Origin of the sequence: uncultured Shewanella sp., assembly GCF_947491715.1 — a bacterium.
GTDB lineage: Bacteria > Pseudomonadota > Gammaproteobacteria > Enterobacterales > Shewanellaceae > Shewanella.
Genome location: NZ_CANLKR010000010.1, coordinates 1 through 57,671, shown reverse-complemented (window position 1 = coordinate 57,671; position 57,671 = coordinate 1). Strand labels below are relative to the sequence as shown.

The following is a 57,671-nucleotide window of genomic DNA, read 5'->3' as shown; positions in this document are numbered from 1 at the left end:
TCTGATGCGGATTTTGAATTATTAGGTATTGATCCAACTCGCCGACCAGAACAAATAAGTGTTCAAGAATATGTTGCTCTCGCCAATTTACTTTGCGATAAAAAGTAAGTGTTCTGAGGCGAACATTCGCCTCATTTTATAACCTGTATTTTTTGGGGGTAATGATGAGCACAAAAGGCTCCTCTATTAAAATAGAAGTGATGACAGAATATATTGAAGAACAATCCTCTCCGAGTGAGGACAAATATTTATTCAGTTATACAATAAAAATTACAAATTTGGCCAATACACCTGTCACATTAAAAAGCCGTTACTGGCATATTACTGATGGCAACGGACAGATTCACGAAGTTAATGGGGAAGGCGTTGTCGGCAAAACTCCCACCATTAATCCTCAAACTTCATATCAGTACACTAGCGGCACTATGCTAAAAACCCCAATGGGGTTAATGAAAGGCCATTATACGATGCAAGAAGATAATCATGTTGAATTTAATGCCAATATTCCTATTTTTCGTTTAGCCATTCCTGGCGTCATTCATTAACCATGGCGAACTACTATGTCGGGGATGTTCAAGGGTGTTTTGATGAGTTAACTCTGTTATTAAACAAAGTTAATTTTAATCCTTCTAAGGATACACTATGGCTAGTCGGTGATTTAATTGCTAGAGGACCAAAATCCTTAGCAGTATTAGAATATATAAAATCATTATCGGAAGCTGCTCAGTTCGTATTAGGTAACCATGAACTGCATTTTTTTGCTGTTCATGCAGGGTTGCATCAAGCCAACCCTCAAGATAATCTGAATGAATTACTCGCCGCAAACAACATCAATATACTGATTGACTGGCTACGAGAACACCCCTTATGCCATATCAATAGGCAACAACAGACCATTATGACCCATGCAGGCATACCGCCTATGTGGTCAACCGATACCTTAATCACCCAAGCTAACGCCATTAGTGAACGATTAACCTCACCCAATTATCTCAAACTCATTAAGAGTATGTACCGTAATGACATTAACCAATGGCATGACAGACTGACTCCAAATGAACAAGCTATTTATACCATTAATGCCCTCACCCGTATGCGATATCTCCATCCAGATTTACGGCTCAACTTCAGTGAAAAATCATCACCTCAACATAATAGCCAGACTGAGTTAACCCCATGGTTCACTCATCAATCAGCTTTACCACAAGACTATACACTCGTCTTTGGACATTGGGCCTCACTCATGGGAGACGTTACCAATGATCATTACATAGCCCTTGACACAGGGTGCTGCTGGGGAAATCATTTGACCTTATGGCATCAAGAGAGCAATGAACAGATCACCCAGAATAGCCTTGATTAATGATATGAATAACAACTTATCCTTAAGGATAAAAACACCTTAATAGTATAAACTTTGACCTAGATAAGATTAATTTTGTCTTTTATTGCAACCCAACCTGCCGGTTCATTAATAAGCGCATCAACTTTACAGTAATTAGGCTCACCAGAACGTATGGCTTGTCCAAATAGTTCTCTGACTATTCGCATTGCTGGCCCATCACCACCAAAAACCTTTGTTAGCTGATACTCTTGAAAAGCTCGCCAGTGTAATAATAACGCTGTTTGAGCAGCAATTTCTTTATGTCTAGCAGCCATAATGGCCCCAAAGGCTGCAGTACTCGCCCCAACAAGGCCACTTGCAAGAGCATTAGGAATACAATCAGACACAAGTTGCCCACCACGGGTAGCCGCTTTAATTTTTTTCATTAATAATACTACCGCACACAATTCAGTGAGGTATTCGCTTTTTTTAAAACCTTTGGAAATTTGTGATAAACGAGCAATATGCGCTAACGTTTTGGATGTTGCTCGAGTATGTCTCGCAATCCCTGTCGTATTGACTTGAGTGACCACAGAACCACCACTACCAATAAAAGAAACCAATCCACCGCCTATTGTTTTCCATCTACGATTCCTTAAATATTTCTTAGTTTTTGGAGAGTGATTACCAATAGCATCATGACCATGAGAAATAAACAGTGGGTTAGGTATTGAGGCAACTTTCTTACTTTCATACATATCAACACCAGAGGAAAGACCATCTTTTGTAATTGTAGCCCAATTGAAACCGCAAGCTTGATCAATAATGGCGCAGCCCACAGAAACAACTTCCATCTTGTTATTCCCTAAATGCCGCTTAAATTCATTTTTTGTCATGTCTATAACTCCATAACATACAATTGTAAAGTGAACAGAATTATAATTATAGAATATAAGTCTAATTATTCCATTATCACTGATGACAAAAGCACAAAAGCATTAGATGAATATGTCATCCTATATTTTCAATAAAATTAAAATAATAAGCGATAACAAACATGAAAATAAGCTAACCCCCGACGATTACGGTCGGACACCCCAAAACAATACTACCACCATGAGAAGTTGAGTCCCCCATTCTTGCCGCTGGCATACTACAAATCATTACTGTAGTACTGCCTGCAACTATGGTATCTGGCGGTCCAACACAAGTGCAAGATTGCCCTAAAACTGCAGCCGGTAATTTACCAATCAATACTGTAGCAGCACTCCCAGGTAAAACTGGACCCCCAACATGAGGAACTACACCCGTTACCATAGGGCAAACATGAAGATCGGTCGCTCTAGCAGCTAGCGTCATAGCTCACCCTCGTTTTTTACTCCAGTTTAATACTAATTAATAGTAGTCAAAGAACCGTTGATTTGCGCTATCCCACTTGAAGTCACCTTAGATGTCGCAGATCCATTAAGCTCAGCTGTCACTCCCTTAACCGTAACAGAGGCTTGACCTTCAACAGTCACACTTGCTCCTTTTAATTCAGCCGTTCCTGTCGCTTCAATGGAAATAGAAGGGGAGCTAATACTGATGCTTGAACTTGACATGCTGATTTCACTGCCACCACATGTCAACTTAATGGAACTTGAACCATCAAGGGTAATATTCGTTCCACTGTGTTCCATATCACTTGAAGCTTTAAAGCTTACATTCTCAGATGCACTTCCACTTATTGAAGCTGCCGATATCAACGATAAATCTTCTGTAGCATCAAGTTTCATCGTTTTAGTTGCCTTTATTGAATATGCATCTTCCGTTGAGACAGCAGCAGCCCCAGTAACCGTTTGGGTATAAGACTTATCAACTTGATGAGTTTCATCACCCTGTACTTGAGCACAACGATTATTTTTGACTAGTACATTGAAATCTTTTTCACTCTGTAAATAAATTTCTTCATTATCTTTATTATCATCAAAACGAAAAATATGCGCATTACTGGCACTGCCACTTGGCGTCGAGCGCGTCATCAAACCAAATTGTGTACTGGATTCAAAGGGGGGAGAACTTTTATTATCATACAAGGCCCCAATAATAGTAGGATTATCAGGGTTACCATCAATAAAACCCACTAAAACCTCATCTCCTATTCTTGGCGTAAACATCATACCAAATCCTTGGCCAATCATTGCTTGGGATACACGGATCCAGGCACTTGAATTTTCATCTAATTTCCCTTCTAGATCCCAATGAAATTGCACTTTAATACGATTTTGTGAATCACGATAAATTTCATTTCCACTCGGTCCTACTACTACAGCACTTTGAAGGCTATGTATATGAATAGCAGGTAAAGGAAAGTTCTTATATTCTATATCGATAGGTAACGCATTTATTTTGTTACTATAATGAACCTCTCCAACTGTTTCTGCACTAATATTATGATAACATTTAAGTATAATATAAGTTTGATTCAGAGTATTGTCTTCATGGCCCGAAAGCGTAAATTGCTTACCTCCCATCAATGAAACTAAATTAGAGGTCCCTATATACTTAACTGACTGGCAGTCAAAAGACTGAATAGCGAGTTTAGCTTTTTTCGAGCTTTCTGCGGTTGTTGCGGATCGACTCGGATAAATATAATAATCTTGTGTCACTTGAGCACAATCACTAGCAGAACTTTGCTCTCCACTATCAAGTGGAGAAACTAATGCCAATGAGTAATCACTCGTTCTTGCTTTACCTATAGAAGCTTGATAATGAGGTGACCATGTCTTAATACAATCAAATTTATTACCTGAACCAATTAAATATTCTGCTACCGCTGGCTCACATGAAGCAAAACCTTCATTATTATCACTAATAATAAGCTTACTTACGTCTGATTCATCTGAAAAATGATAATGCCAGCCAACTTCAGACATGATTCGGCAAATAAAACTGTAGTTCGATTCATTAAATTGAACACAGTACTCTCGAACTTCATCATCACCAATTAATTTGAATTCGAAACACCCAGAGTAATTCAACTCACTAAAGATAGTTGAAATAATACTTTGTGTAGTAACACTTTGAAAAATACGGCAATTGGAAGACTCTTTCAATAATTCAAACCAAGGCTTAGCTACCCATTCAAAACGATATACTCCAGTCACAAAATCATAGTCAATTAAATCATATGAATATAAACAGCTTAAATAAACAACTACATCACCATTGGTTTGGGTAAATGAAATTTTAATATCTGAACCAATTTTATCTGCAGTCATCGGCTCACTTGATACTAACACACCTTTACACTTGTTTCCTTCTCCCACAGTTTGGCTAACGGTAACATTTTCCAACGAAAAATCTTCGCTTTTATCTACAGTTAAGATTAAACGTCTATTGGCTATTTCTAATTCATTAGACATTTACTTTCCTTTTATAACATCAATTATTAATAGAGTGTTTATTATATCAATCTACCTCATGCATAGTTCTATATACTTGATTAACATTCAATTCATTGGGTAAGCTAAAACCATCAATAAGATTAAATATTAAATGAAGACGATCCTTACCTTTAACTTCAATATCGATCCTATACTTATCTAACTGATAGTTTAATAAATAATTTTTTGTAAAAGGGTTATAGCTAATAATTGAATCATTGAAAAACCTAAAGAGTGCCCAATCCCCCTCATAACTTCTTTCGGCTAATTTCATACCATTAAAGAAAAAGTTAGCTGACAAAGGAAAGTTATTCATGTCCATAGGCCAAGTCAATTTATTCCATAAACGTGGCCCCTGTTGATAGTTAAGTAAAATGCTTTCCGTCACTAGATCAAAACGCGTTGCAGAAGAAGACAGGTTACGAGGCTTAATACTTAACATTAATTCTAATTGATTATCAGGGTTATTGAATAACTCATTCGTTATCTGTAATCCTCGATTTATGTCTTTAAGCACTATAGTATTAAGTGGAAAACGAATGCCATCAGAAACAATTGGAGTAATTTTATCCCCGTCAGCAACCACAAATGAAGACAAATAAAATTGATAAAATGTATCCAATACGCCACCAAACTTAAAGAAATTCGCAAAACGAGTTAAGGTCACATCTTCTGAACTATTAACATTAAAAGGATAATATTGCCCTAATTCACGTTTAAAATTCCTGCCGATTTCGATTTCCCATTGGCGTTGAATATAACGATTAGCTTGATTAAATACTAATGACACAGACTGAGAGGAAAGAGACTCCCCCCAATGTGCTACAGATCTTGGTAAAGAAGCAGATTGCAATAGAAGTAATGCAATGGGATCAAGCTCATTGCCAATATGCGCTTTGGCAGATTCAAGCCAAGCAACACCTGGGATTGGAGCCTGTTCATTTTTAACAATAAAGTCATTTAATCCAATAAGTAACGATTGAAATTCTGCCAGTGACCCAGCAACAACAGACTTTTCATTAAAGGTATGAATAACATCGGAAAATGCATTATTGACAACCCGCTCAGGTTGATTGTGATCGTCATATTCATCATCCTCTGTTACATCTCTTGCTAATTTAGTATTTTCTCTAACTTGCTCCAAAAAAAGAATCAATGGACTTTGAACGGGATCTTTTAATAATGTTAACGCATCTCTGAAAGCGCTGCTATTTGAAAAGTGATTAATAGAAACATTCATCAACAAATCATTCCAATAATAGATATATTCACTGAAATATAATTCTCTTATTTTATTACTTAAGCTAATAATCTCTGAGGTTGTTGTCTCAGATTTGTCTCCATTGATATTTTTTATTTCGTATAACCTTTGCCTTATGATCTCAGAGTCTTCAGACAAGCTATCTTTAGAGCCCTCAAATCCTCTCTTTGTATAAAAATAAGGAATATGAGTCACTTTCGATTCACTTGGAAGAGTGAATATCGTATAAAAGCCTTGACCAACCGAGTCTGCAATATCAACAAGCTTCTTATTTTGTACTTCACTTTTTATACTGTTATAAATCAAACGGTAATATGGCACTCCACGCAACTGATTGTCAGCCAATTCAATTAATTCTGGATCAGGTGCAAGCCCGGTATAATCAAAACTAAATAGCTCTTCCATTTGCATTTTAAGTTGCCGACTTTGTTGGGGATTGAGATCAACATAATTATGAGATGCAAACATCAAATACTCAATAAGCTTATCTTTATCTAAATCAGAATAATCAAAAAACATCATATAATAATGCAATAATTCAAAAATCTCCCCAGAATTATTAAGCGCTATTTCAATGCGTAAATCATTTGCTGTAAACTCAATTAATAAAGGTAACAACATTAATTCTAATTGCATATTATATGAATATTTTAGCCCATTTTCTATATCATTATTTCCAATCAAATATAACATCCCTTTTGAAAAATTCTCCTTATGCGAGCTTTCATAAACCTGCCTTAACTCATCGAGTTGTGAAAGTATGACATGGAAATTTCCAAGTGTGGGTAGAGTTTCAGACATTTGTTCGGAGTATTGATTTATACTCACCGACATATTATCAGTAAAATCATCTTGCATATTCATATTACGATACTGGAAATAAACACTACCTAAGACAATGACCCCCAGTAAAATAAATAGGAAGACACGGTAATATTGATACCTTCTTTCTCTTTTTGGATTAACACCGACAAGCTGGGACTCAGGCAAAATAATCTTACCGACAAGATGCATTGAAAATAAGCTACGACCTTGTGTTTGGGAGAGTTTATGTTCATTAGACTTAAACCCCAAAGATTCCCCCACACCTTTTAGCAAAATATCCATTTTACGTTTAGCATCTCCCGCAGAAAACATATAGTACCCACGGTAAAAATAAATATCTCGTAAACGACTTTCAGCTAATAAAACGGAATAAAATCGTTGAATAGAGAGCTTAAGCAATTTTAGTTGAAAGGTCACAGCAACAATTGATGGCCAGTTTTCTGTTTTTTTACTGTCATTTAACTCTTTAGATTGTAAAAGACTAATTTCATGGACAGTACGACTAAACTCTTCTTCAAACCATTGTGCATCAAACTGGCTTTTACCATTCTTTTCTAACGGCATTAATGCACCAAAAGGCTGCTCAGCCTCTATTCCAGAGAAATTAGAAAAGTATTCACTGATATCACTGACTTCATCTAATGCATCAAATAAAGTGTAAACAGGCAAAATTAATCCCGTTTCAACATTAAAATGATTAATTGATCTTTGCAATCCCCGTGCTAAGACATCTCCGTCACTGTCCACTTCTTTATCATCTAAAATGGTTTTACATCGAGCAATAGTGATAATACCATTAGCAGCCTGACGCGGGCGATATTGATACAATAATTTAGCAAGAAAAATCAACAACGCTTCTTTTTCTTTTTCAGTATTAAAGATATCTTCTGTCAACTGAAAAATGAGTAATTCATCGTTACCCCAAACTCTAAATAACCTATCGGCCTCAACATCATCAGAATTTACATTATTCAAATTATTGAGATATAAAAAACGCTTCGCATCAACTCTTTTTCCTGCAAGTAAGATATACCAAGGTAAAGAATGAAGTAACTTAGCATTTTTATACTTACGACCATAAATTGTTTTCAGGGCACCTATAAACTGCCTTTCTATGAGCATCTTACCTCTTTGTATTTCAAGCTCTAATGGCGTTACTTCAACCTCCTCTTTAGTTGAGTTAAGGTAATAACCTATAATAAAAGCTGAAACAAGAACAATTCCCCCACCTAATACCATTAGCATTTCATTGCCTATTTCGACTCGATATAAATAAGCAATAATGACAACAATAAGCACAACCAATAACCAGGCAGCGAAGGCCCACCTCCATTTACTTGGCATGAATAAAGCTCTCCTTTTTATAATATCTTACTTTGCCAGACTGAGAATACCTTAAGTGAAGCAGATCATTTAAATGCTCACCTTGCTGATAAATCTTTCCGGCAAATAGATTAACGAACGCCTCTGTGCCTTTTGCTTGCAATTGCACATCAAAACCCGCAAGGATGAGATGTTTCATCAAGTTTTTCGCTTTGCCTATGTCCATAGGTTCGGGTAACTGCACATACCAGCCCGTTTGAGCAGGTTTAAAAGTAATATTGTTATCAATAAATGCATCATCTGAAAAATGTTGGTATACATTCTCTGCTTCTTCAACATCAGCCAAGTGCACAAATTGTCCTGACACACTCTCTACCCAACGCTCATAGAAAAAATAAGAAGTCGTTCCAACAGCAAGAAAGACAACTAAGGTTAAAGAAAGCCACAAACTATGCGCGATGAACTTAATCTGACTCTTGGGTTTGACCTTTTTAGTATTACTATTTAACTTTAATGGATTAAAACTTTTATAATTAAAAATAAAATCATATAGTTCTGAAGCATATTCATTCAATAAGTATTGCGACTCAAAACGATATTTACCCATAAAACCAATTTTAAGAAGAACAAACTGTAACTCAATAAAGTCAATTAATTTTTTAGGCTGAAACTTCGCCTTTTCCAATAAGTCAAAAAAAACTTCACCACCATTATTCTGATTGAAAAAGTGATTTAAAAGCGTCGCATTTTCCCATCCAGAACTTTTGCCCCAATTGCTATAAATAATGGCTTCGTCAACGGCAGCACAAACAATAAAGCACGCCTTATCTAATATACTAGGATGATAGTCTAGCAATACTCCTTTTCTTCTTATTACCATAATTTTATTTATCAGTTCTTGTCTATAAAAGGCAAGATCAGCTGGCCGTATTTGTCTAGGGATCGCTATTAATATAGCGATATACTCAACATATAAATCTAATAAAGCATTATCAGTATAAGGCAGCTCAACTTGTTTCACTTTGTCTTGCATTAAGATACTATCATTTTGCTCCAATGCATTACTATTATCTGACTCCATGATTTATTTCCCTAACGTATAAATATCAACTCTATCTCAAAATCAGCTATTTTTTCATTTAAATGCAATGCTATAGGCTCATCTTTTCTCACTATTTCTTGCCAGTAAGGGGAATCTGTATCTAATTCAAAATAAGCTTTATTTGCTCTTGACTTTAACTCATTGGGTGCAAAAGGTAGCACAGTCAGAGGAATACCCGACATAGAATTTCGTACCAGTTCTGCAATACGGTTATTGCCTCCCAACTTAGAAGAAGCAATAAACTGCTTACTTGTCTCTGCCATCCCCAAAGAACAACTAACAGCCAATAAAATGCGGCTTGAATTATACAACACAGAATCCATGACTTTAATACGTAAAAGCCTCCTTTTATCAAATAACGTGTTATCCCAATTTAGAATTGTCACACTGCTTTCTCTCCCCTGCCTGAGCAACACTTTCAAGTCACCAAACAACCGACTAAAAAGAGGAAACATATTGTGGCAATCAAAATCTTCGAAATGACTTAGAAATGTAGATTTTAAAGCAGAAAATTCTCCAACCATGGTACAAAGATAGTAGTACAAAATCTGAGGTGATACCTTGTTTTTGTTAAGCCAAACATAAACTTGAGGTGTCCATCTTGCAATGGTTTGCAGCATAATATAGTCAGATGCAACAATTTGATCTGCTTTAACACTATTATCTACGGAAAGCTTGTTCGCTAAATTTTGTCCATGACTTATAAGGTCAGCATGTATTTCTTTTAATGAAGTTAAAATATAATCAGATACACCAATTTGTAAGCAAGGTGGGATATAGGTCTGGTCTAAAATCACTCCGCCATCTATTTTCTTTTCTTTGATTCTGGCTATTTCAATGAGAGTATAATCTTCAAGATCTTCACCTTCGATTTTCAGGCTGATATTAAGAATGGATAATTCAATTTCTTCAGCTTCGGTACCTTGCCGGCTAGAATCAAAAATAGACTGCATCATTGCACGGTGACGGATCCCTGAACTTTCTTCAAATGTGACCTCTTGTATGCCTTGTCGATAAATAGGTAAAACTAAATAGATTAATTTGCCTACCGCATCGTCAGGAATATCGATAACCATCTCATAATCTGTATGGAATGGACTTCCATCAGGGAAAATGCCAGAAGAGTGCTTTACTCCAAACTTACCAATTTTAAGTAAATCAATATCAATATCAATATCGAATAGCCCTAAATCACTACTATGATTAAAGTGATGATAACTCTTTATATAAGACTCTAAATATCTCTCTTGTTGCTGAAAGTGCTGCGGGCTAATAAACATACCTTCAGACCAAACGACTTTTTTTATGTTTTCATTCATTTAATCGCCTTCCCTATCTAAAGTCATGCTCATCCTATTCACATTAAGAATGATATTGTTTTCTTCAAAAGGTTCTATTGAAATAATACCTTTAGGTATCGAATTATTAAAATCGGCATATTCAATAAAAACACCTAAATAGATAGTCTTATCATTCAAGGTGACATCATATTTAACTGTTTCACCAGGGATCAAACTAGGTAATGATTTTTTAGTTAACATTGAATTGCCTAAAGCAGACTTATCACTAGATAATAATGACATAAAACTGGCTGAATTAAACTCGGTGTTACTACTTAACTCATATAATCTCACCACAACCGGCGATGCCTCTCCTAGGAAATTAGGATTAATCTCTAGAGAAGGCTTAATTGTTAAATGTAACTCTGTTGGATCGTCCCCACCTAAACCTATTAGACTACACCCTGCTATAGTAGCAACAATAGCCAAATAAAATAATTTTCGTAATACCATACACCCTCACTGATCACAGAAGTAAGCCCAGAACTTTCGTTGAAATTCATTTGAATTCATCATTCTAAAAAAGTGAGAACTATATAATCCCCATAAGTCTTTTTTCTTTAATTTACGCCAACCTATATGACAGTCATTAAACATTGACTCTAAATATTCTGGTGATAACTCTTCTAAAAACCGCTGCATAGCCCCTTCTATTTTAACTTTCATCACATCGATATCAGTTAACTCCATCACCGCACAATGAGAATGGCTTCTTTCCTGAATATCTTGGTGCAAAGGCATCAAAGTCCCATGCCCATCACAGACCTCATTTGTCTTTAAAGGGTAAGTTTGAGAGGAATATACAGGTTCAATTTTCTTATCAAGACTATGTACAGTATGATGTGGAGTCTGATCAACAGCTCCCATAAAAGGATCGGGTTCCGCCGATCCAGAGGCTACAAATGAAGATGTTATCGAGTTATTTATTTTTATTTCTCTTTTTATAAAATCAAACTCTCTACGTTGATCAGCATACTGATGTTCTTCACTTTGTTGGCTAGCGACAAATGGTGCACTTTCGTGATTAAAATTTGATTCGTCAAAATCCGTAAAAGGATCATCATATAAGTCTAACGCTGAAGTATTACTCGAAAAAAGAGAGGAATGCTTATTGTTAGCCTCAATATTCCTATTTGAATTGGTCAAAACAGGAGCATTTGAAAAAGAACTACTCTCTTTAGAAGAAAAACAAGAAACAAGCAATCTGTACCCAGCGATATCTAATGTATCACCATCACTTAATAATAACTCGTTATGATATCCAAGCTTTTTCTCTGAACCATTAATATAAATACCCGATTGACTCATATCCGTAATAAAATATTTATCTCTTTCCTTTTTGATAACAGCATGTATAGGTATTACGTTAAAAGTACTATCTGACAATACTATTGTACTAGTTGAGTCGCTTCCTATACTCCCACCTTCTTCTGGAAGTGTAAAATTCAATCGAGTCAGTGTTTCTCCCTTAGGAGAAAAAATAACATGTAACGAAAGCACCATAAGAATCCCTTCATTTATTGATATGTTAATGAAGTGAAATAGTTAAAACTTCATTATAGTCAATTTTTACCACTTTAAATTTTTTCCCTTCAACTAATTTTTCAATACATGCAGTCGATAACTGGGGTAATATCTTCATTTGCACAATTTGTTCAATTGCTCTGGCACCCGTTTCAGGAGATTGATTTAACCCGATAAGATAATCATAAGCCTGCTGAGTAAAGTTCAACTCTGCTTCATATTGTGTTTTAATACGTTCAGCAATACGTGCAATAACCAGTTTCGCAATTTTAGTAAGCTCTATGGTTGTTAATGGATAATAGGGAACTGGCGTACAACGACCAAGAAAAGCAGGCTTAAAGTAACGCTGTATTTCATCATTGATTTCTAATAATATTTTTTCAATACTCGGAGTGTTATCTTCACATAGCTCACAAATCAATTTATCCGCAGCATTCGATGTCATGATAATCAAGGTATTTTTGAAACTAATATTGCGTCCTTCACTGTCATTAATACTACCTTTATCAAAAATTTGATAAAAAATATCATGTACACCAGGATGGGCCTTTTCCATCTCATCAAGTAACAATACCCCATAAGGCTTTTTACGCACAGCCTCAGTTAATACCCCACCTTTCCCATATCCAACATAACCAGCAGGGGCACCTAATAACATAGAAACCTTATGCTCTTCTTTAAACTCAGTCATGTTTAAGGTCGTTAAATATTGCTCTCCACCAAACAGCTGCTCAGCTAATGCCAAAGCCGTTTCAGTTTTCCCTACACCACTTGGGCCACACATTAAAAAGACCCCCATAGGTTTGCGAATATCGCTAAGGCCAGTCCTAGAGATGCGAATAGAATCAGCAATCGCTTTAATAGGGCCTAATTGGCCCACCACTCTTTTCGCGATATTGGTTTCCAAATGGATTAAACGTTCAACTTCATCCTCCAACATATTCCCTACAGGAATACCGGTCCATAACGCAATCACAGTAGCAATCGCTATATCATCAACAATGCCATGCACTAAAGGGTGATCCCCCTGAAGAGTTGATAATGATTGCCTTAATGTATTTAACTCATCAACTAATTGAGTATCTTTCTCCCCATTTAATGCTTTCAACTCTAAAGCTAATACTTCATCAGTTAATTTTTTTTCTTTTTTCCAACGAGTGTCCAATAAGTTCAGCTCATTGTTACTCTCTTTTATGTCATTTTCTAGTGCCTGAATACGTGCCTTGTGATCATTACCTAATGCGACTTCAGCTTCTAAAGCATTGAGTTCAGTTTGTAATTGAGATAAATGAACCTTCTCTGATTCAACTTGATGGGGCTCCGCCACTTGACTTAAGGCAATTCGAGCGCATGCTGTATCAAGCAAAGAAATAGCTTTATCTGGTAATTGTCTATCGGGTAAATATCGAACAGATAGCCCCACAGCAGCTTCTAATGCCTTATCGGAAATCCTCACTTTATGATGCTCAGACAGAGATACGGATGTCCCTCTTAATATTTGGATACTAATTTCTTCTGAAGGCTCATTAACAGAAATCAATTGAAAACGCCGAGTTAACGCAGCATCTTTCTCAAAGTATTTTTTATACTCAGCCCACGTTGTCGCAGCAAGTGTTTTAAAGTCCCCTCTGGCTAACGCTGGCTTTAATATATTCGCTGCATCATTTTGCCCTTCTTTCCCTCCGGCTCCAATAAGCGAGTGAGCTTCATCAATAAAAATAATAATTTTCTTTGTCGATGCTTTTACTTCATTAAGAATATCTTTTAATCGATTTTCAAATTCGCCTTTTATACTGGCCCCAGCCTGTAATAAAGCCAAATCAAGAGAATAAATCACAGTCCCCATTAGAACTGAAGGCACCATTTTATCTACAATACGACAAGCTAACCCCTCGACTATAGCCGTTTTTCCCACACCAGGCTCCCCCACCAATATGGGGTTATTTTGCTTTCTTCGACATAATATATCAATGGCCTTTCTTATTTCATCATGACGGCCTATCACTGGATCTAATTCACCATTTTCTGCTTCTTGAGTAATATTTTTACAATATTTTTCTAAGGCGGTATGTTGCTCTATTGACGCATTTCCGTCCGCTTTAACATTTGAAATCGAATGACCCGTTAGCTCAGATTTGGATTGGATCCAACTCAACGACACTTTTTTCATCAAGTCTTCAATCGATTGACAACCATAACAAAAAATACTACCAGTCGATAGTCGATTTATCCCAACCATAATAATATGGTAAGGGGTAATTTTTGATGAAGTTTGATTTATGGATGCGATTAACCAAGCATCCTTGATAAGTTCCACTAACTCAGAAGAGATACTGGGCGGGCTATCATTACCTTTAGGCATAGCCGATAAAGCCGTTTCCAACTCATTAAGCAATGGAAAAGGCTCCATACTAACGGATTCCAAAACCTCAATCCATATCGCACAACCTCGTTTTAATTGTTGAAAAAACCAATGTTCAACAGTGACAGTAAAATGTTGCCTAGACAGACAATCACCCGCTGCGGATTCTAAATCCTGCTTTAACTCTGGAGTGAGTTTAGAGATAAGCTCTGAAAGTTCTAATTTAACCATAGGTTTATTTCACTTTATAATAGATAAAATCTTCTTCACTCGCCATAAAACAAGAGTAACCTAACTTACTCGTGTCATTTTTTCCAAGTATTATTCTAGGCATAAATAATGCTTTCGTTTTTATAACAATACTAATTACAATAGGTGTAGCCATATATTCACTAATCACCATTTCAATTTTATCTTTTAACTTTATATCTGTCCTTAACTGTTGAAAGTTTTCTTCATTTTCTGCTTCTATTTCTACAACCATTTTGTTTCCAAAAATGACACAAGACTTTCCAAGAAGTAAACTAACACCTAGGTTAGAGTTTTCTACTCCAACTTTTGAACAAGTATCCGATACTAATGGAATATAATCAGGAACATCTGAATATATTTTAAACTTGATATCAAAGTAATCCTCTAAAATATTTTTAATCACTTTTGCATGACTACTTTTTAATGACATCACACCGCCGTACTGCGGTAAACTTCCACCAATTACCCCTAATAGACCAGAAAGATACCTCTTACCTTTTTTTGCACCTCTAATTTCTTCTTCATAGTTCAAAGCTAAATTATTCTTGCAAGATGATTTAAATAATAATTCGAAGTGCCTATTCTCAAATATATTGAAAAAATCAATCATTGAATCATCATCGTCAAAATATGTTCTTAATGTAAGAGAATAAAACATTTCTGGCAAAGTAAAGTAATAGCCAAGTAAACTCGGAAGGTTAACTTTTATAATCCAATTATTGTTTTTCTGAAAAACTATTTTTACCTCTCCATAAGAAAAATCACAAAACTGCCCAGAATAAGTTAATATTTTCCTATTTGAATAGTCTGAAGGCTCAATATTTTCCAAAAACCTTTTTACTTGAATATATTCATATTCATGCGGATTACCATTTAAAGGTGTAACTAACATCCAGCTCTCCACCCCATCCTTCTTGGACAGGAATAATATGTACCACTTATACCGACTAAATATATATCTAATTGAGTAAAACTATTGAAACTACAAAACCAAGAAAAGAAATAGTCTAGTAAATGGATTAATATAAAAACACCACCACTAGTTAATTCATCTGAGTTGATCTCTACATCTATACGACTTCCTTGGACATAGCAACTTTTATTATTTATTCTAGCCGGTGAAACAACACGCTCCATATTTAAGCTGACAATAGAGTTAATCCAAGTTTCATTCCTTGCTTTATCTTTTCTATTATAAATAGAAAGCATTCTTTTAAGTTCTATCAAAGGAGAATCACTTCCAAATATAACAGAAAGGTTCAAATTAAGATGTTGTAATAAATCCCAAGACACATTATCATTTAATACATTCATGATAGAAGCCGATGGTTTAGTCAAAAGATCAGGGCTAAAACTAAGTGTTATTGCACTGAGTGAAGTGATCTTAGACATCGTTGATATTAAGGAAACATCCTCACCCATCATAGCTTTAACTTTGATAGATAAAACTCTCTCTCTATCATCAATATTTTTTCCTTCATTACCGACTAAAGTAATTAAATTATAAAACTCTCCTATAATATCTACATCTTGCTCTAAAATATAATGTATTTCACTCTTACTATCATAATACTTATCTTCATAGAGTGCTGTGACTAATTCTCCCTTACCACTTGAAATATCCATTATCTCATCAACACAAAAAGTATGAATGTTACGATCTAAAACATCAGTTATTATTTTATTTCTTAAATTCTTTCCTGATATTCTAAGCGGCTCAGCTTCTAATGGATAAAGATTAACCAGAGGAACACAATTTAATTTAAAGCTTGAAACATTCAAAAACCGAGAAACACTTAACGGTATATTCTTACAATATATATAGAGAGAAAACTCACTCTCATGGCGCAATTTATTTTTTAATGATGAAATATCAATACTGATAAATCGATATTTATCCGTATAATTAAAAAATTCATTAATTGCACTTAATGCTCCATAGCCTTTTACAGGATAAGGTAATATATCGAGTTCATTTTCAATATTATATGGCTTAATACTCTCCTTGCTTATTTCTATTCCCTCCTCTAAAGTATCCGTTGACAATACAATACAATCTACTGAACTAAATAATACGTCATACAACCTATATGCATCCTGAATTTCACCATCCAAATAAAAAATTAATGAATCTCCCAACAAATTAAAAATTGGAACTTCACTTTCAAAGCTCCTCAATGTCAGCCTCATTAATGACTGAGAAAGATAGGCTTTATTCGGCTTATATTCATTAAAGGGTGCATCGAAAACATCAACCGATATTAACTCAATCGGATATAGCTCGACATCATAACAAGTACTGAAAGCTGTTTCCATCTTATCATCATTGATTCTAAATAAACTACCTTTAGGAATAAACTCTATCGAATTTGAAGCATCACCAATCGAAAACTCGACAATAGCATATGAAGGAATAGGACAAACCGATTGAGGAAAAAGCATCCTAAGAAGCTGGCGCACAAGTTTAGGGTAGTCATCATCTATTTTATTATTAACCCTTGCATTTAGGAGAGCAATACTTTCTATTAATCTTGATATGTCTGGATCTTCAATATTTGAACCATGAATATTCAAATTTCTAGCAAGCTCAGGATAACTAGATGCAAATTTAGATACATCACTTTTCAAATACATAAGCTCTTGTTCAAAAAAATAAAGAAATCTATGATGCAAAATAACTCTCCTGTATCCTTACATTTGCACTAACAACATCAACATTTGCTTTAGCGATGAAGTCCACCTCATCCCCCAAATACAAGTAATAACCTGAAATACTAAAAACCAATTCTTTATTATTTACATTACTCTCTACCAAAATCGAAAGAGACTTAATTCTTGGTTCAAAAAAATTTATTTTCTTGGTTAACTCCACCTTTGCCTTTGTTGCATCAAGAGCACTCATGTTTTTAGATAAATTTAAAAAACCCATAGTTCCTATTGAGTTCAACATTATACCTGATTGGATTTTAGGTACCCATACCGGAGGCCTAGAAGATAATAATGAAACCAAATTATTTAATATAGATTTTTTTATCTGTTCTTTTAAAGTTTCATTACTTAATAAAAACCTATGCAATAACATTATTCATCCTCTATCCCTACACCAGTTTGTATTTTCCAAAATCCTTTTATCGATTCTGATTGGTATTGAGGTGATAAACTAATATCACACCTATATGCCATCTCATTATCTACTTTATTTAATTTAATTTCAGCTGAGTAAAGTGGGTAAGTCGCCATAATATTATCATCACCATAGTCTATTGCACTCACATACTTTTCTATCCAAGCATTCAATTTAGACTCAATTTCTCCTAGTGTATAATGACTACCCACATACTCCCTAGCCAATAGCTTTATATAATGGCTAAATCGACACCCAATAAGGTTCGTCTGTAGCATTAAATTAACTTGATTCTTTTCTGGATCTGAAAATCCATTATAAACAGACTTATTACTAGTAATCATTCCCTGACCGGTTAAAAAACTACTTAGAATTGGTATTACACCTAGATTTGACCAAAAGCTATCATGACAAGATAGCAAACGGAACTTGGGTTGGATCCATTCTTTCTTGGCGCCAATCAATACTAATGCATCATCATCCCTTTTTGTCCCCCCTCTCAAAAATCCAAACCAAGATGTTCTTTCAAACTCATTTATTATACTTGCAATAAAAGCATAACTTGCTCCTCCCCATACCATAGAATTTTCATGATCGTCTTGATTAAAAACAAATCCTGTAAAATGGTTAATATAGGGATCTCGAAGCCGAAAAGGATTCATCACCAAGCCTAAAAAAATTGCTGAACTTTGACTCCTTAAAAGCCTCCACGAACTCAAGTCATCACTCTCATTTATCCTAATCAACCTATCATGATCAAATAAAAGTCTTTCTGGTGTTACCCCCCAAAATAAAGGGTTAATATCTAAAATAACAGGACATAGACCCACCTTCCCAATTTCAGATAATAACTGTAATGTATATAAATCATCAAAATCTGTTTCAATATACTCTTGATCTGATACATCATAATCAATAAGTAATACACCAAATGGATGGCCACCTAGTGTATTCAATTCATTATTAACTATCAATCGATATAACAATGTTCTTTTCACTTCAGATGCCAAGTTGAGATCTTTACTCAATTCATCCCAGTTTAAAGGTAAGACTTTTATAAGCACATTATTAGAATAAGAACGGGTGTCGATAACAAGCTGTAGAGCACGCCAAGATGATTCTAAATTTTTAAAATCTTTATGCTGTAAAATTAATGATAATTGTTCAGAACAAAGGCGATCTATCAAAGAAATAATTTTATTGGTTGTTACCTTTAATGAAACTAAAGCCTCATCTTCCAACTTTTTCTCATCAGCATCAACCAAGGTTTCTTCCATAAAATCGCCTTAATTTATTCGTTGCCCATTCATGCTCTTTTTTACTCTGGAATTTTAGCAACCATTCTTAAAGATGTAGTCAACTCTTCCATTTGTAACCAAGGGCAAAGATATGCAACAGCAGAATAACAGCCGGGGCGACCAACTTGCTCAACGACTGTCACCTTCGCTTCCTTCAATGGTGTTTTTGCCTTAGATTCGTTACCAATAGCATTAGGGTTAACATACTGGCCAATCCATAAGGATAGTTCTTTTTCAACATCAATGGGATCTAATGCTGAGCCAATTCTATCTCTTCCCATCACTTTTAAATAATGGGCAATACGGGAACTCGCCATAATATAAGGTAATCTGGCTGAAATCGCGGCATTCGCTGTCGCATCAGGATCAATATAAGTATTCGGTTTTTGAGTCGTTTGCGCCCCCATAAAGACACCATAATTACTGCCTTTATAATGCACTACTGGCAAGAAACCTAAATCACTCAGCTCTTTCTCTCTCTCATCGGTAATGGTTATTTGAGTCGGGCATTGCTGCACCGTATCACCAGATAGAGACAAATAAGTATAGTTAGGTAAATTCTCAACTTTACCCCCATTTTCAGCCCCGCGAATCGCAGTACACCAACCAGACTGCCTAAACGCTGTTGTCATGAGTAATCCCATCTCATAGCAAGCATTAGTCCAAGTAAAGTCCTGCATTCCCGAAGGTCTAGGTTCGCCTTTATCATCAAGTTCAAACTCTTGATAATTAAAGTCTTTAATTTTAGTTCCTCTATCCCCATAGGGCATACGAGTCATTGTTTGAGGCATAGTTAATGTCACATAGCGTGAATCTTCACTTTCTCTAAAAGCATTCCAACTGGCATATGCAGGCGAATCAAACCCAGCAGCAACAGGTTTACCCTCATAAAAAGTTTCAAATGTAGGAAAATCAAACATAGCAGGATTTGTCGCTGCAATAAAAGGAGAGTGAGAAGCCGCTGAAACCTCGCCAATATACCTGAGCAATGCTACATCTTCATCGCTGTAAGAAAAAAAGTAATCTCCTAGTAACAGACTAATGGGCTCACCACCAGCGGTACCATACTCTTCTTGATAAATCATATTAAAGAAACGACTGCGATCGATTGAGACCGCATCTTCAAATTGATCCAGTAATTCATCTTTCTTATAATCCACTATTCTTATTTTTAAATCTGGTCCTAAGTCAGATTCCTTAACCACTTTTTGCACGCCATTCCAAGACCCCTCTAGGCGTTGAAATTCTTCATTATGTAATACCTCAGTTAATTGCTTAGAAATTAACTCATCTATGGCACTAATAGCATTATCGACTGTAACAGTCAGGTTTTTATCCCAAGTGACCGTACCTTTGAATGACTCTTCAGTTAAAGTAGCGAGTAATGCTTTCGTATCATCGGCAGGTGTTTGACTCGTCATGGTCAAAGCTTGCTCTAAATAACTTTGATCTTCACTTTGCTCTTCACTCATTCTGCTTCTTCCTTATTCACGCCTAATTCTGATGCCAATGATTCAATGGCCTCATTACTCTGCAATATGTCTTTCAATAGTTTCTCAAAGTCACGAGAACGATCCGCCTTAGAGAGTAAAACTTTTAATTGATTACGAGTATCAACCAATTTTTTTAATGGCTCCACTTGATTAACGATATTTTCAGGAAGAAAATCTTTCATTGATTGAAACTTCAAGTTCACTTCAAACTGACTGTCATCATCAATCAGTTTATTATCGACTTTAAAAGATAATTGAGGATCAAAATCTTTCATCACACTATCAAAATTATCTTTATCTATCTGAGTAAACTCTCTGTCTTCAACAGGGTCTTTTTCATCATCAGGCCGGTGACCAGAATAAGGCCCCACCATACCAACAACAAAAGGCAGCTCCTTAGTAACAAGTGAACCATTGGTTTCGACGTCATAAGTAATACTCACTCTGTTTTTACTTATTCGTTTATGCTGAGAATTTAATCCCATATATCCTCCAAACATCATTTGAGTAAATTAGATGGTTACACTGCTGAAGATGTTACCTTGCCGAGATTACAGTCGTAACCGACAGTCCCGCCTGCCTCCATTTTCCCAGCAGAAGTTTCATGGAAATGTTTCACTTCCATTTTCGTATAAGCGACACTAATGACCTCTACAGCGTCCCCCCCCTCTGAATGTTCAAGAGAATGACTTGAAAGTCGACAATTAGTAAATGTCATTTTTTTTGACATATCCTGACCAGCCCCCTCTCGAGAAGCCTTAGTCGCAACAAACTCAAATGTGTAACCTTCTGGTCCAGGACTGAACAATAACGATAAAAGAATTTCTGATGCCGGGTCCGACTTTTTTGTAAAACAAATTTCACTCATACTCGTCATTCCGCCATCGGTATTAGTCGTTTTACCAATTTCCATCTGAATATCTCTTGCAAAAGAAAAACCCAATGATAAAATTGGAAACCAATTTTTACCTGTGACTCCACTCCCTTCAGAGGTATTCGCTGGTGCTGGTAAGTCTTTGCAACCGACTACTTGAGCTAAAAGTGCCATTAAGTACTCTCCATTTGATAAATATCAATATATTCAATCTAATAAGATGATTTTCTTTAACATTGATTTTCAGCATGGCTATCTACGTTAAAAAAATCATTTCCGTATAGATAAAAATAGCAGGTTTTTTTTTATTCTCCATTTATTATATTAAATCGTAAGAAGTAAAATAATAAACAATATAAATTAATTGAAAAAGCCAATTTTCAATTGGCAAACAGTAAATTACAAAAAATTATTAGTATCAATGTGAAACCATTTTATTCATAGTATATAAGATAACTATAAGAGCATAAGCTATAATCAATGACTCATAGCAGAATTAACATGTTTTTAATTTATTAAACTGATTAATGAGTATATATATGTACATAACTGAAGATGAAATAAAGGAAATATCTAACCCGATATCGGAACAAAAACCTTGTGGGGAATTCATTAGGCTAGATAGAACTAAATATAGAAGTTTAAGAAATTCGTTCAATCAAGCAAGAACTAGCATGAAAAAAATAATTGACACCCCTGATGAATTAAATAATAGCCAGTTAATAGAAGATAATATTTCAAACTGGGAAAATTTGTCTGCATTATGTTTCCACGCTCTGCAAAACACCAAAGACATCGAACTTATGAGCTGGTTAGTCAGTTCACAGCTCATTATAGATAAGTCCCTCACAAGTTTTAGTCTATCTATCCAATTTTTAAAAGATAATATAGTGAATTACTGGGAGTCAATTTACCCCCTTTTTATTTCCGATACAACCAAAGACTTAGAAGAAGATGAAGCTATATTAGAAACGATAAACATCAGAATTAAAGCATTATCTCAGCTTTTTGGAGAATCTAAAGGTAACGGAATGCTTTTTCTTCCTTTGCGATTGACGCCCTTATTTGACGATGTAACGTTAACACATTATATAAAAAATAACACTTCGAATCAAAGAGATACAATAAAATCGAAAGTTTTATCAACTTTAACCAAAAATAAAAACAAGCTTAATCTAACAGAAATAAAAATCAATAACTTACAATTAAGCATTGACGCCATCATAGAGCTCAAAACCTTCATTGGCGAAAAAACTAACGACCACTCGATTACCCTTCCTGCTTTCTCATCCGTTATTGAAGAACTGGTTGAAGCTAAAACCGCTTTAGAGTTCCTTGCCGATATCCAGCCAATCGAAAAAACGCCTCAACCAGAAAATAACGATGAGTCTGAATATTCAGATAAAAGCAACTCATTAATTGAAACCCAAAACAGCAATATAAGCAATATTCATAACCGCGAACAAGCATTCAATCAAATTCGCATTATTGCACATTATTTTAGAATCAATGAGCCACATAGCCCAGTCTCATTTTTACTTGATAAGAGCATTCGATGGGGAGAACTATCTCTACCAGAATTATTAGATGAACTATACAGAGATGGAAAAGCCTCTTTAAACGACATATTTAATTTAGCAGGATTAAACACTAACTACATCTCTGAAACATCTAAGGATGATAATCAATCTGAATAATGACAATACCACGATCATTTTCAATTACAATTAATGCTTAAAAATCAAAAACCAAACCAAAACAAAATAGGCAACAAAACATCAACAAAACAACAACTAAGTAAAACAAAGTAAATATTGTTATTAAGATATTGCTAATTTAACAGTGATGATCAACTAATAGAGTAGACGCTCTAACAATAAGGGCGCATATGACAACGTGACAAACGTTGAAACAACAATAATAAAACTCTGAATAACAATAAGTGGAATGGAAAATGAAAAAACTGTCTTTATTTGCAGCAATACTTTTGCCTATCTGTGCTTCTGCTGACTACACTGAATTATCCACAAATAAAATAGAAAAATTACAAAACAATGAAACCTATACTTATGTAAGGTGCTGGTATCGTCCCCATGACAATCATGATCAATCTGCAACAGATTGGGAGTGGGCGCTCAATGATGATGGAAGTTATTATAAATTAAATGGTTACTGGTATTCTAATACCTCATGGAAAAACATGTTTTACACCCAGGCCACCAATAATGCCATAGAAGAGCGATGTGAAAAAACCTTAGACACTGATTTTGAAGCCGCTGACATCACTTTCTTTGCCGCTGACACGCGTTTTTCCTACAACCATACCATTTGGAGCAATGATGAAAGCAGCAATAACGACGACTTAAGTGTCATTAATAAAATCGTCAGCTTTGGTGACAGTATTTCAGATACAGGTAATATTTATAATGGCTCTCAATGGCTGTTTCCAAATGATAAGTCATGGTTTTTAGGGCATTTTTCAAATGGCTTTGTTTGGACAGAATACCTTGCAGAACACAAAGATATCCCAGTCTACACTTGGGCTATCGGTGGCGCTGAAGGTGAAGACAAATATGTCGTATTAACTGGCATAGATGGTCAAATAGACTCTTATTTAGAATATATGCAACTGTCAAAACATTATGATCCAAAAGATACATTAGTCACTTTCGAATTTGGTTTAAATGACTTTGTTAATGATGATCGCACCGTGGATGAAGTCAGTAATGATTTCTCTGATGCACTCAAAAAACTCGCTGAAAATGGCATTGAAAACATGGTTGTTCTCAACCTACCAGATGCGACCTTAGCACCTCAGTTCAAATACAATACTGATGGAACAACTGATGAGGTTCGTAAAAAAATCATCGCATTTAATGCCTTTATTGAAACTGAAATCACCATTTATCAAGCCCAAGGCCTTAATTTTGTACTCTACGATACCAGTACATTATTTGATAATATTATTGAGTCACCTGAAAATTATGGATTACGTAACACCTCTGATTCATGCTTAGATATCAATAGAAGCTCATCTGTTGATTACTTACAAACACATGCATTACGCAGCGACTGCTCAACTTATGGCTCTGATAGTTACCTTTTCTGGGGAGTCACACATCCAACAACGAAAACACACAATATCATTGCCGATGAAATTATTGAAACGACATTTGATCGTTTTAATTTCTGATCTGTAGAGTAAAGTGGCAAGGGTGGTATTTCCCTAAATATCATCCTTCACCATTAAAAGAGGATAAACAAATAGAAGTTTTTTCATCACTTCATCGAACTGCTAATATTAACCATAGTCTAATCGATAACACTCAATTTATAAGGTCATTAGTAATGAAGCACCCTATTCGATTATTATCCGTTTTATTTATTCTATTCACGCCCTATGCATTCTCAGAGCCTTTAAATTACAACCTTTATCATATCTCCACAACCGCGACAGCTGAAATCAATAACGATATCATGCAAGTCACTCTACAAGCATCCAATCAATCTCGACAAGCTGAAACCGCCAACAACGAAGTCAATAAAAAAATGACCACAGCATTGAATATGCTACAAAAAAATACCAAGCAGATAAAATATAAAACCACACATTACCAAACACGCCCTGTTTATAAAGACCTACAAGTTATTGCTTGGAAAACATCTCAACAACTCGAATTAGAAAGCACAGACTTCCCACTGTTAACGAAAGTCATCGGAAAGTTACAGACAGAACTCAACATCACTGCTATTGAATTTAAAGTCAGCCCATCCGTTAGGAAAAACACACAAAACCAGCTCTCTATTGAAGCTCTTAATCAATTCAAGCAACAAGCCGAGCTCATTCAAAAAAATATGGGTGCGAGTAATTACCAAATAGTCTCTGTCAATATCAACACTGGTAGCCAGTATTTAGCTTACCCACGTCCGATGATGAAAACAGAAATGGCCTCTTCAGCACCAGCCATAAAAAGCGGTAGTAGTGCTATTAATGTCGATGCTTCAGGGCAAATTCAATTAATGTTTAATTAATCAACAAGCATATCAATTAGAATTACTTTTAGATGAAACAAAAGTCATCGAAAGTGTGTCAAAGGCACACTTTCAATGAATCAAATCAAACCTCCAGTAACACACGAACCGAAATACTCTCGCTCTCTCGGCCTTTAGATTATGAATACAGGGATCTATTACATACCAAGCTGCATTTAACGTCCAATTATCATACAATTAAACTCAATTTTCTTAAAAAATATATTTAGCAGTAAAACCATCTAGACGTCTAAATTGACATAAGTCACACAATTGAATATCCTGAACAAAACAAGACAGCCATTTAGCATCATGAGTCTGCGAGCGGCGGTGATATTCGTCCATCACAGCCCAGTAGTAAATGCATCACACAGAAGAGTACTGACCATTGACCACTTCAACCCCTAACCCTAATACCAAGCCAAATCCATCCTTTACTGCTTTATTGCCATTATTTTTATTTCTCGGCTTATTTATTGGTGCAGGGGCTTATTATCAAAGCCAAGGCGTGGACTTTGCTTTTTATCAATTACCCAGCGTTGTTGCCATTCTACCCGCGATCATTTTTGCCATTATTATTTCTAAGCAGCAACTCAATCAGGCCATCAATACATTTTTAGCGGGGATAGGACATTCCAATATTATTGCCATGTGTATTATATACTTATTGGCAGGTGCTTTTGCAGCTGTTGCGAAAGCAACAGGTGGTGTCGATGCAACCGTTGCATTAGGCTTATCACTGGTTCCTTCCAGTTTACTTTTACCCGGCTTTTTTGTTATTGCTGCATTTATTGCAACAGCAATGGGCACCTCTATGGGTACCATTGCTGCTGTCGCACCTATTGCACTCGGCGTGGCAAATGAAGCTCATATAGACTTACCCTTAATGGCGGGAGCTGTCATTTCAGGTGCACTATTTGGAGATAATTTATCCATTATTTCTGACACCACAATTGCCGCTACTCGCACTCAAGGCTGTGAAATGCGAGATAAGTTTAAAGAAAATCTTATTTTCGCCATTCCAGCATCATTAATTACCTTGACACTATTTATCATTGCCGGCCAAGGCCAAGCACAAGTCGCACCTCAAGAAATTGATTTCATAAAAGTCATTCCCTACCTTACCATCCTCTTTCTCGCGATCATTGGATTGAATGTATTCTTGGTATTAACGGTTGGGATCGTATTAGCAGGCGTCGCTGGACTGGCCACAATGAATTACTCTATTATTCAATTTGGCCAAGATATTTATACTGGTTTTGGCAATATGCAAGAAATCTTTATTCTATCCATGCTTGTAGGCGGGCTAGCAGCACTAATGCAACAACAAGGTGGATTGACATTCATCAGCTTAAAAATTGAATCACTCATTGCACGCTTTTCAACATCAAAAGACGGTCAATCTCGCCGTGCATCTGAATTAGGTATTGCCAGTATCGTCACTGCCACAAATATTTGTGTTGCCAACAATACTGTATCAATTGTGGTAACAGGCGATATCGCAAAAGACTTAGCCAATAAACACGGTGTTAACCCAAAACGTTCTGCAAGCATTTTAGATATTTTTTCTTGTATCGTGCAAGGCATTATTCCTTATGGCGCTCAAGCGTTACTGGCCGCATCAATTTTTGCCTTATCGCCGTTAGAAGTTGTCACACATGCTTGGTATTGTATGATCTTAGCTATTGTTGCCGTGATGATTGTCATTTTTCGTAAAAGAGTATAGCCAGCGCCACAGTTTACATTATTAAGTCAGTTAATAAGGGGAGTGCATCAAGTGTACTCTCCTTTATCGTTATTGTCGGAATATCTCTCTCGAATGAAAAAAAACAACTCACTTCAATTATTAAACTATGATTTGCATCGTTTTCTCATGTTCATGATTAGCATTGGTGCTATCTGCATCTTATCTGGGATAAGTATCGCATTATGGGCGCAATACCAATCTAATGGTGCATCAGTGTTCTTTTATCGCTCCGATCTATTAGGTAATTACTCCCACTCTCCTTATGCTTTTATTTATAATATAGCCCTTATGCTAGCGGGCTTTTTTATTCTCATTGCCATGGTAGCACTTTATAATATTGGCTTAAGCCAACTAACTCTTTTAATGGCCTTAGCAGGTGCTTGGCTTGGCGTATCACTTTTTTTTATGGGAATGTTTCCCGTTAACTATTTACACTTGCATCATTTAGCAACATTCAGTTACTTACTCAGTTCCTTAATACTGTATTTTTTGACCGTCATAGCACGGCCTAGTCACCCCAGTTTATGTACTTACCCAACACTTTTTTTCAGTACAATCGGCTTTATTATTGCGTTAATTTTATTATTAAAGCTCAATTGGCAAGCACTAAGCTTTCCATCATGTCAACATTCTAATGAACAAGCATGTTGGATCCTATTTATGGTATGGTTAAGGCCTGTCATCTTACTGGCGTGGTGCTTTTCTTTAGGCCTAAATATTAAGCACATCATTCAATCGAGTACTCGAGTTGTATCTCCCCATGAAGAATCAAATAAGTAAAATCAGATTAGCCAAATATCTGGCAATGACAGGGTTATGCTCAAGGCGAGCAGCCACTCGGCACATACGTGACGGCCGTATTACATTGAATGCTAAGCTCGCAAATCATGTTGATACCGTCACATTGAATGAGAATGAACCATTAGCACCCATTGACGACATTATATTATTTGATAATCGGCTCATTCCCTGCATTGAAGCAAAAAGCTACTGGCTGCTTCATAAAGCAGTAGGTACAGACTCTCGATTACTACAAGATGATCCAAGCAGTTTATTACACCTTCTTCCTCAATCTCCCCGCCTTTATCCCGTAGGAAGACTCGATAAAGACTCGAGAGGCTTATTGCTACTTACCAATGATGGCACATTAACTCATCAACTTTTACATCCCAGTTTTAAGCACAAAAAAACCTATCAAGTGAGATTGAATAAAACATTTGATGATACTTTTCTTAACGCCATGGCTAAAGGCGTTCAATATAAAAGCATCACCACACAGCCTTGCACCATCAATAGGCTCAATGAGGATCACTTTAAAATTGTGTTAACCCAAGGACTTAATCGACAAATACGCCGTATGTGCCAGACACTCGGTTATCGAGTTATAGATTTAAAAAGAATCGCGATGGAAGGCTTAACCTTAGGCCCTTTGCCTGAAGGAGAAAAAAGGGAATTAACCCAAACAGAAATCACTGAACTGTTATCAGCCATTTATCAATAAAAGTGGCTGATTAACAGCCACTTTTTATTTCAAAAAGACTAATGAACTATTTCCATTTCATCTAATAGGTTCTCGGCATTATCTAAATATTTCATGACCCACAACATATAACGACTATCTACTTGAATAGAACGATTATTTTGTGGATTATAATTCCAATCTCCAATAATACTCTCATATACACCATCAAATAGTAATCCAACAAGTTCTGCCTTACCATTTAATGTCGGAGAGCCTGAATTACCTCCTGTAGTATCTAATGTTGATAAGAAATTAACGGGTACAGAATTAACCGCTTCAACATAAAAATCGCCGTATTTTTTTTCTTTAATTAAAGACAACTCTTTTGCGGGAGCATCAAAAGGAGCAATACCTGTATCTTTTTGCACTATACCTTCTAATCGAGTGAAAGGTTCAGCATAGAGCCCATCTTCAGGTGAATAGCCTTTTACATGGCCAACACTGACACGTAAACTTGAATTGGCATCAGCATAAATTGGTTTCCCTTGAGCACGGTGATAAGCAATCAACGCCGCCATGTATTGAGGACGCACTTTCATCAACTCACCTGTCAGCTGCTTCTCTTTAGCCTCTTGTTCCATATCACTTTCATACATAGCCACCGCAAATTGAATGAAAGGTTCCTTAGAGGCTTTAAATTCAGCAACCGATTTATTCATCCAAGCTAAACGCGTCGCTTCATCACCTAATTCGGTTTTTGCATACATAGCATTCAGCTTTTGACGGACTTGCTTCGCGTCAAATGAATCTGTGATCCCAAAAAACGTATCTAATGCTGTAATATGTTCACTCTTAGGTAATTGGGCATAACGCTGAAGTAAATCAAATAACAACGCTTTGTCAACACTGGCCGCATAACGGCGATCAATACGCTCAAGCTGTGATTTAAATTCAGGCATGTCTCGAGACTGATAACCCGGCTCTCTATCAATATCATTTAACTGCTTCTCATTCGCTAAACGATACAACTGTCGAGCTGTAGGCACCATGGTAGTATAATCCATGTAGCCAACCAGCATCTTACGTGCTTGATTTTCTTGAGACGCCACAATTAACGCATCTAATTTCGTTAAACTATCCGAAAAGTGGGCATTGTTCTTTTCATCTTTCTGGATCCAAGTTGAAAGCTCTTTTTCAGCATCTTCTCTATCAGCCAACATCCTTGATTTACCATAAAACTCAATCATTGAAGTATAATTCTTGGCATAATTGGCTAGACCTGCAATTAAACTTTCATACTTAATACGTTCATCTGTTCCCGCAGGTGCCGTTTGTTTAATCAACTCAATAAATCGCTCTCTCAACATTTTCGCTTCAGGGTAAGACCACTCAAAAGTATTTTTCACTTCATTAGCAGTACGATAGCGATTCGTTCTCCCTGGATAGCCTGCCACCATCACAAAATCATTCTTACTCACGCCTTTTGCAGACACTTTCAAGAAACTCTTAGGCTCATAGGGAACATTATCGGCACTAAAATCAGCGGGTTTGCCGTCTTTAGAGACATAAGCACGATAAAAAGAAAAATCACCGGTATGACGCGGCCACATCCAATTATCAATATCTCCCCCATATTTTCCTACGCTGGCAGCTGGATTATAAACGAGTCGAACATCTCGAATTGCAAGCTGCTTAACGAGGTAATACTCTAACCCACCATGAAAACTATACACTTGACAACGATAGCTTTGATCGGATTCACAAGCAGAAATTAATTGTTTTTCTCTTTGTTCTACTGCTTGGTAAAAAGCATTACCTTTTAATTCCATGATGCCATGTTTAATCTTATCAGTCACATCAAGCACCGACTCTGTCACATAAACACGCGATCCCGGTGTGGCAGGGAGTTCTTGCTGATAATTTTTCGCTAAAAAACCCTCTTTAAGCAAATTTTTCTCGGGGGTGGAGTTATACTGAATCGATCCATAAGCGCAATGATGATTGGTGACAACTAAGCCTTTAGGTGACACAAAAGAGGCTGTACATCCTCCTAGGCTAATAACCGCATTCATGGGGTAGTCTGTTAATGTTGAAATATTCTCCGCACTAATTTCTAAGCCTTTCGCTTGCAGCTCATTTGCCATGGCTGGTAATTGATAAGGCTGCCACATTCCTTCATCGGCTTGTACTGAAAAACAACTTGCCAGTATTGCTGTTACCCATATTTTTTTCATTTTCTCTCATCCATTTTATTGCTATTCCTAATGATAAATCACATCTGTTTACATTAAACAATCAACGAATGTTTCATTAACTGCTATTTTAACATGATGAACCACAATCAATTTAAAACAAACCTTACCACATTCAACCCCAGCAAATAACAATTGAACAAATATAGAAACATATTCATACCTATAAAATCGTTGTATTACGAATAAAAATGCTCCCTCTAAGGTGCGCTTTAACACTCTATGTTCTACAGTTTAAAGATGAGAATGTTCCTGATATTAATTTAACCATGACTCATCCGACACCAGAAGTCTTGCTATTGGTTTTCGCCATTGTTGCAATGGTGATTGCCATCTTATTGTTGTCACTCAATCGCCTTATCGCAGGTAAGCCCTTACCACGTGAGCATGAAGTCCCATTCGAATGTGGACTCAATCCCACTACCAGCCCCAAAAAATCCCTTTCAATCAACTATTTTTTGATTGCCAGTGCTTTTCTTATTTTTGAATTAGAAACAGCCATTCTTTGGCCTTGGGCGGTGAATTATTGGGAGTTAGGCATAGCGGGAATGGTTTCAGCCGTCAGCTTTATGGTTATTCTCTTACTGGGTTTATTTTACCTTTTAGCCAAAAAGGCATTAACAATATGAGTAAAAATATTCCTATTCGACAAGATCTTGAGCCTTCTAAAGATAAGTCCACCAAAACAGGTACCATGGGCACCATACTCGCCGAACTGGACAACATAGTATCTTGGAGTAGAAAGTCCTCTTTATGGCCCTATAACTTTGGTACTTCTTGTTGTTTTGTTGAAATGATGTCAGCAATGACCTCCCGCTATGACATGTCTCGCTTTGGCGCCGAGGTCATTAGAGGCTCACCAAGACAAAGTGATGTATTAATCACCTCTGGAACCATTTTTTGCAAAGTGGCTCCCTTAATCAAACGATTACATGAACAAATGTTAGAACCTAAATGGGTCATATCCATGGGATCATGTTCCAATTCAGGTGGTATGTATGACATCTACAGTGTGGTTCAAGGGTTAGACACCTTTTTGCCAGTAGACATTTATGTGCCAGGTTGCCCTCCTCATCCTGAAGCATTATTGCAAGGACTAAATCTATTACAAGAACATGTACAAAATAATCCAAACAGTATTTTTACTCGGGATAGAAAACCCTTAGGTATTATTGTCGAATGAGTGTCGTTAGCATCATGAGTATTCACTAGCACCTCTTTAAAAAATCATTTCCCTAATGATTGAGATAAAAGAACAGATGAAAACAAACACAAATAAAAAGCAACAGCACTCCTTAGAACTGAGTCTACTGGAAAACTTTAATGTTGAGTTGCTCTCAAATATTTCCACTAACTTACCCAGTTTTAAGGTTGCTATTAGCGATCTTATTCCGGTACTCAATTACTTAAAAACACAGTCCCCAGTTAAATATGAAATGTTATTTGATATGTCAGCTATCGATGAGTCACAACGCTCAGACCATGGATTTTGTATTTTTTATCACCTCATTTCTCTTACCGCTAACCGCGATATCTGTATTCGTGTTTATATAAAAGATGACACTCATAAAATCCCCAGTATTACGACTATTTGGCCTTCAGCAAATTGGTATGAACGAGAAGTTTGGGACATGTTTGGCCTCACCTTCTCAGATCACCCCAACCTCACTCGATTGTTAATGCCCGAATATTGGCAAGGTCATCCACTACGCAAAGATTATCCTTTTCACGCAACAAAAATGCCTCCGCCCTTTGATCTCGACAGTGAAGATTACGCCAATATAATGGAAAGCTATCAAATTCCAGATCATCGCCAAGCCGATGAAGAAGATACCATGTTGCTTAATATTGGCCCCAACCATCCAGGCACCCATGGTATCATTCGCCTCATGACAAAGCTTCGCGGTGAAACCTTACTCGAAATCACACCCGAAATCGGTTATCACCATAGAGGCGTTGAAAAATTAGCAGAACGTCATACTTATCATAATTACATTCCCTATACCGACCGTGTGGACTATTTAGGGGGTGTTGCAGGAGAGCTCCCCTACCTTTTAGCCATCGAACAGCTCATTGACAGTCATGTTCCCGAGCGCGCGACTGTCATCAGAGTACTTCTGACAGAGTTTTTCCGTCTATCCAGTCATCTTGTATGGGTGGGCAGTTTTGGTCATGATTTAGGCGCAATTAGTCCTGCCTTTTATTGTTTTAAAGTGCGAGAGGAAATTTTCGATTTCATCGAACTCGTCACTGGTGCTCGCATGCATCCTGCTTTTTTTCGCATCGGTGGCGTCAGCCAAGACATGCCCGAAGGTTGGCAAGTATTAGCGCACAAAGCCTGTAACAGCATGGCACAATGCTTACCCGAATTAGAAAAGCTCACAATCAAAAACCATATTTTTCAAAATCGCACACGAGACATAGGTATTATCAGCCAAGCACAAGCTATTGATTGGGGCTTTACGGGTCCAAACTTACGTGCATCAGGGTTAGCGTGGGATCTGCGTCGTACCCGTCCCTATTGCAATTACGACAGCTATGATTTTGACATTCCAACTGCACAACATAATGATTGTTTTTCACGTATTGATATCCGGTTACAAGAAATAACCGAAACCTTAAAAATCATCAAGCAGGCAATAGACAGATTAACCCGCATGCCTGTAGGACCCGTCCAAGATATGGAATGCAATGATTACGCCTTTCCTCGAAAGCAAAATACACTGCAAGATATTGAAACCTTAATTCACCACTTCGTTGATACAGGACGCGGATTTAACATGCCAAAAGGTGAAACCTTCTTTGCCACAGAAACATCAAAAGGCATGACAGGTTATCACCTTTTCAGCGAAGGCCAATCGAGCCCTTATCGCCTGCGAGTCAGAACCCCTTCGATCCCCCATTTTCAATCAGTAAAAGCGGTATGTGAAGGCGAACAAGTGGGAAATTTAGTCGCTTATATCAGCTCCATTGACTACGTTTTATCAGACTTGGACAGATGAATGAAAAATAAAAAAGGATGCTGCTATGTTCACACCCGATGAATTAACCCATTTAAAACAACATGTCAGTCATTACCCAGAGCCTAGAGCGGGGGCAATATATTGCCTTTATGCTGTACAAGATAAAGTAGGCTATATTAATGATCAAGGCATCGACATTGTGACACAACTCACTGGCCTCTCAAAAACCCAGCAAGAAGAGCTTATCTCTTTTTATACCTTATTAAGACGTCGACCTGTTGGCCGACATGTCCTTAGGATCTGTGACAGTATCACGTGCCATGTTATGGGCAGCAAAACGATTATCAATACCGCAGTTAAACACACTGGTGTCCCCATGGGAGAAGTCAGTAAAGACGGTTCAGTCACCATTTTACCCAGTATTTGTCTAGGGTTATGTGATAAAGCCCCCGCCGCTTTACTCAATGAAATGGATGAAGTCGAAAATTTAACGGTGCTTTCAACTACAGAGTACTTAACAAAACTTAGCCAACGGCCACATGATGCTAATAATAAAGGCAGCGGCTCAAGCATTATTACCACATCAAGACTGGGAGATGATAACTAATGGATAAAATTCTCAGTCGAAACTTTCATCATCCAAAACCGCTTAATATTGAACAATACCGACAAGCAGGTGGATATCAATCCCTTGAAAACATCATCGGGCAACCGAGAAAAACATTATTAGCTACCTTAAAAGAGTCAGGACTGAGAGGCTGTGGCGGTGCAGGCTTCTCCACGGGGCTTAAATGGAGTTTCAAAGCCCCTGATGCGCCACATCCTGTTTACTTGGTCATCAACCTAGATGAAGCAGAGCCCGGCTCCTTTAAAGACAGACAAGTCCTGTATCGTGATCCCCATACTATTATAGAAGGAGTCATCGCTTCCAGTTATATCCTAGAAGCAGACAAAGCCTTTGTGTTCATTCGCGGTGAATACCGTAAAGGTGCTCAAGGCTTAGAAACGGCAGTCAATGAAGCAAAAGCCGCGGGATTGCTAGGTTATAATATTCTTAATTCGGGCTGGAATCTTGAAATCGATGTCCATTTAAGTGCAGGGCGTTATATCTGTGGTGAAGAAACTGCCCTACTTAATGCCCTTGAAGGATATCGTGCTAACCCAAGAGCAAAACCGCCTTTTCCCATTGCAAAAGGCTTATGGGGCAGCCCGACTATCGTTAATAATATGGAAACCATTTGTCATGTTCCCTTTATTTTACAAAATGGAATCGAGTGGTTTCACAATCAAGGTACCAATGGTGCTTATGGAAGCCACATCTTCCAAGTCTCAGGCCCCGTTAACAACCCTGGTTTTTTTGAACTGCCGCTGGGTACCACAGCAAGAGAAATCATTTATGATCACGCAGGTGGCTTATTAGAAGGAAGAAAATTAGTCGGCTTTCTGCCCGGTGGGGCATCGACTCAATTCATGTTACCTGAGGATCTAGACGTCCCGATGCACTGGGATGGCCCACCCTCTGTCGGCGCTCGACTCGGTACAGGTGGGATCATTGTCATGGATGATAGCTTGTGCCCTATCGATTTTATGATAAATCTGATGCAATTTTTCACAAGAGAGTCATGTGGCTTTTGCACGCCTTGTCGCGATGGTCTACCTTTTGTTAAATACCAACTAGAAAAATTTGAAAAGGGTGAAGCTGACGTGACAGACATCGACACATTACGCGAGTTATGTGACATTATTTACCCCAATACATTCTGCGCTTTCGCGCCTGGCGCACTGATGCCGATAAAATCTGGTCTAGATAAATTCGAAGCGTTATTCCACCAGCATATCGATAATCATGGCTGTACTCACCCAGCGCATATTCCATCAATTGACACTCTCGATGATAAGGTTGATTGCTAATGGGTAAGATTTTTATTGATGATCAAGAAGTTGACTTCGAGCCGGGGCAAAATGTCTTACAAGCGGCGCTCAAAGCAGGTATCAACGCTCCCTACTTTTGCTATCACGAAGCACTAGGATCGGCGGGTGCCTGCCGCATGTGTACTATGGAGTTAGAACCAACAAAAGAAGGCGAAAACTCAAGGTTAGTGGTAACTTGCTTACAAGCCGCACAAGATGGCCAGCGCTATCGTTTAAATAAGGGCATGGGCGATCATGTCAGACAAGGTGTCGTTGAATATTACATGACACGCCATCCCCACGACTGCCCAGTTTGCGATGAAGCGGGTGAATGCCAGCTCCAAGACATGACCATTCTTTCCCATCATACTTATCGACGCTTTAAGGGAGCAAAACGCACTTACATGGATCAAGCCATGGGGCCGCTCATTTATAATACCGCTAACCGCTGCATTACATGCTACCGCTGTAGTCGATTCTATCAAAACTATGCACTCGGCGATGACTTCGGCGTTTATGCCTCAGGAAATAGAACCACCTTTAGACGATCAGAAGCAGGTCACTTCGATAGCCCATTTTCGGGTAATCTCATCGATGTTTGCCCCACAGGAACCTTTACCGATAAAGTCTTTAGACGTAAATTCAGCCGCACTTGGCAATTAGAAAAAACAGAATCAATATGTAGCCACTGCTCTGTAGGTTGCCATACAGAGCCTGGAGGGCGAGACAATAGTTTACGCCGAGTTCACCCCTTTCCAAACACAAAAGTGAATGCCCACTTCATCTGTGATCGAGGTCGTTATGGAGAGCATTACAGCGAAGCGAAAGACAGACCCCTAGAACCTCAAATCAATGGTGCTGTTGTTAGTCATCAAAAAGCACTGGATCATATCGGCGACATGTTAACTAAATCGGCGGGAAAAGTCGGCATTTTAAGCAGTCCAGATGAAGATCTGAGCTGCCATTATGCTTTAGCGAATATTGCTGAACATTTCAATGGACTCTTTAGCCCTTTTGTCATGCCTCAAACTGAAGATCGTACCGCCGCAGCCTTAGCTCTTAGTCGAAACAGCCCATCATTAATGGATATCGAAACCGCTGATGGTGCGATTATTGTCGGCGCCTTAACGGAAACGGCTCCAATGATGGACTTAGCCGTTAGGCAATTAATCAAAGCCGGTAAAGCAGTGCATATGCTACATGCATCTCCTACGTTATTAGCCGACATTGTGCGTAAACAACACCCAGATCAAGTCCATCAAGCTGCCCCAAAAAACTGGACAGAGATCATCAATGGTTTTGATGCTTCTCATGAAGCTGAGGAAATGGGTCCAAATTTATTTGCCAATTTAGAAACCGGTAAACGTATTGTTGTTTTAGGCGTTGCAGTAGAGATGGATATTGCCTCAATGCATGCCCTGCATGATTTATGTCAAGCCTTTGAGAATAAACAACTCACTATACAGCTTGGATTCGCGCTTAACGGCGCCAATGCCACGGGCTCAGCCATGATAAGTGCACAACATCCCACAGCTAAATTACTCGATGCCGTCAAACAGGAACAAATTGAAACCTTATTAGTCTGCGGCGCAGATCCTTTTGGTTTTGGTGCAGCAGATTGGCTGCCCGCCAGAAAACATATCAAGCAACTCATTGTCTTTGATAATGTAAACTCTCCAACAGTAAAAACTGCCGATGTTATCCTTCCCCACGCCACTTGGTCGGAGCGTTCAGGGATAAGCATTAATTATGAAGGCAGAATTCAAGGGTTTGATTCCGCTTATCAAAGAGAAGGTGTGCTCACAGCACTGGATTTGGCCACCGCACTCACTGGTATCTCTCCTCAAGATTTCCACACACAACAGTCTGATAAGCTCACCGATATAACGGGATTTGAGCGTCTTCAATTTGATGGTGAGCAATGCCTCAATTTACACATACTTTTTGAAGGTCGCGCCGAGGCAAATCAAGTCTCAATCGATACCAATAAAGACTGTCTTCAAGTCGTTCGATTAACTTGGCACGGCGGCAGTAACAAAGCCAGTTACGCCACCGAAATTGCCTCTATCAAGCCTTGGAAAGACAATATCATTTACTTACATCCAGACACTGCACATCGTCTCAACTTGAATACTAAAAGCAAACTTAAACTGGGCAACCCAAGTGATAGTCAAGACAACTCAAGCGACCATTCCAATATGGATCATGCCTTTCCAATCATATTCAATAATGAGGTGGCGCTCGACTGCCTTGCTCTAACTCGAGCCACATTACATCATGTCGGTCACTTAGTTAACGCGATTATTCCTATCGACAACCTCAGTATTATTGCTGAGGAAGGCTAATAATATGAATATGGATCTCTGGGTTTATTGGATTATCGCTATTATAGGCATGTTTATCACTTGTATTGCTTTGGTACTCGCCGCGGGGTACATGGTATTTTTAGAACGGCGCGGTCTGGCCTTATTTCAAGACCGTTACGGACCTAACCGTGTCGGGCCTTTTGGGCTATTACAACCTATTGCCGATGCCTTGAAATTACTCACAAAGGAGTTTTTTACTCCCCATTTTGCCGACAAATGGCTATACATGTTAGCCCCCCGTTTAGTGGTATTTGCTGTTTTAGTCAGTTTTACCGTGATCCCTCTAGCACCAGGCATATCCTGGGCTTCAGGATTGAACATTGGTTTATTACTCATACTCGCCTTAAGCTCTCTACACATTTACGGTGTATTTCTAGGTGGCTGGGCATCACACAGTCAATATTCGCAACTCGGTTCAATACGCACTATTGCCCAGTTAGTCAGCTATGAACTTGCTATGGGAATGTCTTTACTGGGAGTGGTCATTATCGCGGGTTCCTTTAGCTTAGATGACATTATTCTTGCCCAAACAACCCCTTTTATTCTGTTGCAACCCTTGGGTTTTGTTGTGTTTTTTTTAGCCGGTATAGCAGAAACTCACCGCCTGCCTTTTGACATGCCTGAAGCCGAAAATGAATTAGCAGCGGGTTATAACACTGAATATGGCGGAATGGCCTTTGCCATGTTTTTTTTAGGGGAATATTTAGGCATTATTTTAATCAGTGCCCTCACAACAGTACTATTTCTAGGGGGCTGGAAAGGCCCTTTTGTGGAAGATTTTCCTTGGCTGGGAGCGGTGTGGTTTCTGTTAAAAGTCGCCTGTATATTATTCTTTTTCGTGTGGATGCGGGCAAGTGTACCACGAACCCGCTATGATCAATTAATGAACTTTGGCTGGAAATACTTACTGCCTTTAAGCTTACTCAATGTCATTGCCACGGCGTTGATTTGTAGCTTTTGGCTACCTTCTTGATATAGGCAGAAGGAGAAAGCATGTACAAAATCATTCATGAAATCTTTGATGGGTTTATGGTGACCTTAAAACACGCATTCCGTCCAAGAGACACCATTCAATACCCAGAACAAAGAAAAGAACGCAGTGAACGCTTCAGAGGTCGTATTGTCCTCACTAAAGATCCAGACGGACAAGAAAGGTGTGTTTCATGCTATTTATGCTCATCAGTTTGCCCTGTCGATTGCATCGATATACAAGGCACCGAAGATGAAAATGAACGTCGATACCCTGCAAAATTCGATATTAATTTTAGTCGTTGTATTCTCTGTGGTTTATGTGAGGAAGCCTGCCCAACCTTGGCGATTCAACTCACTCAAGACTACGAGTTTTGCAGCAATAATCGAGAAAAGCTCACCTATAACAAACAAGACTTACTCATTGATGGCACAGGAAAGCATCCTGATTATAGCTTTTACCGTCATGCTGGCGTTCCCATTAAAGGTAAAGGGATTGGTGATAACCCTGATGAGCAAAAGCCCGTTGATGTGTATACGAATCTACCCTAACAATAACCCTTTAATTGCAAATAGATAATAGAAATAATGGCCTCATTCACTTTAGCCCTTTTAGGGATACCAACAACATAATGGATGTCAATATGGAAAGCTCAATCTGGAATGTTATTTTTTACCTCAGCAGTGGCATTGCAATAGGCGCCTCCATCTCCATCATTTTTGTCAAACAAGCCATGCATGCGGCGGTATACCTCATCATTTCATTATTAGCACTGGCTATTGACTTTTATCTACTCGGCTCTCCTTTACTTGCTGTGTTACAAGTTATTTTATATATCGGTGCCATCATGATCCTCTATGTCTTTTTCATTATGATCAATCCTCAAAGTCCCACACCTCATATTCAACGTCCTGATCTCACCTTGCCTATTATTCTTATCGCAATTTTAATCTTAGAGAGCTGCTATTTGATCCTAATCAGTCAAATGGCGTCGCAGAATGTTCCTATTACCCCTTTAGACCCTAAAGCATTAGGGTTAGCCCTATTTGGACAATATAAAATTGCGGTAGAAGTCGTATCCAGTTTATTACTGGTCGCCTTGGTGGCTGTCATGTATCTCGCCAAACCTTTCATTCCATCAAAAACAAACATGAGGGAAAAATAAATGAATCTTCCCATTTGCCTCAGCTTATCTCTTTTATTATTTTTTGTTGGTTTAAGTATTGTACTGGTTAGAAAAGAATTTTTGTTTATTTTAATGGGCATTGAAATCATGTTTAACGGCGCTGCATTAGCCGCCATTGTCGGGGCCCAGCATTGGCAAGATCCTTTCGGACAAGTGTTAACCCTCTTTATCATGATCGTCGCTGGCGCAGAATTAGCCGTATCATTACTCATTGTCATGCACTGTTATCGCACATTAAAAATCACTAATATCGATGAATTAAAGCAACTACATGATTAATTTAAGAAATAGTCAAAGGCTTAAATATGAATAATCTGATCTGGTTAATACCAGGCGCCCCTCTTATCGGTGCAGGTTTTATTATACTGTTAGGAAACCGCTTTACGGCACAAATATGTGCTCGCATTGCTGCATTGATGGTGTTCATTTCGGCCGCACTTGTGATTTGTCTGTGGGGAACATTGCTCACTCAACCTCATGAAATTAACTTAAATCAGCCCTTATTTCAGCAATCTTTATTCACCTGGATGTCGATAGGGAGTTGGCAAGTTCATTTAGCATTAACGATTGATAAAATTAGCCTGATCATGATGACCGTCGCCAGTTGTGTCGGATTTTTAATTCACCTCTTTTCAATTCAATTTATGAAAGGTGAAGCAGGAGAAAGACGCTATTTTTTCTATCTTAATTTATTTATATTTGGCATGTTAAGTTTTGTCATGGCTCACGATCTCATTTTACTTTATCTTGGATGGGAGGTAATGGGATTATGTTCCTACGCGCTAGTGTCATTTTATTATCAGAAATCTCATTATGCTTATTGTGGCCGCAAAGCATTTGTTGTCACACGCATAGGTGATACCGCTTTAGCCATTGCTATTATGGTTATCTTTGCCCAATTTCACTCCATAGAGCTCCCCGTCATTACCTCACAGGTTGGCAATCAGAGTATAGTATCGAGCAATTTAATGCTCATAGGCGCATTATTGATCCTCGCAGCCATCGCAAAATCAGCGCAATTTCCCCTGCACGTCTGGTTACCCGATGCCATGACAGGCCCAAGTACTGTCTCAGCGCTTATTCATGCTGCCACTATGGTGACAGCTGGCGTCTATTTACTCATACGTTTCCATCCATTATTTGAACTCGTGCCAGACTTACAGCTTGTTATTGCCTTTATTGGTTGTATCACGGCTTTTTTTGCGGCATCAGCGGCACTGTCACAAAACGATTTAAAAAAGATATTGGCTTATTCCACCATCAGTCAAATTGGCTATATGTTTGCCGCCGTTGGCGTTGGCGCGTACGGTTTTGCTTTATTTCATTTAATTGTTCACGCCTGCTTTAAAGCACTCCTTTTCATGAGCAGTGGTGTCATTATTAAAGCCTTTAATGAGGAACATGATATTCGAAAAATGGGAGGGCTTGGGAAAAAAATGCCTTTCATGCGTTATACCTATCTCATTGGTTCATTAACCTTAGCGGCCCTTCCTTTCATTACCGCAAGTTATTACAGTAAAGATCCCATTATTGCTGCCACATACACTCAACACTTTGGCTTTTACTTAACCGCACTTGCTCTGTTAGGTGCATTGATGACGGGCCTTTATTCAATGCGTATGTACTTAATGGTCTTTACAGGACAAGCTCGCAGTGAAATACAAGCCTATTCACTCACTATAGGCATGCAATTACCTTTGGCTATTTTGGCTTTCTTAAGCATTACTATTGGCTTTATTCAAGTCCCTTGGAATTGGGGGCCACAATTGCTCATTCCATGGTTAGCAAGCGATCTTGGCCTTCCCACTCTCCCCCAAGGAAAGGCGGAGCTCTTTATTGATATTTTAGGAATAAGTGCAAGTATCCTAGGTATTGCTCTTGCTTGCTATTTCACTCCAAAAGAGATTAAGCATCATCAAGGACTCGGCAATGTCACCTTTTTAAATCAAGCTTGGTATGTCGATGCTTTATCCATGAAATGGGTTGTCACGCCTTATTATGCTCTATGCCATTTATGCCGTGTTTGTATAGAAAAAATAATATTTTTCAGAGTAATAGAGTTATCTCTTATAGGTCTGCTACAGCTAGGACATGATTCTTTAACACGAGCACAAGCAGGATTGATCACCCGATATTTATATTTCATTTGCATTGGTGCCATTGGGCTGTTGGCCTACATTCTAATGACTATTTATCCAATTTATGAATAAAGTAGAGAACTTAACATGTTAAATATCATTCTATTTCTCCCCTTTATCGCCGCCATTCTCATTGCTATTTGCTGTCATCATAAAAATGGTGTGGCTAAAATAGCCTGTCTTAGTATTTGTACACTGACATTCTGTTTCATTTTAAGCATAGGTTTTTCCCTTAGCGACATCATTTCAACCGTATCGATTTCCCACTCTTGGATCCAAAACTTAGGCATAACCTATCAATTAGCACTAGATGGTTTTAGTCTTATCATGATCTTAGTTTCAAGTTTTATCGCTATGATGGCGGTTATGGTTGCTTGGAAAAGCATCGAACGCTGGGATATTTTTGGTCCTTTACTATTAATGACCTTAAGTGGATTAATGGGCGTGTTTCTTGCGCGTGATCTGCTACTATTTTACGTCTTTTGGGAAATCATGTTGATCCCGCTCTATTTCATGTTAACCCAATGGGGAAATCAACAAAGCCGATATGCCGCCACCAGATTCTTAATTTATACCGTCAGCGCGTCTTTATTCATGCTAATCGGGATCCTGTGTTTATACATTCAAGTTGGACGAGAAACGGGCATATACAGCTTTGCTTTTAATCACCTATTAACCACTCCTATTATCAATAACAGTTTATGGATATTTTTAGCCTTTCTAGTTGGTTTTGCTGTAAAAATCCCGTTATTCCCTCTACATTTATGGGCTCCTGATACCTATAAAACAGCCCATCCAGCAGTTACGATTTTACTCTCAGGTGCGATGGCAAATGCTGGAGTGTATGGCATTTTACGTATTTGTACCTTTATCTCTCCTTTAAGCCTTGCCACTTTATCTCACTCCATCATGGGCCTCAGTGCCATTGGCGCCATTTATACCGGCCTTATAGCCTATCAGCAAAATAATCTTAGAGCTGTCGCAGCTTATTCCAGTATTAGTCATATGAATTTAGCAGTCATGGCCATTTTTGCGATGCAACTACAAGCCATCAATGGTTCAATGTTACAACTCATCGCTCATGCACTCTCCATCACTGGCATTTTTGCCATTGTGGCCATACTCTCTTCCAGAGGGTATGAGGGTGAACTCGATGAAATGGGAGGACTCTTTAAACCCATGCCCAAATTAGGTGCCATGTTATTATTCTTTTTTATTGCCAGTGCAGGGTTACCTGGACTCGGTAATTTTGCCAGCGAAATACTCATCCTAGTAGGCAGCTATCAAAGCTCACCTTTATGGGCAAGCTTAGCAGCAATCAGTATTGTTATCGGTATCGCTTACTTTTTACGTTGTTATGAGCGCGCAATGTTAGGGCCTTATGACCCAAAGGCTGAACACACGGGAAACCAGCAAAAAACCGCACTAAAAGATCTCAGTTGGCAAGAAATAATTCCCTTGTCTCTTCTTGTTATCGCCATCTTATGGTTAGGTTTGTTTCCTAATACATTTCTTCAACCGCTACATCACACTGTAACTCACATCATTGAACATCACTTTAATGCACTAAGAGGTGGCTAACATGTCCATCCGAGCAAACCGATATATGACCCAGATAAAATGTAAATATCAAGAAATAATGCCACACAGCATCCTTCTTCATTTGCCATTTCTATTGTTCTGCCCCAAGGAGAGATAACAATGACATTATCCGATTTAGTCTATTTATCTCCCTATATCACCTTAGGTTTAGGCGGATTAGTCATTTTATTAACAGGGTTATTACCCGGCTCACATAAATTACCCCTCTTTTTCACGGCATTAATTTTCATTTTGACCATCATATTATCGGCTGAACAACTCAACGCCCAATATACAGTCGAAAACTTTGTTTTAGTCAATCGATTTACTCAATCCTGCATGATCTTCTTTTGCATTATTGGGCTTATCACCTTATGGATGTCGGTAAATGCTTTATCACTGCGACACCAACTCGATGAAATTTTTTACAGTTTATTGGTTTTTTGTGTATTAGGCATGAGCCTTATTCCCAGTGATAACATGATTGCATTTTTACTGGGGATTGAATTAGTAACGATTTCAAGTTTTTGTTTATGTATTTGGTCACCCAATCGATACGGCGCCATAGAAGCTGCCAGTAAATTGACCATTATTGCCGGCGTGGCTTCAGCCTTTTTAATTATGGGTATTGCCATCACTTATTTAGGCACTGGCAGTTTATCATTTTCAGCCATGGCTAACGGAATGGATACAGAGAAAGGAAATAATATCATCACCTTTGTCGGGTTAATATTTATCCTCATAGGCGTAGGTTTTGAGCTTGCTGTCGCCCCTTTTCATAATTGGCTTGCCGACTTTTATGAAGGAGCCCCACTCCCCATTGTTAGCTTTATTGGTACTATCGCTAAACTCGCCATCCTCGCTTGGGCATTACTCTTACCGCAGTGGTTAGGTATCGCACTTTGGCAGTATCTTGAACCAGTCATAGCTGTTATAGCCATTTTCAGTATGATTTTTGGGACGCTATTAGCGCTAAAGCAAAACAATATTAAACGCTTACTCGCTTACTCATCCATCAGCCATTTAGGGGTAATACTTGTGCCATTGGCCTTTTATCAGGCCACGAGTTTCACGGTGATTATCTATTACGGCGTAAGCTACACCTTGATGACATTTGCAGCCATCAGCATATTAAATAGCTTGGAAAACCATCGGGAGGTAGTCACACTTGAAACACTATCAGGTATTGGAAGACGTCGACCTATAATAGGTTTATGTATGACATTAGTGATTATATCTTTAGCGGGGATCCCTCCCTTAAGTGGTTTTTTTGCAAAACTTCTGGTGCTTCAAACCACGCTGAATAATGAGCAATATGCTGTTGCTATTATTATTATTCTTTCTAGCGCAGTGGCACTGTATTATTATTTACGGCTCATTCTCGTGCTCTACCACCCCTTCCAAAACGACAGTCCATTATCCACTTCCCCCTCTCTTCTAAAAAGCAACAATTTACTCTATTGGAGTAATCACATTTTTATTATACTCGCCACATTCACTGTTATTGCACTGGGGATCTGGGCGCAAATATTAATTAGTTATGCCATGGAAATACGCTAAACAAAATTAATCCCCAAAAACCTCACAAACTTTCAATAGGATGGAGAATACAATGAAAGGAAAGTCATCAATAGATGTCATGGAAAGTAATGAGTCATAAAAAAGCGGCTATGAAGCCGCTTTTTATGACTATAATGCGCTTAATGATTACAATGCCACCCATAATTGAGCCGCGATAATAATGACTCCCGCAATACCAATCAAGGTTAAGCCTATGTTACCTCCAAATACCTGATAACCGGTATCCACCTCTTTTCGCTGTTTCAATGCCATTAGCATTGGCAGAAAGATAATCATAAATACGAGTGGAATAGCGGCAAAACCTAATACGGCAACAAAACCATCAGGGATATATAAAGCACACAGTAACGGAGGGATAAAAGTGAACAACCAAGTCCTAACTCTAGCAAGTAATGTATCATTTGCACGCGTCAGCTCAGCAATAAAATCATACAAACTCAGTGTCACGCCTAAAAATGAAGTCACCAAAGCAAGATCGGCAAATAAAGCAATAAACTTACTGATCCATTCTTGATTTGCCATTTCTTGAAGTGCACTCACTAAAGCCGGTAAAGAGCCTGAAAAACCATAAATAGCCTCGCCGCCAACGGTCCCTAAACTCACAGCAAGCCAAAGAATATAACACACCAAAGGTAGACTCGAGCCAATCACTAACACTTTACGTAAAGCAACGGCATCGCCTTCTAAATATCGCACCAATGTCGCAATACACACATGGAAACCAAAAGAAGTAAATACCACAGGTATCGCAGCCATCCACAATGAAGTAGATGTATCTTGTGCAACGACTTGCATGGCCATTTTAGCAGGGCTGACTTCAGGTAATAACACGCCTACCATAACCACCAATAATATCACCATTAATGAGAACAGAAACCGAGATACCTTATCGACCCATGCAACCCCAAGCGCTGCGAATAATCCTAAACAAACAGTAAAAATAATAACAGCTAATTGGTTATCCAGTACCAAATCAAACATGGTTCTCGCTTTTAGCACCAATAAAGACGAACCACCAGTTAAATAGGCCGCCGTCAATGCAAAAAGTAAACTTAAAAATGACAATCCTTGAATAAATTGGCCTTTTTTTCCAAGCAGCTTACCGGTTATTGCATGAACATTATCACCCACTCCCGTGCGTAAATTAACTTCTAACATCAATAAGGAGGTATAAATAGATATTCCCCAAATTGTAACAAGCAAGAGTACGGCAGGAAACATTCCCAATGCTGCTGTCGCCAATGGCAGGGCCAACATACCAGCCCCAATAGCCGTACCAGCGACTATCGCAATTGAACCTAATATTTTTAAATTCACAAGTTCATCCTGTTTATTATATTTTATCGTTATGACACCAAGATAACTTAATCAAAAAAAGAAATGCAAAACAATACTATTTAAGCTTATTCGCCACTTGAGTAAGTCATTGATATCATCATAAGCTACCACTTTACACCACAGCAAAACAAACAAGGGTTAACAAAAAAACAATATAAACACAAAACAAATACATAATAAATCAATTTAGTAACGAAAGAGCCGCATTTATCCTTCCAACGAACAAGCCATCTTCCATACATTGCACTTTACTCATTTATCTTTATAATGCTTGTCCTACTTCAGGGGAGTAGCTAACGATTTTTGTCTATTAAACGGATAAAAATTGGGTCAGCATCAACATACTTGGCCAAATGCCATGGTGCTGACAGCGAGTCTAGTATCAGGATATTCCTGCTTAGGCTTTCCAGCAAGACCTGAATACAATGACCACACTTCGGGGTGGCGGTTTATTGTGTTCAGCTGTTTTTGCCGCCCCTAAAGGATCATGATTTTGGAAGCATTAATCACATCAACTATCAGTGTTGCCATCGCCGAAATTGGTGATAAAACCCAACTATTAGCACTCATCCTTGCAGCGCGATTTAAAAATAAAACAGCCATTATTATAGGTATGCTCATTGCCACGCTATTCAATCACTTTATCGCCGCTTGGTTAGGTGAGTGGTTAATGGGCTTTATCAATCCTACAACGATAAAATACTTAGTGGCCGCAGCCCTATTTTCATTAGCATTATGGATGTTAATCCCAGATAAAATCGATAAAAAGGAAAGTCCTTTATATGCATTGGGTCCATTTTTGGCAACATTTTGTCTGTTTTTTCTTGCGGAAATTGGAGACAAAACGCAAGTCGCCACTATGGTACTCGCCGCAAAATACCAAAACTTATTCTTAGTCGTTGCAGGAAGCACTCTCGGTATGATGATAGCCAATGTTCCTATGGTCTTTTTAGCACATTTTAGTGCCGATAAGTTGCCCATGTTATGGATCCATCGACTGTGCGCCATGCTATTTGTATTGCAAGGTATTGCCACATTGCTGTGGCCTTAAATTAACCGAAAAGGGAAGCCGAAGCTTCCCTTTACATTGTTAATCATTAACCCCTACAAACCTAAAGCTCGTCTAATACGGGCGCCATAATCACTGTCTGCTTTTTCAAAATGAGCCAACATTTTCTGCTGAGTTTCAAGCGTCACTTGTGACAAGGTATCGGTGATCGTTGCCACTAAACGTGACTTTTCTTCATCAGAAAAAATGCGATATAAATTTCCCGCTTGAGTGAAATCATCTTGATCATAACGGCTATAACGATCGGCTTCCCCCTCTAATCTCAAAGGCGGCTCAGCAAAATGAGTCGCATCTTTGAGTCCTTCTAATGAGTTTGGTCCATAATTAGGACTATTGTCTCCGCCTGTTTGACTGCCATTATAAGGACATTGCGTCCCAGCCATCGCCCCTCCACGTTGATGATGATCCGCTTTAGCGGCATGTGGGCAATTAACCGGTAACTGATTATAGTTAGCCCCAATTCGATAACGCTGCGCATCCGCATAAGCAAACAAACGTGCTTGCAACATTTTATCCGGTGAAGCGCCCACTCCAGGTACCAAATTACTCGGAGCCAGAGCGGCTTGTTCAACCTCAGCAAAATAGTTCTCAGGCATTTTATTGAGTTCTAATTCACCAACTTCAATCAGTGGATAATCTTTATGAGGCCAAATTTTCGTTAAATCAAACGGATTAATATGATAAGTATTCGCATCCGCTTCTGGCATGATCTGCACTTTCACTGCCCATTTAGGAAAATTACCATCACTAATAGCAGCAACCATGTCTCTCTGTGAGGAGTCGGGATCAATTCCCTTTAAAATATCAGCTTGTTCACCCGTTAAATTCACAACCCCTTGCAAGCTCTTAAAGTGAAATTTCACCCAAAAACGCTCTCCCGCTGCATTCCAAAAAGAAAATGTATGTGAGCCATAACCGTGCATTTGTCGGTAATTCGCTGGAATACCACGATCTGACATTAAAATAGTCACTTGATGAAGCGCTTCAGGATTTAATGACCAAAAATCCCACATTGCTTGGGGATCCTTTAAATTGGTTTCGGGGTTCCGTTTTTGAGTATGAATAAAATCAGGAAACTTTATGCCATCTCGTAAAAAGAAAGTCGGGGTATTATTGCCAACAATATCATGGTTTCCTTGTTGTGTATAAAAACGCAATGCAAACCCTCTAGGATCTCGCTCAGCATCTGCCGATCCCATCTCCCCGCCAACCGTTGAAAAGCGAAGAAACGTGGCCGTTTTTTTACCAATACCATTAAAGTGCTCTGCAAGAGTATACTGACTCAAATCCTTTGTTAATGTAAAAACACCGTATACTCCAGTGCCCTTAGCATGTACAACCCTTTCAGGGATCCGTTCACGATTAAAATGTGCTAATTTTTCAATTAAATGCCAATCTTGCAATAGTAATGGACCACGTTCACCCGCCGATAATGAGTTTTGATCATCTGCAATTGGCGCACCATTTTGTGCTGTTAAATACCCATCTTGGTCATTCACTTTCATCACTCTACTCCTCACTCTTCATCTTGCTTCTTATGCCAATATGACGATAAAGGCCATCTCTAGGACAGTGCTTGTCATTTTTGACCGTTAGATATACGTTATTTCCTGATGAACTAATACTAGTAGAATAAAATGAATTTATATAACGATTAAAATAAATTAAACCAATCTTTTTTAACGATTAAGAATAGGTAAGCATTTAAAAAACAAGAAACAAAACAACAAATAAAACAACAGTAATGCAAAATAAAACCCACGAAAACCCCACAAGAAAACATTCGATTAAGCTAATGTTAGTTATTGAATTAATGACCAATAATAAAAAATATCCATTCGTCATCTATTAACATAATCGTGATATCCCCTCATCTAAAGTACTGGCAATGACACTCTATTTAACAAAATAATGAATGACATGAAAAAATATCAATACCTTTTAAATATCAATCTACAAGGTTATTCCAAATTAGCTGATACTTGTTGACGCTCATTCATACTATAATCTCTTATCACTTGAGCCACCCGTATTCGGTAATCTTGAAATAAAGCATTTTTACCTTGAACTTGTGCTTTTTGGTGTAAAAAATGATTTCGCCACTGTTTCACTGCAGTTTCATCCTTCCAAAATGATAGAGACAAAAATTTATCCGGATCATTAAGGCTTTGAAATCGTTCAATCGTCATAAATCCATCTATTTTGATTAAATCACTTTTCAACTCAGCCGCAATACGAAAGTATTCATCTTTCCCTGCTACCTTAGGCATTACTTCAAAAATCACCGCAATCATCTTCTCGCTCCTACATTTTTCAAATAGGTTTCTGGAATAGAGCGAAGAAATGTCCGCTTTTCTTCTAAAATAAATTGTTCACGTTGAGCAAACATAAAATTATCTTTGCCCAATTCATCTGTTTTAAGCCGTTTTCGATACTGTTCATACGCCGCCAGATTTGCAAAACTGATTAAGCCAAATGCCACATTATTCGTCCCTTCATGAGGCAAAAAATACCCCACCAATTCACCGCCACAAGCTGGAATTATTTGCCCCCAGTTTTCAGCATATTGTTGAAAAAAATTTATTTTAGACGGGTCAATTTTATACTCGATAAAACACGTTATTGCCATGGTAAGTCTTTCCTTTTATATTCGTTTCCACTTAATATTTGAATCACAGTCAGTGTAAAGCGAACAAAATCACTATGCTTCTACCCTCATCGAAGTGTCATAAAATCATTAAGGAAAAGAGATTGCCTAATATCACCTATCTTATGCTTGTATCGTCATCGAACTATCAGAAAGTCATTAAGGAAGAACAGATTGCCTAATATCGCTTATATCGCCTCACTTATCGGCGATTCAACACGCGCGAGTATGTTAACGGCATTACTATCCGGTAAAGCGCTGACAGCCACAGAGCTTGCTATTGAAGGGGAGATCAGCGCTTCAACTGCAAGTAGTCATTTGAATAAACTCATTGAAGGAAGGCTTATTAAGGTCAGAAAACAAGGTCGGCATAAATATTTTCAATTATTCGACCATCATATTGCGGCGTTACTTGAACAACTTCTCAATGTAAGCGCATCAACATCACTCTCAACAACAAAGACAGGACCAAACAATTCAAGATTAAAGCAATCTAGAATTTGCTATGATCATCTTGCAGGCACATTAGGCGTTGCCTTATTTGATAGCTTAAAACACAATCAATATATCATTGAGTGTAATAACGATACACGGTTGACCGATAAGGGGCTTGATTTCTTTAAAACAATCGATAAGGATCTCTTTCGATTAAACACGAGTCAAAGACCGCAATGTAAAGCCTGTTTAGATTGGAGTGAAAGACGCAGTCATATGGCAGGTCAATTGGGTAAATGGATACTAACCGATTTACTCAATAACAAATGGGCTGTAAGCGATCTCGATTCAAGAGCCATTGAGTTCACACCACTCGGACTCATAAAATTTTCTAAACGTTATGGCATCTCCTAACGCTTCCAAGATATACCCGTGATACTTGAAGATGCAGGATTCAGCTGGAATTAAAAGCCTTTTAGGCAAGGCTTTGAACAGCGTGCCTAGTCATTCTAAGCTGATGTTCAATAACGCAGTATAAAAGGCCTTGCTTTTACATATAAAGAGGCCAGCCCCTTGGGAGTCTGTAAAAGCACCTACTTCTGCGTTGTATCACCTTAAAAGGCAATAAGCATTTCGGCAATAATACGCCTTGAATTAGGCACTTTTACAGGCTCTGAAAACATTCATCTTCAAGTATCACGGGTATAAATAGAGAAGGCATTAAGCCTTCTCTACTGTGCCACACCTTACTCGTTACACTGACAATCGGCGTCTGACACCTGCAAATAATGCCAACAAGCCAATACCGATAAACTGTAAACTGCCGCCGTCATCCTCTTCGACTTTAGGGGTGCCTTCTGGTGTTTCAATCACACTCGTCTTCGGATAGTAAAGATCCACAATCAAAGGATCATGATCCGATGAAGAATACACATTCGATGATTTTTCAAGCCCTCCAGTATACTGGCTCGAATATTCAAACAAACTCGACTCAGGCGCATTGATATGCCAGTTAATTATACTGACCACACGTGTCGTTAAACTCTTATTACCAATGGCATGATCTAAACTCCCCACTTCACCATTGTAATTATATGAATAAGTCGTTAAACCATTTTTATGGGTATTAAGGTTAATCAATCCGTAACCTTTTTCGATTTCTCGGCCATGTTGCTCATACACATTCCCGCCCAAGGTCGTCCATGATGCTGTGCAAATAGGCTGAGCAGTGGCAGAGGAATTACTGGTTGAAGTGAGGGGACAAGTCAGTGCACTGGCAGCACTACCAAAATCCAAATCTGATGCATCATAATCAGTTAATACTCGAAGGGGATCTTCCATACCATAACTGTTTAAATCACCGATTATTAGTAAATCACCCTCAATATGTTGTACTGACTCCGCTAATACTTTAGCCGCAGAAACTCTAAGTTCATTACAATGCCCTTGTAAATCATCGGGCTCCGTATATTCGCTGCTATCTACCCAGTCCTCGAAACAAGCCGAACCTTTTGATTTAAAATGGTTCACCACGACTGTTAAGCTGTCTTCATTAATACTAAAAGTCTGGCCTAAACTATAACGCTGAGACTTATCAAAGGCAGGATTTAAATCAGGTTCAACAGCCGTTTCACTTTCAGAGGTCGGTGCTACAGCGCGATCGGCAACACCTGCTGTCACGTGCTGCTCTGGCATTTCAATCACAAACGCATCATTCACGGGTGACATTTTCTCTACCCGATATAACAGCCCAACCATGATGGAGTCACTGCCTAAATAATGGCCTTGATATTTATCACTATCGCTGATTTCAATAAACTGATAGGCTAATTCTTTTGGCAATTCTTTATTAAGCGCATTCAACAAGTTTTGCAGTGCACTCGTATCATTAAATCCATTATTTTCAATTTCCATTAGACCAATAATATCGGCATTCATCTCCACTAAAGCATTGACGATTTTACTGCGCTGTAATTCAAAATCATGTTCTGTTTTTGCCCCACGAATGTCACTCCCTTGAGTCGCGTTTTCATTACCACCAAAAGCAGAATTGAAAAAATTCAACACATTAAAACTTGCCACACGGATATCGGCATTCTTTGCCAGGTCGGGCGCCGCTTCTCTGTCACTCAAATGAGTTAAGTCACTAATCAATATTGAGTTTGTCACCACCAAACGGTATTCACCGTCACTAAAGGTCACCATGCCTTCAAGGCCGATAATACGATCGTTGGTGCGAATATAGCCCAATTCTGGTTCAAAATCGGTAAAATAAGGTATTACACCAGCGGGGGCAGGTAAATCAGACTCCAGCATTAATCGATTCGCTTTATTCTTAGCTTCAAGGGCTATCGCCGCACTGGATAACGCAGGATACACTTGTGTCGCTTTCACTGGTATCCCTTTGTGGGAGAGCATTAAATTATTACGCCCCACACTGCCATCATAACCAAAATTACGTGAAACGAATAAATCACTCTTTTCATCAAGCTTGATCTTCATTCCCTCAACACGCTCAAGGGCCGTTGCTAAGGTCTCTCCATCACTGACAGATAATATACTTGGTTCAGGCAAAGAAGTACTCGCCCCCATTTGCATTTTAGGCTCAAGCGTTAAATCAATTTGAGTTAACCCGTTATCTTCTTTTACTTTCCCCTGAACACACACTTGAATACCGGGTTGAATACTATCTGGTGCGACATCACTTAAGGCCACAAAGATGCCATTTGAGCTAAATGGTGACTTAACTCCATCAATTTGCTGTAAGTAAAAACCTTTCAGTAATCCGTCAGCTCTTGCGGTCACCACCCCTTCCACATAAAGTTCATTCTCTGAATAAAATACCCCAGACTCGTCCCCTTCAACGGTCGCTAAAGGACTAACAGCCTCTGTTCCCTGAATATCATCAATGGACGTGATAACAGACTCTGTGCAATCAATAGCTTCAATTGCAACAGCATTAGTTAACCCTTGACTGGCAAGGGATATCTTGCTTATGTCTGCTTGTGCCATACTTGGCAGCATCGTGGCAAACGCCAACGACGTCATAGTCAATTTTGTTCTACAAACCATGTTATCAACCTTAGTTATCAACCTTACCTATCAAACTTGCTCAAGACGCTTACCTTTATAGTGCTAGCCCTTTATTCACATATAAAATACAGGCTAAAGACGAACAAGAAAGAAGTATAAAAACACAACAATTAACAAATAAAAAACAAAAGTAACATAAAGTAGTTAGCAAGATAAAGTCTCTTACCATTAATGAAATCAATAAATTAAAAGGTAAACATAAAAAAGGGAGCCAAAGGCTCCCTCAATCTAGATGTGATTAACTCAACACTACCTTGATTAACTATTCAGCTTGTTTAAATAGTCTCTCCTTAAAGCTTGCCTATCTTTTTTCCCTGAAGGCGTTAATGGAAAGCGCCGTATGATCTTAAACTGCTCAGGGATCATAAAGTTAGGTAACCTCTCTCTTAAATAATTTGATAACACATTACCGCTTATCCCCTCACCTTGAACGGTTATGAATGTAATAAGCTTCTTGGAATCAGCGATACTAACTTCCATAGTGCAGGATTCAACAACCCCTCTATAAGTTTGTAATACACTGTCTATTTCTCCCAACTCAATGCGAAAACCTCTAAGTTTAATCTGGTCGTCTTTTCTGCCTATATAGAACAAGTTCCCCTCATTCTCATACCGAACCAAATCACCTGTTTTATAATAAATAACTCCCCTACTATCTTGTACAAACTTATCTTGAGTAAGTTTTTGATTATTCCAATATCCTTTCGCTACACCATGCCCAGATAAATACAATTCACCAGTAAAATAATTAGGGACTTCTCTACCATCACTATCACATACTTTCGCTCTAGTACCACAGATGGGAGAACCGATAAAGATTTTATTAATACAATCTTTAACCAAAAAAGCCGTTGAATAAGTGGTATCTTCACTTGGGCCATATAGGTTATATAAGCGTGTTGTTTCTGAGTTTTCCATAATATTCTGAGCAAGAGATGTAGATAATGGCTCTCCAGCCAAATTGACCACTTTTAACTTGTCCGGAAGGTCAATGAACCTAAGAACCTCATTCAACAAAGAAGGTACAGTGTTAATCAATGTAATTGGCAAAGTTGCGACGTCATCTATCAACTGCAATATATTACACGCAAAGTGGAATCTTCCACCAAGGCTCCAAGTGACTAAAATTTCAAATATGGATAAATCAAAGCATATTGAAGTGCTTGCATATACACATTGTAAATCGCTACCTGAGTATGTTTGTCGAGCCCAATTTTGCAATGCGGTAACACCTTGATGAGAAATTACAACACCTTTTGGCCTGCCAGTTGAACCTGAAGTATAAATAATATGGGAAGTATCATCGCCGAGGATCGCAATGGGTTCAAAACTGAATTCGCTATTTTTCGTTTCAATTTCCGCAATATTTAGCCAATTAATGTGCCCTAAATCGGACACTATTTCTCCGTTATGAATACCCAAGTGGACATCTGCATCCTCTAAAATATACCTATTTCTTTCCAACGGGTAATCTGAATCAAGAGGAACATATGCAGCACCAGATAGCAAGATCCCAAGCAGAGATATCGGTAACTCTGCTGTACGCGACATCATAATTGCAACTCTATGTCCCTTACCAACCCCAAGAGACTGAATATATCCAGCAACTCGAGTTGCCTTCACTTTCACTTCCTCATAGCTAAATTTTGCAGTTCCTACCGTCAGCGCTAAAATATCGGGGTGATGCTCAGCCATTTGAATAATTTGATGAGGCACGCTAATCCACTTATCTTCTAAGGTAAGTGCCACCTGAGCCTCAATGATAGGCTTGACTTTAACCAGTTGAACTTGATTTAAAAGAAGTCTGGGACATTCAGACACTTGCTCTGCCACATAAACCAATGTCGCAAAAAAACTTTCAACGGCATTTGCACTGTAAGCACACGCTCGATATTCTAACTCTATTATTGGGGAACTGGTTTCCAAATTCATCGTTATAGCAAAATCAAACTTCACACCTTCATTTCTGCCTACGGCTAGATTTGAGTAGGGAACGTTTTGAGAAAGACTAAATAGCACTTCAGAAAGCCTCTCTTTACAATTCAATACCTGTTTAATTTTATCGTAAGAGAGCAATTGATGACAAAAGTCCTCAGTTAATTCCAGCTGTCTTTTTTTTATAAACGCTTCGAAACTATGAGTTTCCACCCATTGAGAAAACAAAGGGATCGTATTAGCAAAAAAACCAATACTGTCGATTTCGGTATGATTAACTCTCTTAGCAACAGGTGTTAATAGAGTCACAAAATGACTTTGATTTAAACGGCCTATCACCAGAGAAACAATACCCGACCAATAAGTAAACTCACTGACTCCTAGTGTTCTAGCCATTTCTCGACATTGAAGAACTAACTCAGTAGAAAGAGAAAAAGTAGAGTACGCGCCCGCTTTAGAGTCACTGGGGGTTGTTAGATATGGAACGACCGTTGTAGCATCTACCAAATTAAATCGATTTTTCCAATATACAATCTGCTTACTCATTTCCAAATCATATTCTTGAGTTTGTTGCCATAAAGCATGGCGAATAAAACCGTCATCTGTGGAAAGTTGTTCACTTGCTAAGGCTTTATTTAACGCTTTCGTTAGCGTATCAATGGATTGTCCATCAATAGCAATATGATGGACATTGAGTACTAAAACAGATTCTTCGCCTTCAATTTTTACGAAATATATGTTGCAGACCCCTTTTTCCAGATCAACGGTTTCAATACTCAATCGCTGCTGCAAACAGCTCCATTCCATTGGATTGACTGAAATCTGACCAACATCAACCTCATCAGAGTCAAGTAACTGCTGTTTTATCTCACCTTGCTCTTCGATAAGTCTCATTCTTAGTGCAGGATGAGCTTGAATAACGTTACGAATTGCTTCAGTGAGTTGTTCAAATAATACATCTGGCGGTAAAGTAAAGAATAACGGTACATTGTAACAATTTGATTGTTCAAACATTTGAGTCAAGTATATTCGAGTTTGCTCATTAGTAAGAGGAAAGCTAGTCCCATTTGAAAGTGGAACAATCAGGGGGATGCTACTATCACTTTCACTATCATTTTCAACAGCTTTTGCTAAGTCCCTAAGGAGCGGTCGTTTAAATATCAAGCTAATCGGTAACTCAATGTGAAATCGTTCAAATATTAACAGTTGAATTTTCAAGATTGACAACGAATTACCACCCAATTGAAAAAAGTGGGAATCGGATTCAATAACAGTATCTTCACCCAAAACTTGTTTCCAAATACCTGCAACTAACTGTTCTTTTTCTGTTAGCTTTCGCGTCATACCCGTTTTCTGCCAGCCATAGAAGTAGGCTAATAATGCACGCCTGTCTAATTTACCATTAGCAGTAATAGGCATATTGGGAACGGCCAGCACA

The 57,671-nt window shown here is 38.1% G+C and carries 47 protein-coding genes (1 of these 47 running past the window's edge); 24 read left to right on the top strand and 23 right to left on the bottom strand.

The features are described 5' to 3' along the window. The 3 genes in view from rsmA to Q0779_RS09320 are tightly spaced (at most 56 nt apart) and all read left to right on the top strand, a layout consistent with a single transcriptional unit that may run on beyond the window. Positions 1 to 108, top strand: the 3' end of a protein-coding gene (gene rsmA, locus Q0779_RS09330; protein ID WP_298771919.1) for a 16S rRNA (adenine(1518)-N(6)/adenine(1519)-N(6))-dimethyltransferase RsmA. The gene continues 696 nt to the left of window position 1, outside the view; 108 of the gene's 804 nt are visible here — the last part of the coding sequence; its start codon lies beyond the left edge, outside the window; the stop codon is at positions 106 to 108. A gap of 56 nt (positions 109 to 164) precedes the next feature. Next, entirely contained in the window at positions 165 to 545 is a 381-nt protein-coding gene (gene apaG / locus Q0779_RS09325) for a Co2+/Mg2+ efflux protein ApaG (protein ID WP_298772040.1), read from the top strand. A gap of 2 nt (positions 546 to 547) precedes the next feature. Next, on the top strand, positions 548 to 1,363 hold the full coding sequence (locus Q0779_RS09320) for a symmetrical bis(5'-nucleosyl)-tetraphosphatase (RefSeq protein WP_298771917.1): 816 nt from the start codon (positions 548 to 550) through the stop codon (positions 1,361 to 1,363). A 59-nt stretch (positions 1,364 to 1,422) separates the two neighbouring features. Here the strand turns inward: Q0779_RS09320 and Q0779_RS09315 are convergent, their stop codons facing one another. From Q0779_RS09315 to Q0779_RS09240, 16 genes are all read right to left on the bottom strand, one after another. Then, complete coding sequence (locus Q0779_RS09315) at positions 1,423 to 2,220, bottom strand: hypothetical protein (protein ID WP_298771915.1); 798 nt, start codon at positions 2,218 to 2,220, stop codon at positions 1,423 to 1,425. A gap of 172 nt (positions 2,221 to 2,392) precedes the next feature. Beyond that, positions 2,393 to 2,683 (bottom strand): PAAR domain-containing protein, encoded by a 291-nt coding sequence (locus Q0779_RS09310; protein ID WP_298771913.1) that lies wholly within the window; start codon positions 2,681 to 2,683, stop codon positions 2,393 to 2,395. Between the two features lie 32 nt (positions 2,684 to 2,715). Further along, the gene (locus Q0779_RS09305; RefSeq protein ID WP_298771911.1) at positions 2,716 to 4,728 is read right to left on the bottom strand and encodes a type VI secretion system Vgr family protein; all 2,013 of its coding nucleotides are present in this window, start codon (positions 4,726 to 4,728) and stop codon (positions 2,716 to 2,718) included. Between the two features lie 46 nt (positions 4,729 to 4,774). Next, positions 4,775 to 8,074, bottom strand: coding sequence for a type VI secretion system membrane subunit TssM (tssM, locus tag Q0779_RS09300; protein ID WP_298771909.1), 3,300 nt, complete (start codon positions 8,072 to 8,074; stop codon positions 4,775 to 4,777). A gap of 94 nt (positions 8,075 to 8,168) precedes the next feature. Further along, positions 8,169 to 9,239, bottom strand: a complete 1,071-nt coding sequence (gene icmH, locus Q0779_RS09295) for a type IVB secretion system protein IcmH/DotU (RefSeq protein WP_298771907.1) — start codon at positions 9,237 to 9,239, stop codon at positions 8,169 to 8,171. An 11-nt stretch (positions 9,240 to 9,250) separates the two neighbouring features. Next, positions 9,251 to 10,579 (bottom strand): type VI secretion system baseplate subunit TssK, encoded by a 1,329-nt coding sequence (gene tssK, locus Q0779_RS09290; RefSeq protein ID WP_298771905.1) that lies wholly within the window; start codon positions 10,577 to 10,579, stop codon positions 9,251 to 9,253. Continuing rightward, positions 10,580 to 11,053 carry a type VI secretion system lipoprotein TssJ gene (gene tssJ, locus Q0779_RS09285; protein ID WP_298771903.1) on the bottom strand — a complete coding sequence of 158 codons (474 nt, stop codon included), beginning with the start codon at positions 11,051 to 11,053 and terminating at the stop codon, positions 10,580 to 10,582. It lies immediately after the preceding gene. A 6-nt stretch (positions 11,054 to 11,059) separates the two neighbouring features. Beyond that, the gene (locus Q0779_RS09280; RefSeq protein ID WP_298771901.1) at positions 11,060 to 12,103 is read right to left on the bottom strand and encodes an FHA domain-containing protein; all 1,044 of its coding nucleotides are present in this window, start codon (positions 12,101 to 12,103) and stop codon (positions 11,060 to 11,062) included. A gap of 25 nt (positions 12,104 to 12,128) precedes the next feature. Continuing rightward, positions 12,129 to 14,717, bottom strand: coding sequence for a type VI secretion system ATPase TssH (gene tssH, locus Q0779_RS09275; RefSeq protein WP_298771899.1), 2,589 nt, complete (start codon positions 14,715 to 14,717; stop codon positions 12,129 to 12,131). A 4-nt stretch (positions 14,718 to 14,721) separates the two neighbouring features. Continuing rightward, the gene (locus tag Q0779_RS09270; protein WP_298771897.1) at positions 14,722 to 15,630 is read right to left on the bottom strand and encodes a type VI secretion system baseplate subunit TssG; all 909 of its coding nucleotides are present in this window, start codon (positions 15,628 to 15,630) and stop codon (positions 14,722 to 14,724) included. Further along, positions 15,624 to 17,411, bottom strand: coding sequence for a type VI secretion system baseplate subunit TssF (tssF, locus tag Q0779_RS09265; RefSeq protein ID WP_298771895.1), 1,788 nt, complete (start codon positions 17,409 to 17,411; stop codon positions 15,624 to 15,626). Before tssF ends, Q0779_RS09270 begins: the two co-directional genes overlap by 7 nt. Continuing rightward, on the bottom strand, positions 17,401 to 17,820 hold the full coding sequence (locus tag Q0779_RS09260; protein WP_298771893.1) for a hypothetical protein: 420 nt from the start codon (positions 17,818 to 17,820) through the stop codon (positions 17,401 to 17,403). The genes tssF and Q0779_RS09260 overlap by 11 nt, the downstream gene beginning before the upstream one ends. Next, positions 17,820 to 19,139, bottom strand: a complete 1,320-nt coding sequence (locus Q0779_RS09255; protein ID WP_298771891.1) for a type VI secretion system contractile sheath large subunit — start codon at positions 19,137 to 19,139, stop codon at positions 17,820 to 17,822. The genes Q0779_RS09260 and Q0779_RS09255 overlap by 1 nt, the downstream gene beginning before the upstream one ends. A gap of 41 nt (positions 19,140 to 19,180) precedes the next feature. After that, positions 19,181 to 20,632: a type VI secretion system contractile sheath large subunit gene (gene tssC / locus Q0779_RS09250; RefSeq protein WP_298771889.1), complete on the bottom strand. Its 1,452-nt coding sequence runs from the start codon at positions 20,630 to 20,632 to the stop codon at positions 19,181 to 19,183. Continuing rightward, the gene (tssB, locus tag Q0779_RS09245) at positions 20,629 to 21,138 is read right to left on the bottom strand and encodes a type VI secretion system contractile sheath small subunit (RefSeq protein ID WP_298771887.1); all 510 of its coding nucleotides are present in this window, start codon (positions 21,136 to 21,138) and stop codon (positions 20,629 to 20,631) included. The genes tssC and tssB overlap by 4 nt, the downstream gene beginning before the upstream one ends. Before the next feature lie 35 nt (positions 21,139 to 21,173). After that, positions 21,174 to 21,701, bottom strand: a complete 528-nt coding sequence (locus Q0779_RS09240; protein ID WP_298771885.1) for a type VI secretion system tube protein Hcp — start codon at positions 21,699 to 21,701, stop codon at positions 21,174 to 21,176. Between the two features lie 365 nt (positions 21,702 to 22,066). Between Q0779_RS09240 and Q0779_RS09235 the strand changes: the two genes are divergently transcribed. The 6 genes from Q0779_RS09235 (at position 22,067) to Q0779_RS09210 (ending at position 28,807) form a co-directional block, all read left to right on the top strand. After that, positions 22,067 to 23,224 (top strand): type VI secretion system ImpA family N-terminal domain-containing protein, encoded by a 1,158-nt coding sequence (locus Q0779_RS09235; RefSeq protein WP_298771883.1) that lies wholly within the window; start codon positions 22,067 to 22,069, stop codon positions 23,222 to 23,224. A gap of 257 nt (positions 23,225 to 23,481) precedes the next feature. Next, the gene (locus Q0779_RS09230) at positions 23,482 to 24,720 is read left to right on the top strand and encodes an SGNH/GDSL hydrolase family protein (protein WP_298771881.1); all 1,239 of its coding nucleotides are present in this window, start codon (positions 23,482 to 23,484) and stop codon (positions 24,718 to 24,720) included. Positions 24,721 to 24,875: 155 nt separating this feature from the next. Continuing rightward, the gene (locus Q0779_RS09225) at positions 24,876 to 25,559 is read left to right on the top strand and encodes an SIMPL domain-containing protein (protein WP_298771879.1); all 684 of its coding nucleotides are present in this window, start codon (positions 24,876 to 24,878) and stop codon (positions 25,557 to 25,559) included. 388 nt (positions 25,560 to 25,947) lie between these two features. Then, positions 25,948 to 27,285 carry a Na+/H+ antiporter NhaC family protein gene (locus tag Q0779_RS09220; RefSeq protein WP_298771877.1) on the top strand — a complete coding sequence of 446 codons (1,338 nt, stop codon included), beginning with the start codon at positions 25,948 to 25,950 and terminating at the stop codon, positions 27,283 to 27,285. A gap of 93 nt (positions 27,286 to 27,378) precedes the next feature. Further along, positions 27,379 to 28,086: a hypothetical protein gene (locus Q0779_RS09215; protein ID WP_298771876.1), complete on the top strand. Its 708-nt coding sequence runs from the start codon at positions 27,379 to 27,381 to the stop codon at positions 28,084 to 28,086. Continuing rightward, positions 28,067 to 28,807, top strand: coding sequence for a pseudouridine synthase (locus Q0779_RS09210; protein ID WP_298771874.1), 741 nt, complete (start codon positions 28,067 to 28,069; stop codon positions 28,805 to 28,807). The genes Q0779_RS09215 and Q0779_RS09210 overlap by 20 nt, the downstream gene beginning before the upstream one ends. A 38-nt stretch (positions 28,808 to 28,845) precedes the next feature. Here the strand turns inward: Q0779_RS09210 and Q0779_RS09205 are convergent, their stop codons facing one another. Next, complete coding sequence (locus tag Q0779_RS09205; RefSeq protein ID WP_298771872.1) at positions 28,846 to 31,002, bottom strand: S46 family peptidase; 2,157 nt, start codon at positions 31,000 to 31,002, stop codon at positions 28,846 to 28,848. A gap of 209 nt (positions 31,003 to 31,211) precedes the next feature. Between Q0779_RS09205 and Q0779_RS09200 the strand changes: the two genes are divergently transcribed. The 13 genes from Q0779_RS09200 (at position 31,212) to Q0779_RS09140 (ending at position 45,695) form a co-directional block, all read left to right on the top strand. Then, on the top strand, positions 31,212 to 31,649 hold the full coding sequence (locus Q0779_RS09200; protein ID WP_298771870.1) for an NADH-quinone oxidoreductase subunit A: 438 nt from the start codon (positions 31,212 to 31,214) through the stop codon (positions 31,647 to 31,649). After that, entirely contained in the window at positions 31,646 to 32,203 is a 558-nt protein-coding gene (locus Q0779_RS09195; protein WP_298771868.1) for an NADH-quinone oxidoreductase subunit B, read from the top strand. Before Q0779_RS09200 ends, Q0779_RS09195 begins: the two co-directional genes overlap by 4 nt. Before the next feature lie 76 nt (positions 32,204 to 32,279). Next, positions 32,280 to 34,022 (top strand): NADH dehydrogenase (quinone) subunit D, encoded by a 1,743-nt coding sequence (gene nuoD, locus Q0779_RS09190; RefSeq protein ID WP_298771865.1) that lies wholly within the window; start codon positions 32,280 to 32,282, stop codon positions 34,020 to 34,022. A 25-nt stretch (positions 34,023 to 34,047) separates the two neighbouring features. Further along, positions 34,048 to 34,590, top strand: a complete 543-nt coding sequence (locus tag Q0779_RS09185) for an NAD(P)H-dependent oxidoreductase subunit E (protein WP_298771863.1) — start codon at positions 34,048 to 34,050, stop codon at positions 34,588 to 34,590. Continuing rightward, a complete protein-coding gene (gene nuoF / locus Q0779_RS09180; RefSeq protein ID WP_298771861.1) occupies positions 34,590 to 35,894 on the top strand; it encodes an NADH-quinone oxidoreductase subunit NuoF in 1,305 nt (434 codons plus the stop codon). The genes Q0779_RS09185 and nuoF overlap by 1 nt, the downstream gene beginning before the upstream one ends. Next, positions 35,894 to 38,239 carry a molybdopterin-dependent oxidoreductase gene (locus Q0779_RS09175; protein WP_298771859.1) on the top strand — a complete coding sequence of 782 codons (2,346 nt, stop codon included), beginning with the start codon at positions 35,894 to 35,896 and terminating at the stop codon, positions 38,237 to 38,239. Before nuoF ends, Q0779_RS09175 begins: the two co-directional genes overlap by 1 nt. A gap of 4 nt (positions 38,240 to 38,243) precedes the next feature. Beyond that, positions 38,244 to 39,233 carry an NADH-quinone oxidoreductase subunit NuoH gene (gene nuoH, locus Q0779_RS09170; RefSeq protein WP_298771857.1) on the top strand — a complete coding sequence of 330 codons (990 nt, stop codon included), beginning with the start codon at positions 38,244 to 38,246 and terminating at the stop codon, positions 39,231 to 39,233. A gap of 20 nt (positions 39,234 to 39,253) precedes the next feature. Next, positions 39,254 to 39,781 (top strand): NADH-quinone oxidoreductase subunit NuoI, encoded by a 528-nt coding sequence (gene nuoI, locus Q0779_RS09165; protein WP_298771855.1) that lies wholly within the window; start codon positions 39,254 to 39,256, stop codon positions 39,779 to 39,781. Between the two features lie 92 nt (positions 39,782 to 39,873). After that, on the top strand, positions 39,874 to 40,395 hold the full coding sequence (locus Q0779_RS09160) for an NADH-quinone oxidoreductase subunit J (protein ID WP_298771853.1): 522 nt from the start codon (positions 39,874 to 39,876) through the stop codon (positions 40,393 to 40,395). Then, positions 40,396 to 40,695, top strand: coding sequence for an NADH-quinone oxidoreductase subunit NuoK (nuoK, locus tag Q0779_RS09155; protein WP_298771851.1), 300 nt, complete (start codon positions 40,396 to 40,398; stop codon positions 40,693 to 40,695). It begins immediately after the preceding gene. Positions 40,696 to 40,721: 26 nt separating this feature from the next. Continuing rightward, positions 40,722 to 42,626: an NADH-quinone oxidoreductase subunit L gene (gene nuoL, locus Q0779_RS09150; RefSeq protein WP_298771849.1), complete on the top strand. Its 1,905-nt coding sequence runs from the start codon at positions 40,722 to 40,724 to the stop codon at positions 42,624 to 42,626. 15 nt (positions 42,627 to 42,641) lie between these two features. Then, positions 42,642 to 44,135: a NuoM family protein gene (locus Q0779_RS09145; RefSeq protein ID WP_298771847.1), complete on the top strand. Its 1,494-nt coding sequence runs from the start codon at positions 42,642 to 42,644 to the stop codon at positions 44,133 to 44,135. A 120-nt stretch (positions 44,136 to 44,255) separates the two neighbouring features. Beyond that, a complete protein-coding gene (locus Q0779_RS09140; protein WP_298771845.1) occupies positions 44,256 to 45,695 on the top strand; it encodes an NADH-quinone oxidoreductase subunit N in 1,440 nt (479 codons plus the stop codon). Positions 45,696 to 45,842: 147 nt separating this feature from the next. Here the strand turns inward: Q0779_RS09140 and Q0779_RS09135 are convergent, their stop codons facing one another. Beyond that, a complete protein-coding gene (locus Q0779_RS09135; RefSeq protein ID WP_298771843.1) occupies positions 45,843 to 47,033 on the bottom strand; it encodes an amino acid permease in 1,191 nt (396 codons plus the stop codon). Positions 47,034 to 47,547: 514 nt separating this feature from the next. Here Q0779_RS09135 and Q0779_RS09130 point away from each other — a divergent pair. Next, positions 47,548 to 48,105: a TMEM165/GDT1 family protein gene (locus Q0779_RS09130; RefSeq protein WP_298771842.1), complete on the top strand. Its 558-nt coding sequence runs from the start codon at positions 47,548 to 47,550 to the stop codon at positions 48,103 to 48,105. 53 nt (positions 48,106 to 48,158) lie between these two features. Here Q0779_RS09130 and katB read toward each other — a convergent pair whose 3' ends face one another. From katB to Q0779_RS09115, 3 genes are all read right to left on the bottom strand, one after another. Continuing rightward, the gene (gene katB / locus Q0779_RS09125; protein WP_298771840.1) at positions 48,159 to 49,628 is read right to left on the bottom strand and encodes a catalase KatB; all 1,470 of its coding nucleotides are present in this window, start codon (positions 49,626 to 49,628) and stop codon (positions 48,159 to 48,161) included. Positions 49,629 to 50,084: 456 nt separating this feature from the next. Further along, the gene (locus Q0779_RS09120; RefSeq protein ID WP_298771838.1) at positions 50,085 to 50,417 is read right to left on the bottom strand and encodes an antibiotic biosynthesis monooxygenase; all 333 of its coding nucleotides are present in this window, start codon (positions 50,415 to 50,417) and stop codon (positions 50,085 to 50,087) included. Further along, on the bottom strand, positions 50,414 to 50,752 hold the full coding sequence (locus Q0779_RS09115) for an NIPSNAP family protein (RefSeq protein WP_298771836.1): 339 nt from the start codon (positions 50,750 to 50,752) through the stop codon (positions 50,414 to 50,416). Before Q0779_RS09115 ends, Q0779_RS09120 begins: the two co-directional genes overlap by 4 nt. 192 nt (positions 50,753 to 50,944) lie before the next feature. Between Q0779_RS09115 and Q0779_RS09110 the strand changes: the two genes are divergently transcribed. Next, on the top strand, positions 50,945 to 51,619 hold the full coding sequence (locus tag Q0779_RS09110) for a helix-turn-helix transcriptional regulator (protein WP_298771835.1): 675 nt from the start codon (positions 50,945 to 50,947) through the stop codon (positions 51,617 to 51,619). Positions 51,620 to 51,958: 339 nt separating this feature from the next. Here Q0779_RS09110 and Q0779_RS09105 read toward each other — a convergent pair whose 3' ends face one another. Together Q0779_RS09105 and Q0779_RS09100 are read right to left on the bottom strand one after the other, a co-directional pair. Then, positions 51,959 to 54,277, bottom strand: coding sequence for an ExeM/NucH family extracellular endonuclease (locus Q0779_RS09105; protein ID WP_298771834.1), 2,319 nt, complete (start codon positions 54,275 to 54,277; stop codon positions 51,959 to 51,961). Between the two features lie 279 nt (positions 54,278 to 54,556). Continuing rightward, positions 54,557 to 57,652 carry an amino acid adenylation domain-containing protein gene (locus tag Q0779_RS09100; RefSeq protein WP_298771833.1) on the bottom strand — a complete coding sequence of 1,032 codons (3,096 nt, stop codon included), beginning with the start codon at positions 57,650 to 57,652 and terminating at the stop codon, positions 54,557 to 54,559. Positions 57,653 to 57,671 lie beyond the last annotated feature (19 nt).

Excerpts from the sequence above, each read along its gene's own strand:
- nuoF (WP_298771861.1), top strand. The coding sequence starts at position 34,590 with ATGGATAAAATTCTCAGTCGAAACTTTCATCATCCAAAACCGCTTAAT.
- Q0779_RS09185 (WP_298771863.1), top strand. The coding sequence starts at position 34,048 with ATGTTCACACCCGATGAATTAACCCATTTAAAACAACATGTCAGTCAT.
- Q0779_RS09195 (WP_298771868.1), top strand. The coding sequence starts at position 31,646 with ATGAGTAAAAATATTCCTATTCGACAAGATCTTGAGCCTTCTAAAGAT.
- Q0779_RS09200 (WP_298771870.1), top strand. The coding sequence starts at position 31,212 with ATGCTCCCTCTAAGGTGCGCTTTAACACTCTATGTTCTACAGTTTAAA.
- nuoH (WP_298771857.1), top strand. The coding sequence starts at position 38,244 with ATGAATATGGATCTCTGGGTTTATTGGATTATCGCTATTATAGGCATG.
- apaG (WP_298772040.1), top strand. The coding sequence starts at position 165 with ATGAGCACAAAAGGCTCCTCTATTAAAATAGAAGTGATGACAGAATAT.
- Q0779_RS09240 (WP_298771885.1), bottom strand. The coding sequence starts at position 21,701 with ATGGCACTTTTAGCTCAAGTAGTCGGTTGCAAAGACTTACCAGCACCA.
- Q0779_RS09260 (WP_298771893.1), bottom strand. The coding sequence starts at position 17,820 with ATGTTATTGCATAGGTTTTTATTAAGTAATGAAACTTTAAAAGAACAG.
- nuoI (WP_298771855.1), top strand. The coding sequence starts at position 39,254 with ATGTACAAAATCATTCATGAAATCTTTGATGGGTTTATGGTGACCTTA.
- Q0779_RS09120 (WP_298771838.1), bottom strand. The coding sequence starts at position 50,417 with ATGATTGCGGTGATTTTTGAAGTAATGCCTAAGGTAGCAGGGAAAGAT.
- tssJ (WP_298771903.1), bottom strand. The coding sequence starts at position 11,053 with ATGGTATTACGAAAATTATTTTATTTGGCTATTGTTGCTACTATAGCA.
- katB (WP_298771840.1), bottom strand. The coding sequence starts at position 49,628 with ATGAAAGTGAATGACCAAGATGGGTATTTAACAGCACAAAATGGTGCG.
- Q0779_RS09145 (WP_298771847.1), top strand. The coding sequence starts at position 42,642 with ATGTTAAATATCATTCTATTTCTCCCCTTTATCGCCGCCATTCTCATT.
- nuoK (WP_298771851.1), top strand. The coding sequence starts at position 40,396 with ATGAATCTTCCCATTTGCCTCAGCTTATCTCTTTTATTATTTTTTGTT.
- Q0779_RS09215 (WP_298771876.1), top strand. The coding sequence starts at position 27,379 with ATGAAAAAAAACAACTCACTTCAATTATTAAACTATGATTTGCATCGT.
- Q0779_RS09270 (WP_298771897.1), bottom strand. The coding sequence starts at position 15,630 with ATGTTAGTTACACCTTTAAATGGTAATCCGCATGAATATGAATATATT.
- tssB (WP_298771887.1), bottom strand. The coding sequence starts at position 21,138 with ATGGGATTAAATTCTCAGCATAAACGAATAAGTAAAAACAGAGTGAGT.
- Q0779_RS09210 (WP_298771874.1), top strand. The coding sequence starts at position 28,067 with ATGAAGAATCAAATAAGTAAAATCAGATTAGCCAAATATCTGGCAATG.
- nuoD (WP_298771865.1), top strand. The coding sequence starts at position 32,280 with ATGAAAACAAACACAAATAAAAAGCAACAGCACTCCTTAGAACTGAGT.
- Q0779_RS09235 (WP_298771883.1), top strand. The coding sequence starts at position 22,067 with ATGTACATAACTGAAGATGAAATAAAGGAAATATCTAACCCGATATCG.
- Q0779_RS09105 (WP_298771834.1), bottom strand. The coding sequence starts at position 54,277 with ATGGTTTGTAGAACAAAATTGACTATGACGTCGTTGGCGTTTGCCACG.
- Q0779_RS09225 (WP_298771879.1), top strand. The coding sequence starts at position 24,876 with ATGAAGCACCCTATTCGATTATTATCCGTTTTATTTATTCTATTCACG.
- tssK (WP_298771905.1), bottom strand. The coding sequence starts at position 10,579 with ATGAATGAAAACATAAAAAAAGTCGTTTGGTCTGAAGGTATGTTTATT.
- Q0779_RS09100 (WP_298771833.1), bottom strand. The coding sequence starts at position 57,652 with ATGCCTATTACTGCTAATGGTAAATTAGACAGGCGTGCATTATTAGCC.
- Q0779_RS09230 (WP_298771881.1), top strand. The coding sequence starts at position 23,482 with ATGAAAAAACTGTCTTTATTTGCAGCAATACTTTTGCCTATCTGTGCT.
- nuoL (WP_298771849.1), top strand. The coding sequence starts at position 40,722 with ATGAATAATCTGATCTGGTTAATACCAGGCGCCCCTCTTATCGGTGCA.
- Q0779_RS09320 (WP_298771917.1), top strand. The coding sequence starts at position 548 with ATGGCGAACTACTATGTCGGGGATGTTCAAGGGTGTTTTGATGAGTTA.
- Q0779_RS09310 (WP_298771913.1), bottom strand. The coding sequence starts at position 2,683 with ATGACGCTAGCTGCTAGAGCGACCGATCTTCATGTTTGCCCTATGGTA.
- icmH (WP_298771907.1), bottom strand. The coding sequence starts at position 9,239 with ATGGAGTCAGATAATAGTAATGCATTGGAGCAAAATGATAGTATCTTA.
- Q0779_RS09305 (WP_298771911.1), bottom strand. The coding sequence starts at position 4,728 with ATGTCTAATGAATTAGAAATAGCCAATAGACGTTTAATCTTAACTGTA.
- Q0779_RS09175 (WP_298771859.1), top strand. The coding sequence starts at position 35,894 with ATGGGTAAGATTTTTATTGATGATCAAGAAGTTGACTTCGAGCCGGGG.
- Q0779_RS09160 (WP_298771853.1), top strand. The coding sequence starts at position 39,874 with ATGGAAAGCTCAATCTGGAATGTTATTTTTTACCTCAGCAGTGGCATT.
- Q0779_RS09315 (WP_298771915.1), bottom strand. The coding sequence starts at position 2,220 with ATGACAAAAAATGAATTTAAGCGGCATTTAGGGAATAACAAGATGGAA.
- tssC (WP_298771889.1), bottom strand. The coding sequence starts at position 20,632 with ATGAGTGAAGAGCAAAGTGAAGATCAAAGTTATTTAGAGCAAGCTTTG.
- tssM (WP_298771909.1), bottom strand. The coding sequence starts at position 8,074 with ATGGTATTAGGTGGGGGAATTGTTCTTGTTTCAGCTTTTATTATAGGT.
- tssH (WP_298771899.1), bottom strand. The coding sequence starts at position 14,717 with ATGGTTAAATTAGAACTTTCAGAGCTTATCTCTAAACTCACTCCAGAG.
- Q0779_RS09115 (WP_298771836.1), bottom strand. The coding sequence starts at position 50,752 with ATGGCAATAACGTGTTTTATCGAGTATAAAATTGACCCGTCTAAAATA.
- Q0779_RS09280 (WP_298771901.1), bottom strand. The coding sequence starts at position 12,103 with ATGGTGCTTTCGTTACATGTTATTTTTTCTCCTAAGGGAGAAACACTG.
- Q0779_RS09140 (WP_298771845.1), top strand. The coding sequence starts at position 44,256 with ATGACATTATCCGATTTAGTCTATTTATCTCCCTATATCACCTTAGGT.
- Q0779_RS09205 (WP_298771872.1), bottom strand. The coding sequence starts at position 31,002 with ATGAAAAAAATATGGGTAACAGCAATACTGGCAAGTTGTTTTTCAGTA.
- Q0779_RS09255 (WP_298771891.1), bottom strand. The coding sequence starts at position 19,139 with ATGGAAGAAACCTTGGTTGATGCTGATGAGAAAAAGTTGGAAGATGAG.